The 56078-nt window shown below is 66.8% G+C and carries 52 protein-coding genes (1 of these 52 running past the window's edge); 27 read left to right on the top strand and 25 right to left on the bottom strand.

The window, feature by feature from the left end; translation table 11 throughout:
• Positions 1-366 carry the 5' portion of a carboxymuconolactone decarboxylase family protein gene (locus RSO01_RS22070; RefSeq protein WP_147151621.1) on the bottom strand. Its footprint begins 27 nt before the window's first position, so the window shows 366 of its 393 coding nt (coding positions 1-366); it begins with the start codon at positions 364-366; its stop codon lies off the left edge, out of view.
• Between the two features lie 253 nt (positions 367-619).
• Here RSO01_RS22070 and RSO01_RS22065 point away from each other — a divergent pair, with 253 nt between their 5' ends.
• From RSO01_RS22065 to dapA, 3 genes are read left to right on the top strand one after another with little or no spacing between them, the layout of a single operon-like run.
• Entirely contained in the window at positions 620-1084 is a 465-nt protein-coding gene (locus RSO01_RS22065) for a hypothetical protein (RefSeq protein ID WP_147151620.1), read from the top strand.
• On the top strand, positions 1085-1246 hold the full coding sequence (locus tag RSO01_RS47445) for a hypothetical protein (protein ID WP_170303261.1): 162 nt from the start codon (positions 1085-1087) through the stop codon (positions 1244-1246). It begins immediately after the preceding gene.
• A gap of 11 nt (positions 1247-1257) precedes the next feature.
• Positions 1258-2205 carry a 4-hydroxy-tetrahydrodipicolinate synthase gene (dapA, locus tag RSO01_RS22060; RefSeq protein WP_147151619.1) on the top strand — a complete coding sequence of 316 codons (948 nt, stop codon included), beginning with the start codon at positions 1258-1260 and terminating at the stop codon, positions 2203-2205.
• Positions 2206-2599: 394 nt separating this feature from the next.
• Here the strand turns inward: dapA and RSO01_RS22055 are convergent, their stop codons facing one another.
• The 7 genes from RSO01_RS22055 to RSO01_RS22025 form a co-directional block, all read right to left on the bottom strand.
• Positions 2600-3283: a response regulator gene (locus RSO01_RS22055; protein ID WP_147151618.1), complete on the bottom strand. Its 684-nt coding sequence runs from the start codon at positions 3281-3283 to the stop codon at positions 2600-2602.
• Positions 3280-5940, bottom strand: coding sequence for a DUF4118 domain-containing protein (locus RSO01_RS22050; protein ID WP_147151617.1), 2661 nt, complete (start codon positions 5938-5940; stop codon positions 3280-3282). The genes RSO01_RS22055 and RSO01_RS22050 overlap by 4 nt, the downstream gene beginning before the upstream one ends.
• A gap of 18 nt (positions 5941-5958) precedes the next feature.
• Entirely contained in the window at positions 5959-6561 is a 603-nt protein-coding gene (locus tag RSO01_RS22045; protein ID WP_147151616.1) for a K(+)-transporting ATPase subunit C, read from the bottom strand.
• A gap of 14 nt (positions 6562-6575) precedes the next feature.
• The gene (gene kdpB, locus RSO01_RS22040) at positions 6576-8639 is read right to left on the bottom strand and encodes a potassium-transporting ATPase subunit KdpB (protein ID WP_147151650.1); all 2064 of its coding nucleotides are present in this window, start codon (positions 8637-8639) and stop codon (positions 6576-6578) included.
• Positions 8640-8662: 23 nt separating this feature from the next.
• Positions 8663-10390 carry a potassium-transporting ATPase subunit KdpA gene (gene kdpA, locus RSO01_RS22035; protein ID WP_147151615.1) on the bottom strand — a complete coding sequence of 576 codons (1728 nt, stop codon included), beginning with the start codon at positions 10388-10390 and terminating at the stop codon, positions 8663-8665.
• A gap of 23 nt (positions 10391-10413) precedes the next feature.
• The gene (kdpF, locus tag RSO01_RS22030; protein ID WP_147151614.1) at positions 10414-10503 is read right to left on the bottom strand and encodes a K(+)-transporting ATPase subunit F; all 90 of its coding nucleotides are present in this window, start codon (positions 10501-10503) and stop codon (positions 10414-10416) included.
• 131 nt (positions 10504-10634) lie between these two features.
• Complete coding sequence (locus RSO01_RS22025; protein ID WP_147151613.1) at positions 10635-10814, bottom strand: hypothetical protein; 180 nt, start codon at positions 10812-10814, stop codon at positions 10635-10637.
• Positions 10815-11212: 398 nt separating this feature from the next.
• Here RSO01_RS22025 and RSO01_RS22020 point away from each other — a divergent pair, with 398 nt between their 5' ends.
• From RSO01_RS22020 to RSO01_RS22005, 4 genes are all read left to right on the top strand, one after another.
• Positions 11213-12103 (top strand): TorF family putative porin, encoded by an 891-nt coding sequence (locus tag RSO01_RS22020; protein WP_170303260.1) that lies wholly within the window; start codon positions 11213-11215, stop codon positions 12101-12103.
• A 131-nt stretch (positions 12104-12234) separates the two neighbouring features.
• Entirely contained in the window at positions 12235-14130 is a 1896-nt protein-coding gene (locus RSO01_RS22015) for a potassium transporter Kup (RefSeq protein WP_147151611.1), read from the top strand.
• A 7-nt stretch (positions 14131-14137) separates the two neighbouring features.
• Positions 14138-14635, top strand: coding sequence for a GNAT family N-acetyltransferase (locus tag RSO01_RS22010; RefSeq protein ID WP_147151610.1), 498 nt, complete (start codon positions 14138-14140; stop codon positions 14633-14635).
• A 165-nt stretch (positions 14636-14800) separates the two neighbouring features.
• The gene (locus RSO01_RS22005; RefSeq protein WP_147151609.1) at positions 14801-16693 is read left to right on the top strand and encodes a potassium transporter Kup; all 1893 of its coding nucleotides are present in this window, start codon (positions 14801-14803) and stop codon (positions 16691-16693) included.
• 160 nt (positions 16694-16853) lie between these two features.
• Here RSO01_RS22005 and RSO01_RS22000 read toward each other — a convergent pair whose 3' ends face one another.
• Positions 16854-17102 (bottom strand): hypothetical protein, encoded by a 249-nt coding sequence (locus RSO01_RS22000; protein WP_147151608.1) that lies wholly within the window; start codon positions 17100-17102, stop codon positions 16854-16856.
• Positions 17099-17596, bottom strand: a complete 498-nt coding sequence (locus tag RSO01_RS21995; RefSeq protein ID WP_147151607.1) for a hypothetical protein — start codon at positions 17594-17596, stop codon at positions 17099-17101. The genes RSO01_RS22000 and RSO01_RS21995 overlap by 4 nt, the downstream gene beginning before the upstream one ends.
• Before the next feature lie 93 nt (positions 17597-17689).
• Here RSO01_RS21995 and RSO01_RS21990 point away from each other — a divergent pair, with 93 nt between their 5' ends.
• The 7 genes from RSO01_RS21990 (at position 17690) to RSO01_RS21960 (ending at position 25058) form a co-directional block, all read left to right on the top strand.
• Positions 17690-17890 carry a hemin uptake protein HemP gene (locus RSO01_RS21990; RefSeq protein ID WP_147151606.1) on the top strand — a complete coding sequence of 67 codons (201 nt, stop codon included), beginning with the start codon at positions 17690-17692 and terminating at the stop codon, positions 17888-17890.
• 112 nt (positions 17891-18002) lie between these two features.
• Entirely contained in the window at positions 18003-20324 is a 2322-nt protein-coding gene (locus RSO01_RS21985) for a TonB-dependent hemoglobin/transferrin/lactoferrin family receptor (RefSeq protein ID WP_147151605.1), read from the top strand.
• 59 nt (positions 20325-20383) lie between these two features.
• Positions 20384-21106, top strand: a complete 723-nt coding sequence (locus tag RSO01_RS21980) for an energy transducer TonB (RefSeq protein ID WP_170303259.1) — start codon at positions 20384-20386, stop codon at positions 21104-21106.
• 15 nt (positions 21107-21121) lie between these two features.
• Positions 21122-22171, top strand: coding sequence for a hemin-degrading factor (locus RSO01_RS21975; protein WP_147151603.1), 1050 nt, complete (start codon positions 21122-21124; stop codon positions 22169-22171).
• Complete coding sequence (locus RSO01_RS21970; RefSeq protein WP_170303258.1) at positions 22168-23040, top strand: heme/hemin ABC transporter substrate-binding protein; 873 nt, start codon at positions 22168-22170, stop codon at positions 23038-23040. The genes RSO01_RS21975 and RSO01_RS21970 overlap by 4 nt, the downstream gene beginning before the upstream one ends.
• Positions 23041-23247: 207 nt before the next feature.
• A complete protein-coding gene (locus tag RSO01_RS21965) occupies positions 23248-24279 on the top strand; it encodes a FecCD family ABC transporter permease (protein ID WP_147151601.1) in 1032 nt (343 codons plus the stop codon).
• A complete protein-coding gene (locus RSO01_RS21960; protein WP_170303257.1) occupies positions 24276-25058 on the top strand; it encodes a heme ABC transporter ATP-binding protein in 783 nt (260 codons plus the stop codon). Before RSO01_RS21965 ends, RSO01_RS21960 begins: the two co-directional genes overlap by 4 nt.
• 583 nt (positions 25059-25641) lie before the next feature.
• On the opposite strand, the gene RSO01_RS21955 is transcribed toward RSO01_RS21960, so the two are convergent.
• The gene (locus tag RSO01_RS21955) at positions 25642-26118 is read right to left on the bottom strand and encodes a DoxX family protein (RefSeq protein WP_174825945.1); all 477 of its coding nucleotides are present in this window, start codon (positions 26116-26118) and stop codon (positions 25642-25644) included.
• 73 nt (positions 26119-26191) lie between these two features.
• Positions 26192-26425, bottom strand: coding sequence for a BufA2 family periplasmic bufferin-type metallophore (gene bufA2, locus RSO01_RS21950; RefSeq protein ID WP_147151600.1), 234 nt, complete (start codon positions 26423-26425; stop codon positions 26192-26194).
• A 140-nt stretch (positions 26426-26565) separates the two neighbouring features.
• Here bufA2 and RSO01_RS21945 point away from each other — a divergent pair, with 140 nt between their 5' ends.
• Both RSO01_RS21945 and RSO01_RS21940 read left to right on the top strand, forming a co-directional pair.
• Positions 26566-27108 carry a sigma-70 family RNA polymerase sigma factor gene (locus RSO01_RS21945; RefSeq protein ID WP_246158665.1) on the top strand — a complete coding sequence of 181 codons (543 nt, stop codon included), beginning with the start codon at positions 26566-26568 and terminating at the stop codon, positions 27106-27108.
• The gene (locus tag RSO01_RS21940; protein WP_147151599.1) at positions 27105-27740 is read left to right on the top strand and encodes an NrsF family protein; all 636 of its coding nucleotides are present in this window, start codon (positions 27105-27107) and stop codon (positions 27738-27740) included. The genes RSO01_RS21945 and RSO01_RS21940 overlap by 4 nt, the downstream gene beginning before the upstream one ends.
• Here the strand turns inward: RSO01_RS21940 and RSO01_RS21935 are convergent.
• Positions 27702-28154 carry a hypothetical protein gene (locus tag RSO01_RS21935; RefSeq protein ID WP_147151598.1) on the bottom strand — a complete coding sequence of 151 codons (453 nt, stop codon included), beginning with the start codon at positions 28152-28154 and terminating at the stop codon, positions 27702-27704. The two genes, RSO01_RS21940 and RSO01_RS21935, sit on opposite strands and share 39 nt — an antisense overlap.
• Before the next feature lie 348 nt (positions 28155-28502).
• On the opposite strand from RSO01_RS21935, the gene RSO01_RS21930 reads away from it, so the two are divergent.
• From RSO01_RS21930 to RSO01_RS21905, 6 genes are read left to right on the top strand one after another with little or no spacing between them, the layout of a single operon-like run.
• On the top strand, positions 28503-29768 hold the full coding sequence (locus RSO01_RS21930) for a hypothetical protein (protein ID WP_147151597.1): 1266 nt from the start codon (positions 28503-28505) through the stop codon (positions 29766-29768).
• A gap of 9 nt (positions 29769-29777) precedes the next feature.
• On the top strand, positions 29778-31277 hold the full coding sequence (locus tag RSO01_RS21925) for an SrfA family protein (RefSeq protein ID WP_147151596.1): 1500 nt from the start codon (positions 29778-29780) through the stop codon (positions 31275-31277).
• A gap of 32 nt (positions 31278-31309) precedes the next feature.
• On the top strand, positions 31310-34276 hold the full coding sequence (locus RSO01_RS21920; protein ID WP_147151595.1) for a virulence factor SrfB: 2967 nt from the start codon (positions 31310-31312) through the stop codon (positions 34274-34276).
• 6 nt (positions 34277-34282) lie between these two features.
• The gene (locus RSO01_RS21915) at positions 34283-36949 is read left to right on the top strand and encodes a virulence factor SrfC family protein (RefSeq protein WP_147151594.1); all 2667 of its coding nucleotides are present in this window, start codon (positions 34283-34285) and stop codon (positions 36947-36949) included.
• A gap of 9 nt (positions 36950-36958) precedes the next feature.
• Complete coding sequence (locus RSO01_RS21910; RefSeq protein ID WP_147151593.1) at positions 36959-38071, top strand: tetratricopeptide repeat protein; 1113 nt, start codon at positions 36959-36961, stop codon at positions 38069-38071.
• Between the two features lie 52 nt (positions 38072-38123).
• Positions 38124-38996 carry a hypothetical protein gene (locus RSO01_RS21905; protein WP_246158663.1) on the top strand — a complete coding sequence of 291 codons (873 nt, stop codon included), beginning with the start codon at positions 38124-38126 and terminating at the stop codon, positions 38994-38996.
• A 14-nt stretch (positions 38997-39010) separates the two neighbouring features.
• Here the strand turns inward: RSO01_RS21905 and RSO01_RS21900 are convergent, their stop codons facing one another.
• The 6 genes from RSO01_RS21900 to RSO01_RS21875 form a co-directional block, all read right to left on the bottom strand.
• Complete coding sequence (locus tag RSO01_RS21900; RefSeq protein WP_170303256.1) at positions 39011-39955, bottom strand: helix-turn-helix domain-containing protein; 945 nt, start codon at positions 39953-39955, stop codon at positions 39011-39013.
• A gap of 216 nt (positions 39956-40171) precedes the next feature.
• The gene (gene cyoD / locus RSO01_RS21895) at positions 40172-40471 is read right to left on the bottom strand and encodes a cytochrome o ubiquinol oxidase subunit IV (RefSeq protein ID WP_147151591.1); all 300 of its coding nucleotides are present in this window, start codon (positions 40469-40471) and stop codon (positions 40172-40174) included.
• A complete protein-coding gene (gene cyoC / locus RSO01_RS21890; RefSeq protein ID WP_147151590.1) occupies positions 40471-41079 on the bottom strand; it encodes a cytochrome o ubiquinol oxidase subunit III in 609 nt (202 codons plus the stop codon). The genes cyoD and cyoC overlap by 1 nt, the downstream gene beginning before the upstream one ends.
• Positions 41076-43052 (bottom strand): cytochrome o ubiquinol oxidase subunit I, encoded by a 1977-nt coding sequence (gene cyoB / locus RSO01_RS21885; RefSeq protein WP_147151589.1) that lies wholly within the window; start codon positions 43050-43052, stop codon positions 41076-41078. The genes cyoC and cyoB overlap by 4 nt, the downstream gene beginning before the upstream one ends.
• Position 43053: 1 nt before the next feature.
• Positions 43054-43941 carry a ubiquinol oxidase subunit II gene (cyoA, locus tag RSO01_RS21880; protein ID WP_147151588.1) on the bottom strand — a complete coding sequence of 296 codons (888 nt, stop codon included), beginning with the start codon at positions 43939-43941 and terminating at the stop codon, positions 43054-43056.
• An 81-nt stretch (positions 43942-44022) separates the two neighbouring features.
• Entirely contained in the window at positions 44023-45168 is a 1146-nt protein-coding gene (locus RSO01_RS21875; RefSeq protein ID WP_170303255.1) for a S1 family peptidase, read from the bottom strand.
• Positions 45169-45349: 181 nt separating this feature from the next.
• On the opposite strand from RSO01_RS21875, the gene RSO01_RS21870 reads away from it, so the two are divergent.
• The gene (locus tag RSO01_RS21870) at positions 45350-46519 is read left to right on the top strand and encodes an acetyl-CoA acetyltransferase (RefSeq protein WP_147151586.1); all 1170 of its coding nucleotides are present in this window, start codon (positions 45350-45352) and stop codon (positions 46517-46519) included.
• On the opposite strand, the gene RSO01_RS21865 is transcribed toward RSO01_RS21870, so the two are convergent.
• Positions 46516-47133 (bottom strand): HNH endonuclease, encoded by a 618-nt coding sequence (locus RSO01_RS21865; protein ID WP_147151585.1) that lies wholly within the window; start codon positions 47131-47133, stop codon positions 46516-46518. The genes RSO01_RS21870 and RSO01_RS21865 overlap by 4 nt on opposite strands.
• Before the next feature lie 62 nt (positions 47134-47195).
• On the opposite strand from RSO01_RS21865, the gene RSO01_RS21860 reads away from it, so the two are divergent.
• Positions 47196-48155, top strand: coding sequence for a hypothetical protein (locus tag RSO01_RS21860; protein WP_147151584.1), 960 nt, complete (start codon positions 47196-47198; stop codon positions 48153-48155).
• Positions 48156-48158: 3 nt separating this feature from the next.
• Here the strand turns inward: RSO01_RS21860 and RSO01_RS47440 are convergent, their stop codons facing one another.
• The 3 genes from RSO01_RS47440 to RSO01_RS21850 form a co-directional block, all read right to left on the bottom strand.
• On the bottom strand, positions 48159-48329 hold the full coding sequence (locus RSO01_RS47440) for a hypothetical protein (RefSeq protein WP_170303254.1): 171 nt from the start codon (positions 48327-48329) through the stop codon (positions 48159-48161).
• 9 nt (positions 48330-48338) lie between these two features.
• Positions 48339-49136, bottom strand: a complete 798-nt coding sequence (locus tag RSO01_RS21855) for an SDR family oxidoreductase (protein WP_147151583.1) — start codon at positions 49134-49136, stop codon at positions 48339-48341.
• A gap of 211 nt (positions 49137-49347) precedes the next feature.
• Positions 49348-49767 carry a VOC family protein gene (locus RSO01_RS21850; protein ID WP_147151582.1) on the bottom strand — a complete coding sequence of 140 codons (420 nt, stop codon included), beginning with the start codon at positions 49765-49767 and terminating at the stop codon, positions 49348-49350.
• A 71-nt stretch (positions 49768-49838) separates the two neighbouring features.
• On the opposite strand from RSO01_RS21850, the gene RSO01_RS21845 reads away from it, so the two are divergent.
• Positions 49839-50462 (top strand): TetR family C-terminal domain-containing protein, encoded by a 624-nt coding sequence (locus RSO01_RS21845; protein WP_147151581.1) that lies wholly within the window; start codon positions 49839-49841, stop codon positions 50460-50462.
• On the opposite strand, the gene xdhB is transcribed toward RSO01_RS21845, so the two are convergent.
• Both xdhB and xdhA read right to left on the bottom strand, forming a co-directional pair.
• Positions 50407-52713, bottom strand: coding sequence for a xanthine dehydrogenase molybdopterin binding subunit (gene xdhB / locus RSO01_RS21840; protein WP_147151580.1), 2307 nt, complete (start codon positions 52711-52713; stop codon positions 50407-50409). The genes RSO01_RS21845 and xdhB overlap by 56 nt on opposite strands.
• The gene (xdhA, locus tag RSO01_RS21835) at positions 52710-54092 is read right to left on the bottom strand and encodes a xanthine dehydrogenase small subunit (RefSeq protein ID WP_147151579.1); all 1383 of its coding nucleotides are present in this window, start codon (positions 54090-54092) and stop codon (positions 52710-52712) included. Before xdhA ends, xdhB begins: the two co-directional genes overlap by 4 nt.
• A 95-nt stretch (positions 54093-54187) precedes the next feature.
• Here xdhA and RSO01_RS21830 point away from each other — a divergent pair, with 95 nt between their 5' ends.
• Complete coding sequence (locus RSO01_RS21830; protein WP_170303253.1) at positions 54188-55087, top strand: polysaccharide deacetylase family protein; 900 nt, start codon at positions 54188-54190, stop codon at positions 55085-55087.
• A 1-nt stretch (position 55088) separates the two neighbouring features.
• Complete coding sequence (locus tag RSO01_RS21825; protein ID WP_147151577.1) at positions 55089-56009, top strand: polysaccharide deacetylase family protein; 921 nt, start codon at positions 55089-55091, stop codon at positions 56007-56009.
• The last annotated feature ends 69 nt before the right edge of the window (positions 56010-56078 follow it).

Genomic DNA, 56078 nt, shown 5'->3' with positions numbered 1-56078 from the left:
CACTTCCTTCGCCGTCAGCAGCGCCTCGCGCACCGACGGCAATCCGATATAGCCGCCGAGATGCAGCAGCGCCTCGGACAATTCGTCCTCCGTCCAGCCCTGGTTGCGCGCCATGCGCAGATGGATGGCGAGTTCCGGCCAGCGCGCCTGGGCGGTGTCGGAGATCACGCAGATCAGCGCTCTGGTTTTGAGGTCGAGGCCGGGCCTGGACCACAGCATACCGAACACCGCCTCGCGGGCGTAGTCGCCGAACTTCTGCATCATCGGATCGGCATAGACCGACTTGTTCATCGCGTCGGCGTACTTCTCGCCCATCAGCTTGCGGCGGATTTCGGTACCCTTCTTGTAGTTCTCACTCTCGGCCATCGTTCCCTCCTGGTGAAGGGCGGAGCCTAGCCGTTTTTCTTATGCCGCGGCTATGTGCCTGGCCCTTGCTCCCTCTCGAAACCCTACGGCTCGCGGACCTATCTCCCAGGTGTTCAGCGGAGCCTTGCTGCTTTGCGCACCTTCTTCCTGGCCACGGTTTTCGCCTGCTGTGCAGGCCTGCCGGGCCACATCGATCCACCTGGCGAAGACGCGCGCCGCAACGAACCCGATCGAGGAGTGAAAAGGAGTCATCATGTACCAGACCACTGACCGCCAAGCGGAAGGCGAACCTCCGTCTAGCCTGGTGTCCGACGACGCCGATCGCGTGATGGCGATCGCACACTTGCCGCCAAACGCTCACGTCGCCGTCATTGGACACCATACCCTGCCCTTCGTCGTGGCGTTGCTGCGGCGCGGATGCGAGGGCGTGCGCAGCCTGCGTCCCGGCAGCCCCGCCCCCGACTGCGAGCCGGTCGATCTCGCCTGGATCGTCGACCTGCAGGACGAGCGCGAGCTCGACGAGGCCTTGCGGGCGGCGCGCTGGCGCACCGGCAAGCGCGGCCGCGTGGTGCTGGAGGGGGCAGCCTGCGCCTGGCGCAGCGCGCTCGCCGCGGTGCGCCATCGCGCGCTGGCAGCCGGCCTCGACATCGTCTCGTTCGATCATGCGGCGCGCCGGCTGGTGCTGGCGCCCGCGCCGAAACTCGCGACGGCGGCCTAGATGCGCGCCCGGCGTGTGAGAGCTGCCGCCCGGGGCACGCTCGCCATCCTCTGCCTCGCCGTCGTCTCGGTGGCCGTGCTGGGCACGCGCTACTTCGTCTTCGAATACCGCCATGGCGACCGCGAGGTCGTCGTGAACCTTCTGGACAAGATCTCACCTTGAGGAGACCCATCATGAACCCGCTCACCCTTCGTTGCCGCGGCGCAAGCGCCGCGCTCCCCACGCCCTACCGCATGGGCCGCGTCGACCTCGTGGCCCTGGACGCCTTCTGCAAGCGGTTGATCGATCGCGGCATCGCCGCGCTGGTGCCGTGCGGCACCACCGGCGAGGCGCCGTTGCTGACGGCCGAGGAGCATCACCAGGTCGTGGCGATCACCGTCGCGGCTGCCGCCGGACGCGTGCCGGTGATCGCCGGCGCCGGCAGCAACAACACTGCCGCGGCAGTCGAGCTCGCGCGCTCGGCCGAACGCGCCGGCGCCTCGGCGTTGCTCTGCGTCACGCCCTGCTATCTGAAACCCAGCCAGGCCGGCATGATGATGCACTTCCGCACCATCCACGACGCGACCGGCCTGCCGATCATGCTCTACGACGTGCCGGCGCGCACCGGCTGCGCCCTCGACGACGTCACGGTGCGTCGCCTGGCCGAGTTGCCGCGCATCGTCGGCCTGAAGGACGCCACCGGCGACATTCCGCGGGTCGCGCGTCTGCGCCGCCGTTTGGGGCCGGATTTCCTGCTGCTGTCGGGCGACGATGCCAGCCAGTCGGCCTTCCGCCTGGCTGGCGGCGACGGCTGCATCTCGGTGACGGCCAACGTGGCCCCCGCCTTGTTGGCGGCGCTGCATGCGGCTTGCGACGAGAAGCTGGAGGCCGAGGTCCGCTGGTTCGACCAGATCCTGGCGCCCTTGCATGAGGCGCTGTTCCTCGAGGCCAATCCCATTCCGCTGAAGCGGGCGCTGAGCGTGCTCGGCCTGATGGGCGACGGCCTGCGACTGCCGTTGACGCCGCTCAGCCCCACCTTCGACCGCAAGCTGCGCCGCGTGCTCGAGACCGTCAGCGTGCTGGAGGAGAAGGAGGCGGCGCGCCTCGCGGCCGCCCGCCGCGCCACGGCGCACGCCGCCTAGCCTGGTGGCGCGGTGACTTGGGCCAGTCGGCAGTGCATGCAATGACGTCATTGTCGGTGGAGGTTTCCGGGGGTTTCCGACGTTTCCGCCAGAGTTCATAGCGGTGCCTCGGAAGCCAACCCACTACCAATAGGGCTGTCGCATTGGGTGAGATCGATGACGGAAAGCCAGCAGCGCGTCGACCGCTGGTCAGCGTGAATTTCGCCGAATTTCGGCAGACCCGCAGAATGAACCATGCATAGAGCAGAGCCGCCGGGAGGCGAGCGCGAGGTCTATATAACTTAAGTGCTTTAGAAAATCAACTACGGTTCTAGTTTTTGCGCGCCATAAGGGGCTAAAGGGCGCAAAAACTTTTCGAGGTTGAGCATCGGTGCCAGCAGTGCTGGCAATCTGGTCAGACCAGGCGATAGCCGACCCCGGGCTCGGTCAGCACATGCCGCGGCGTCGAGGGGTCGGCTTCGACCTTCTGGCGCAACTGCCGGACATAGACGCGCAGATACTGCGGATCGACCGATTCGTCGCGCCACACCTCGCGCAGCAGGTGCTTGTGCGTCAGCACCTTGCCGGCATGGATCGCGAGCTGTTCCAGGATGTCGTACTCCTTGGGCGAGAGCTTGATGTCCTCGGCGCCGCGCTTCACCAGTCGGCGCACCAGGTCGATCGAGAGATCACCGCTGGTGAAGGCGCGCTCAGCCCCCTGCTCCTGCAGCCGGTGCCGCAGCGCCGCGCGCAGGCGGGCCATCAGCTCGTCGGCGCCGAACGGCTTGGTGACGTAGTCGTCGGCGCCGGCGTCGAGGGCAGCCACCTTGGCCGCCTCCTCGCCGCGGCTCGACAGCACGACGATCGGCACCGGCGAGATTTCGCGGACGCGGCCGATCAGCACCAGGCCGTCGATGTCGGGCAGGCCGAGATCGAGTAGCACCAGGTCGGGCCGATGATGGCGCAGCAGCGACAGCGCCTCTGCGCCCGTCGCCGCCTCGTGTGTGCGATAGTCGTGCGCACCCAGCGTCGTGCGCAGCAGTCGGCGGATCGGCGGATCGTCCTCGACGATCAGGATCGTAACCTCGTTGGTCGTCATACCGGCCAGCTCACCACGAATTCCGCCCCGCTGCGATCGCCGCGATTGCGGCCGGCCAGTGTACCACCCTGGACCTCGACGAACCCCTTGGCGATGGCGAGGCCGAGACCCGTGCCAGCGCGCCGCCGGTCGCCATCATCGGCGCGATAGAACTTGTCGAAGATCCGGTCCAGCGCCTCGGCGGCGATGCCCGGCCCCTCGTCGCGCACGACGATCTCGACGCGCCCGCCGGCGCGCCTCGCGTCGATCTCGATGCGCCCACCCTCCGGCGAATACTTGGCGGCATTGTCCAGAAGGTTGAACAGGACCTGCTCGGCCAGCACGAAATCGAGCGACAAGGGCGGCAAGCCCGGCTCGATCGAGGTCGTGACCTGCCGATCCTGCAGCAGGGGCGCCGCCCGGCGCAGAACCGTGGAAATGAGGTCGCCGGCATCGACCGACTCCTTTTTGGGCACGATGGCGCCGGCATCGAGCCGCGTCATGTCCAGAAGGTTGCCGACGAAACGATCGAGCCGCTCGGCTTCGCTCAGCGCAGTCCCGAGAAGCTCGTCGCGGGTCGGCTGGTCGTAGCGGTCGCGATAGCTCTTGAGGCTGGACAGCGCGCCGATGATCGAGGCGAGCGGCGTACGCAGGTCATGGCTCACCGAGGTGAGCATGGACGAGCGCAAGCGTTCGCGTTCCTCGCCCAGCCGCGCCTGGTCGATGTCGGTCGCCAAGGTCATGCGCTCGATGGCGATGGCGGCCTGGTTGCCCACGGCGTCGAGCAGTCGGCGGTCGGCGGCACTGAGCTCGCGCCCCTCCTTGAGCGCCAGCACGCCGATCACGCCAACCAGTCCGCGGACGGTGCGGATGGGCACGAAAAGCCAGCGGCCGCCGGGCAAGGTGTCGGTGCCCCTGCCCGTCGGATGATCGGCGTCCCACGACCAGCGCGCCGCCGCCAGGTCGGCGTCGGTGAACTCGCTGTCGGGCGGAAAGGCGGCGCGGCTCTCGAGCCGGCCTTCGTCGGGCATGAGGACCACGATCTCCGCGTTCAGAAGCCGGGCCAGGTGTGTGACGATGGTCCACAGCAGGTCGTAGAGATCCATGACGCCTGCGATCTTGCGGCTGAAGGCGTAGAGTTCGGCGGTGGTGCGCGCCTCGCGACGGGCCGATTCGGTCTGCGAGCGCGTGCGGGCGGCGAGCGCGCTCGCCACGACGGCCACGACCATGAAGAAGAACAGCGCCACGATATTGGCCGGGTCGCGGATCGTGAATTCGTAGAGCGGCGGCAGGAAGAAGAAGTTGTAGGCGAGCACGCTCAATGCCGAGACCCAGAGCGACGGCACCAGGCCATGCCGCGCTGCCGCGACCAAGACCGGCACGACGAAGACCAGCGAGATGTTGGGAAGGACGATCAGCCGGTCGATCGCGACGCCGACCGCCGTCGCTACCGCCGTGGTGAGGGTGCCCTCAAGGTAAGGTCCCGGCGACAACGGCACGTTGCGCAGCCAGTCGGGCGACGCGCTCGAGCTCTTCCCTTGCTCCGCCGACACGACTTCGACCGCGAGGCCCGAGCTGCTGCGCACCAGATCGTCGACGACCGAGCCGTGGCGCAATTCGAACCAGCGCGAGCGCTGGGACTTGCCCAGGACCACTCGCGTGGCGTTGCGCGAGCGGGCGAAGGCCAGGATCTCCTCGACCACCGAGCGTCCGGGCAGGGTCACGATCTCCGCACCCAGCCGCTCGGCGAGCCGCATCGCTTCAGCGAGATGCCCGCGCTCGACCTCGGACAGGGTCGCGTGCCGGTCGGTCTCGACATAGAGGGCGATCAGCTCGGCATCGAGCCCGTCCGCGGTGCGCTTGGCGGCACGCACGGCGTTGGCGGCGGCGGGACTGGGATCGAGGCAGACGATCACGCGCTCGCCCGCGGCCCACGGGCCGGCGATGGCGTGCTCGCGCATGTAGCTCAGCATCTGCTCGTCGACGCGTTCGGCGGTGCGGCGCAACGCCAGCTCGCGCAGCGCCGTCAGGTTGCCCGGCGAGAAGTAGTGGCGCAGCGCACGTTGCGCCTGCTCGCGGACATAGACCTTGCCCTCGTTCAGGCGACCGATCAGGTCGGCGGGCGTCAGGTCGACCAGTTCGATCTCGTCGGCGGCATTGAGAAGACGATCGGGCACGGTCTCGCGCACGCGGATGCGGGTGATGCGCGCCACCACGTCGTTCAGGCTCTCGATGTGCTGCACGTTCAAGGTCGAATAGACGTCGATGCCGGCGGTGAGCAGTTCCTCGACATCCATGTAGCGCTTGGGATGGCGGCTGCCCTCGGCATTGGTATGGGCGAGCTCGTCGACTAGCACGAGCTGCGGGCGCCGCTTCAGGACGGCGTCGATGTCCATCTCGTCGAGCGTGCGGCCCCGGTACTCGACCTTGCGGCGCGGCACGATCTCCAGCCCGACCATCTGCGCCTCGGTCTCGGCGCGGCCGTGCGTCTCGACGAGACCGGCGACGACGTCGACGCCCTCGGCCTTGCGCCGTCGCGCGGCGGACAGCATCTCGTAGGTCTTGCCCACACCGGGCGCGGCGCCGAGGAAGATCTTCAGCTTGCCGCGCCCTTCCCTCTCGGCCGCCTTCAGCAGCGCATCGGGTGAAGGGCGCGTGTGGTCGGGAGCTTCAACCATCGAAGCTCCAAGATGTCACTACGACTTCCGAGCGTCGAGGGCCATGTTGAGCTGCAGGACGTTGACGCGCGGCTCGCCCAGCACGCCGAGGAAGCGGCCCTCGATATTCTGGGTCACCAGCTCGCGCACCTGGGCTTCCGGCAGGCCACGCGCCTTGGCTACGCGCGGCACCTGGAAGTAGGCGGCCGCCGGCGTGATGTGAGGATCGAGCCCCGAAGCCGAGGTTGTCACCAGGTCGACCGGCACCGGGGCATTGGGGTTCTCGGCCTTGAGCTTTTCGACGTCGCCCTGGATGCGCTCGATCAGCGCCTTGGAAGTCGGGCCGGCGTTGCTGCCCGAAGAGTTGGCGGCATTGTAGGGCGCTGGCACGGTCTTGGTCGCGTCATTGGGATCGGTGTCGCTGGTCGCCGACGGCCGGCCATGGAAATAGCGGGCATCGACGAAGTTCTGGCCGATCAGTTCGGACCCCAGCACCTTGCCGTCCTTGACGATCAGGCTGCCGTTGGCCTGGCGCGGGAACAGCACCTGGGCGATGCCGGTCATGGCCAGCGGATAGATGAGGCCGGTCACGATCGTGAGCAGCACGATCATGACGATGGCGGGGCGGATTTCCTTCAGCATGGCTAAAAGTCCTTTTAGGCAAGACCAATGGCGGTGATCAGCATGTCGATGAGCTTGATGCCGACGAAGGGCACGACGATGCCGCCGACGCCGTAGACCAGGAGATTGCGCACCAGCACCGCAGAGGCGCCGATCGGCCGGTACTGCACACCGCGCAGCGCCAACGGAATGAGAGCGACGATGATCAGCGCATTGAAGATGATGGCCGACAGGATGGCCGACTGCGGCGTCTTCAGCTGCATCACGTTCAGCGCCTCGAGCTGCGGATAGAAGGCCAAAAACATCGCCGGGATGATGGCGAAGTACTTCGCCACGTCGTTGGCGATCGAGAAGGTCGTGAGCGCGCCTCGGGTCATCAAGAGCTGCTTGCCGATCTCGACGATCTCGATGAGCTTGGCCGGATCGCTGTCGAGGTCGACCATGTTGCCGGCCTCGCGCGCGGCCATGGTGCCGGTGTTCATGGCGACGCCGACATCGGCCTGGGCCAGCGCCGGCGCATCGTTGGTGCCGTCGCCGCACATCGCCACCAGCTTGCCCTCGGCCTGCTCCTCGCGGATCAGCTTCAGCTTGGCCTCGGGCGTGGCCTGGGCCAGGAAATCGTCGACACCGGATTCGGCGGCGATGGCCGCCGCCGTCACCGGGTTGTCGCCGGTGATCATGACGGTGCGGATGCCCATCCGCCGCAAGGTCGCAAAGCGCTCCTTGATGCCGCCCTTGACGATGTCCTTGAGATAGATGACGCCGAGAAGCTTGCCGTCCTTGGCGACCGCCAGCGGCGTGCCGCCTGACTTGGCGATCTTGTCGGCCAGCGTCTCGATCTCGCGGGCGACGCTGGGGGCGATCGCGCCGGCCTTGACGTCGGCGATGATGGCGTCGACCGCGCCCTTGCGGATCGAAGTGCCGTCGACGTCGATGCCGCTGATGCGGGTGTAGGCCGAGAACGGGATGAACTTGGCGTGCAATGGCGCCATCTCGCGGCCGCGGATGTTGTACTTCTCCTTGGCCAACACCACGATCGAGCGGCCCTCGGGCGTCTCGTCCGACAGCGAGGCGAGCTGTGCGGCATCGGCCAGGTCGCGCTCGTTGACGCCGCTCACCGGCAGGAACTCCGCCGCCTGGCGGTTGCCCAGCGTGATGGTGCCGGTCTTGTCGAGCAGCAGCGTGTCGACGTCGCCCGCCGCCTCGACGGCGCGGCCCGACATGGCGAGAACGTTGAAGCGCACCAGGCGGTCCATGCCGGCGATGCCGATCGCCGACAGGAGCGCGCCGATGGTGGTGGGAATGAGGGTGACGAACAGCGCCACCAGCACCAGCACGCCCATGGTGCCGCCGGCATAGGTGACGAAGCTCGGGATCGAGGCCACCGAGAAGACGAAGATGATCGTCATGCCAGCGAGCAGGATGTTGAGCGCGATCTCGTTCGGCGTCTTCTGGCGCTCCGCGCCCTCGACCAGGGCGATCATGCGATCGAGGAAGGTCGAGCCGGGCTGCGCCGTGATGCGCACCTTGATCCAGTCGGAGATCACCTGCGTGCCGCCGGTGACGGCCGAGCGGTCGCCGCCCGCCTCGCGGATGACCGGCGCGGATTCGCCGGTGATGGCCGCCTCGTTGACCGAGGCCACGCCCTCGATCACCTCGCCGTCGGACGGGATGAGATCCCCCGCCTCGACCAGCACGACGTCGCCCTTCTTGAGCCCGGTCGCCGGCAGAGTCTCGAATGCCCTCGACTGAGCGTCGCCGAGCCGCTTGGCCACCGTCTCGGTCTTGGCCTTGCGCAAGGTCGCCGCCTGCGCCTTGCCGCGGCCCTCTGCGACGGCCTCGGCGAAGTTGGCGAACAGCACGGTGAACCAGAGCCAGAGGTTGATCTGGAAGGAGAAGCCCAGCCCGCCGCCGCCGGCCAGCAGGTCGCGGATGAACAGGACCGTGGTCAGGGTCGCGACCACCTCGACGGTGAACATCACGGGGTTCTTCACCATCACCCGCGGGTCGAGCTTCCTGAAGGCATCGACCAGCGCCGGCCCGAGGATCTTCGGATCGGTCAGCGTGGATGCCGACGTGCGGCGACCGGAGAGAGCCATATCGGTCATGACTGTCCTCGACTCTAGTAAAGGGTGCCCGCGAGCATCGCGAAGTGCTCGACGATCGGGCCGAGTGCGAGCGCGGGAAAGAAGGTGAGGCCGCCCACGATAAGGATGACGCCGACCACCAGGCCGACGAACAACGGACCGTTGGTCGGGAAGGTGCCGGCCGAGGCCGGCACGATCTTCTTGGAGGCGAGCGAGCCTGCGATCGCGACCATGGGCACGATCATCAGGAAGCGGCCGATGAACATCGCGAGACCGATGGTCGTGTTGTAGAACAGCGTGTTGGCACTGATGCCGGCGAAGGCCGAGCCGTTGTTGCCGGTGGCCGAGGTATAGGCATAGAGGATCTCGCTGAAGCCGTGCGGACCCGCATTGGCCGGGCCGGCGAGACCGGCGCTGACCACGGTCGCGATGGCGCTGAAGCCCAGGATCGAGAACGGCAGGATCAGGATGGCGAGCAGCGCCATCTTCACTTCCTTGGCCTCGATCTTCTTGCCGAGATATTCGGGCGTGCGGCCGACCATGAGGCCGGCGATGAACACCGAGATGATGGCGAACATCAGCATGCCGTAGAGGCCCGCGCCGACGCCGCCGACGATGATCTCGCCGAGCTGGATGTTGAACAGCGGGATCAGGCCCCCGAGCGGCGTGAAGCTGTCGTGCATGGCGTTGACCGCGCCGCACGAGGCGGCGGTGGTGATGACGGCGAACAGCGCGGAGTTGGCGATGCCGAAGCGGACGTCCTTGCCCTCCATGTTGCCGCCGGCCTGCATCGCCGACGGAGCGGTATCGACGCCGAGCTTGGCGATGGCAGGGTTGCCCGCCGCCTCGGCCCAGTAGGCGACGAGTACGCCGCCCAGGAACAGCACGGCCATCACGGCGAACACCGCCCAGCCCTGGCGATGGTCGCCGACCATGCGGCCGAACACGTTGGTGAGGGCGGCGCCGATCGCGAAGATCAGCACGATCTGCACGAAATTGGTGATGGCGTTGGGGTTCTCGAACGGATGGGCCGAGTTGGTGTTGAAGAAGCCGCCACCGTTGGTGCCGAACATCTTTATGACTTCCTGGGACGCCACCGGACCCTGGGCGATCACCTGCTTGGCGCCCTCGAGGGTCGTCGCCTCGGTATAGGCGCCGAGATTCTGCGGCATGCCCTGCCAGACGAAGAACAGGCCGACGACAATCGAGACCGGCAGCAGGACGTAGAGCGTGCAGCGCACCAGATCGACCCAGAAATTGCCGATGCCGCGCGCCGAGCGGCGGGCGAAGCCGCGCACCAGGGCGATGGCGAGCGCAATGCCGGTCGCCGCCGAGACGAAGTTATGCACGGTGAGCCCCGCCATCTGCACGAGGTAGCTCATCGTCGTCTCGGGCACGTAGGACTGCCAGTTGGTGTTGGTGGTGAAGCTCATCGCCGTGTTGAAGGCGAGGCTCTCCTCGACCGCCGACTGGCCGGCCGGGTTGAACGGCAGCAGCGCCTGGAAGCGCATCAGGGCGTAGAGGGTGATGAAGCCTGCCAGGCTGAACAGCAGCATGCTGACGGCATAGGTGACCCAGTTCTGCTCGGCGCGCTCATCGACGCCGCTCAGGCGGTAGAAGCCGCGCTCGACCGGCCCGAGCACCGGTGACAGGAAGGTGCGCTCGCCCGCGAAGACGCGCGTCATGTAGCCGCCGAGCGGCTTCACGAGCAGGGTGACCACCACGCAGAAGATGGCGATCTGGATCCAGCCGTCGAAAGTCATGGTCGTTCCTCAGAAGCGCCCGCCTAGAAACGTTCTGGGCGCAGCAGGGCGTAGACGAGATAGGCGAGCAGGCCGACCGTGACGGCGCTGCCCAGGATGTATTCGATCAGCATGGGCCGCTCCTCACAGCTTCTCGCAGGCATAGGCGTAGGCGATGGCCAGCACGAACGTGCCGGCTCCAACCGCGATCAGGATGACATCGAGCATGGCTGCTTCCTCTCGGGGAAATGCAACGCAGGATCGTCTAGGCGATCCCGAGCATTCGCAAGGTCACGGTGACGGCAAACGCCACTGCGAGGTGAATCATCAGCAGCAGGCCGATCTCGGTCAGCACCTCGCCGGGCGTCGGACAATCGCCGGTGGCGGAGGGCGCCGGATGGTCGGTGTCGACCGAGCGCGACAGAGCACGAATTGGCAACCTCATGATGCACCCAAACTGGACCTGGGGGGCATAAGAAATCGACGGCGGACGCACCGACCGGACATAGGAATGGCATAGGAATCATCGGGCATCCGGCGTCGCCGCGTTGCGCGGCCCTACCAGCGATTACAGAGACGCTCGTAGGCGATGTACACGCACAAGAGCGTAAATCCGAAGAACAGGGCGAGATCGAGCATGGTTTCTCTCCTCGCCAGATATGAGGCCCCGACGACGTAGGAATTCGAGACGTCTCCACGCCGTCCGGCATAGCGCGAGCATATGAATCGAGCTGAGACCGCGCGAGGCTTCCTATGAGAATCCTACGTCGTGCTCCGCCGCTCCTCATGGACTTCCTAAGATCGGCGGTAGTTCTCTCGCGGCACCATCGAGGAGCACGACAAATGAACCGGGGAAGTTTGACCGCGCTGGCGGCAGGTGTCGGATTCGTTCTTGCGGGTAGCGCCGCTGCCCAGGAGCCCAACCAGGGCCAGGCCCAGACACAGACACAGACACAGACCCAGACTCCGACGCCTGGCCAGGGGCCGGCGCAGGCTACTGAAACACCCGCGAAGGAATTCTGGAAGGCGCCGTTCGGCGGCTCGTGGACCGCGACCTTCGCCTTCGCCACCGACTATTCGTATCGCGGCATCTCGCAGACCCAGCGCCAGATTGCGATCCAGCCCGCCTTCACCTACGAGACCCCGACGGTCAGCGAGAAGGTGCCGCTCAGCGCCTATGTCGGCGCCTGGGGCAGCAACGTCTATTTCGGCAACACCAACCCCACCGTCGCGGAGATCGACCTGATCACCGGCCTCAGGGCGAAGGCGCTCGACAACAAGCTCACCTTCGACCTGGGCTACATCCGCTACAACTATCTCGGCGGACCCTCCAACCTGTTCCAGGACTTCAACGAGTTCGGCCTGGTCGTCGGCTACGATTTCGGCCTCGCCCAGCTCCAGGGCGCCGTGCGCTACAGCCCCAACTTCTTCGGCAACTCCGGCATCGCCTGGTACAAGTGGGGCCAGCTCATCGTGCCACTCAGCTTCATCAAGCTGAACGAGAACGTCTCGTTCAAGCTGTTCGGCACTCTGGGCAACCAGTACGTCGAGCGCTTCACCAACTACGGCATCGGCTACAACAATTACTGGGATTGGCAGGTCGGCCTGGGTGTCTCGCTGTGGGGGGTGGATCTCAGCATTGCCTATGTAGACACCAACCTCGACCAATCGACCTGCGCCGCCACCATGAACTGCGACGCCCGCGCCATCTTCACCATCTCGAAGACCTTCTAGCCGGCTGGGCGATATAGGAATCGCATAGGAATTTCACGCGCTCGGCATTGCCCCAGCGTAAAGTTTCGCGTTGACCCCCCTGCCCTGCCGCGCAATATCCCGCCGGTTTGGACGGGGAGCGTTTCAGGGTGATGTCCGGCACAGCAGCGACGGCACAGCCGGCCGGGCAGAGGCGCACGGCGGCTCTCACCCTGGCTGCATTGGGCGTGGTGTTCGGCGACATCGGCACCAGCCCGCTCTACACCGTGAAGGAATGTTTCAGTGAGTTTACAGGCCTGCAGCCGACGCAGGAGAACGTGCTCGGCATCCTGTCGCTGATCACCTGGGCGCTGATCGTCATCGTCACCCTGAAATATGTCGTGGTCGTCATGCGCGCCGACAATCGCGGCGAAGGCGGCGTGCTCGCCCTGATGGCGCTGGTGTCGCGCCAACCGGCGATCAATCCGCGCCGGCGACGCCTCTACCTGATCCTGGGCATGCTGGGCGCCGCTCTGTTCTATGGCGACTGCCTGCTGACGCCCGCCATCTCGGTGCTGAGCGCCGTCGAGGGCCTGAAAGTCGCGACGCCGGCGCTGGAACCGGTTGTGCTGCCCATTTCCATCGGCATCCTGGTCGCCCTGTTCGCGGTCCAGCGCTTCGGCACGGCCGGCGTCGGCACCTGGTTCGGGCCGATCACGCTGGTCTGGTTCATCGTGATCTTCGTCCTGGGCGTGCGGCAGATCGTCGATGCGCCGCAGGTGCTGTGGGCCTTCCTGCCCCACCACGCGCTCGCCTTCGCCTTCCAGCACGGCATCGTCACATTGTTTGCCCTAGGCGCGGTGACGCTGGCGGTGACCGGCGCCGAAGCGCTCTATGCCGACATGGGCCATTTCGGCCGCCCCCCCATCCGCCGCGCCTGGCTGTGGCTGGTGCTGCCGGCGCTGCTCGGCAACTACTATGGCCAGGGCGCGCTGCTGCTGAACGACGCGAGCGCCATCGACAACCCGTTCTTCCGGCTGGCGCCGGAATGGGCGCTGTTTCCCCTGGTCGTGCTGGCCACGGTGGCTACCGTCATCGCCTCGCAAGCGACCATCTCGGGTGCCTTCTCGATGGCGCAGCAGTCGGCCTTGCTCGGCTTGAGCGCGCGCATCCGCGTCGACCACACGTCGGAGAGCGAGTACGGCCAGATCTACGTCCCCGCGGTGAACTGGCTACTGCTGGCGGGCGTGGTCGGGCTGGTGGTGTTCTTCAAGTCGTCGACCAACCTCGCCGCCGCCTACGGCATCGCCGTCACCGGCACCATGCTGGTCACCACCATCCTGGTGTTCGCGCTGGCGGTGCGCAGCTGGAAATGGCCGTGGTCGCTCGCTATTCCGGTGTTCACCGTCTTCCTGGTGGTCGACGCCACGCTGCTCACGGCCAACATGCTGAAGTTCCACGAAGGCGGCTGGATGCCGATCGTCATCGCGCTCGCGATCTTCACCACCATGTGGACCTGGATGAAGGGCCGGGCCGCCGGCCTCGCCGTCGAGAAGGAAGCCACGCTGCCCATCGCCGACCTGATCGGCAGCATCAGCCCCGGCCGCGTCCATCGCCCGCAGGGCACGGCTGTCTATCTCACGCCCGTCTTGGACAGCGCGCCGGGCTGCCTGCTGCACAACCTCAAGCACAACGAGGTGCTGCACGAGCATGTCGTGCTGCTGACCATCGAGGTGGGTGACGTGCCCTACATCGCCCAGGACCAGCGCTCCGACGTCGGCCATCTCGGCAAAGGCGTGCACCGCGTCGTGCTACATTACGGCTTCATGGAGCAGCCCGACATCCCGCGCGACATGGCTCCGCTCACCGACAAGGGTATTCCCTTCGATCCGATGCGCACCTCCTACTTCGTCGGCCGCAACAGCTATGTCGGCGCCGCCCGGCCGGTCCTGCCGCGCTGGCAGCAGAAGCTGTTCCTGGTGCTGGTCCGCTTTGGCGTCAGCGCCGCCGACTTCTTCGGCCTGCCGGCCAACCGCACCGTCGAGCTGGGCAGCCGCATCGAGATTTGACGGCAAAATGGATAGGTTCGCGACGCCTCGACTGAACGCCACGAGGCTCGCGCGCGAGGATCTGCCTGATCTGGTGCAGCTCCATCTCGATAGCGAGGTGTCGCGCTTTCTCGGCGGCGTCAGAACACCGACGGCAACGGCTGATTACCTGGAGACCAGCCTGCGTCACTGGGCAGATCATGGTCTCGGTCTGTGGACGCTGAGGACGCACGACGGAACGTTCAGGGGTCGCGCAGGCCTGCGCTACGTGGAGTTGGAAGGCACCCGTGAGTTGGAAGTGGCATACACCTTCGCAAGAAGCGCCTGGGGGCAAGGCTTCGCCACCGAGGTCACCCAGGTGCTGGTGAAAATCTGGGAAACGCGGTGCTCCGAGCCGAGCCTTCTCGGAATTGTCATGAAGGGCAACACGTCTTCCGAACGTGTTCTTCTGAAGGCTGGGTTCTCTTACGAACGAGATGCCGTCTTTCACGGCGAAAATTGCGGCGTTTTCCGACGAGCCCGTTGAGATCTGGTCTTCCTGACCGCCAGCCCCTGCCTTCGCCGAAGCGAAGCCGCTTCGGCTTCGCGCAGGCAGGTCCGGCCGGCGGTCAGGAAGAAATGAAGTTCCCCGTTGAACCTGTAACGCCCGCCGACCAGAATCGCCCGCGCTGAACGGGGGAGTTCTTCAGGTATGAGTACGTTGGCCGCTTTGCGGCCCGCCGACCGGAAGCGGGCGGCCGGCTTGACGCTGGCGGCGCTCGGCGTCGTCTTCGGCGACATCGGCACCAGCCCGCTCTATACCGTCCAGACCTGCTTCAGCGATTTCACCGGCCTGCAGCCGACGCACGACAACGTACTCGGCATGCTGTCGCTGATCACCTGGGCGCTGCTGATCGTCGTCACCCTGAAATACGTCATCGTGGTCATGCGCGCCGACAATCACGGCGAGGGCGGCGTGCTGGCGCTGATGGCGCTGGTGTCGCGCGAGCCCGGCATCTCCGAGCGGCGGCGCAACGTCTACGCGATCCTGGGCATGCTGGGCGCCGCCCTGTTCTACGGCGACTGCCTGCTGACGCCCGCCATCTCGGTGCTGAGCGCCGTCGAAGGCCTGAACGTGGCGACGCCCGCCTTCCAGCCAGTGATCCTGCCGATCGCCATGGCCGTGCTGATCGGCCTGTTCGCCATGCAGCACTACGGCACCGGCGGCATCGGCCATCTGTTCGGGCCGATCATGCTGATCTGGTTCGCCATCCTGTTCCTGCTGGGCGCGCGCCAGATCGCGCAGCATCCCGAAGTGCTGATGGCACTGTCGCCCTATCATGCCTTCGCCTTCGCCATGAAGCACAAGGCCGGCGCCTTCGTGGCGCTGGGCGCGGTCACGCTGGCGCTCACCGGTGCGGAGGCGCTCTACGCCGACATCGGCCATTTCGGCCGCAGTCCCATCCGTGTCGCCTGGCTGATCGTGGTGTTCCCGGCCTTGCTCACCAATTACTACGGCCAGGGCGCACTGTTGCTGGCCGATCCCACCGCCGCGTCCAACCCGTTCTTCAAGCTGGCGCCGCACTGGGCGCTCTATCCCCTGGTCGTGGTCGCCACCATGGCGACGGTGATCGCCTCGCAGGCGACGATCTCGGCCGCCTTCTCAATGGCCCAGCAGGCGACCCTGCTGGGCGTCAGCCCGCGCGCCCGCATCCTGCACACCTCGCCCGACGAGTTCGGCCAGATCTACGTGCCGGCCGTGAACTGGCTGCAGCTTTTAGGCGTGCTGGGCATCGTGCTGGCCTTCCAAACCGGCCCCGACATCGCCTCGGCCTACGGCATCGCCGTGACCGGCACGATGCTGATCACCACCATGCTGGTGCTGACGCTCGCCGTGCGCGGTTGGAAGTGGCGGTGGACGCTGGTCGTACCGCTGTTCCTCCTGCTGCTGGTCGTCGACGGTGCGCTGTTCTCGGCCAACATGACGAAGTTCGTCGAAGGCGGCTGGGTGCCGCTTGCCATCGCCACCATTCTTTTCATCGCCATGTGGACCTGGTATCGCGGCCGTCACGCCGTGGAGCTACGCGAGCGCGAACGGACCGTGCCGATCGACACGCTGCTTGCCACCATCGAACCCGAGCGCTTGCACCGCACGCAGGGCACGGCGATCTATCTCACGACCTTCTCCGACGCCGCCTCCAGCAGCCTGATGCAGAACCTGCGGCACAACGGCGTGCTGCACGAGCATGTCGTCCTGCTGACCGTGCACCTCCTCGAGGAGCCGTTCGTCTCGCCGGAGGACCGCCTCAGGATGCGCGAGCTGGGCAGCGGCATTCACCGCGCGGTGCTGTGCTACGGCTTCATGGAGAAGCCCGACGTCGCCCACGACATCGCCGGCCTGGCAGGCCAGGGCATCCCGATCGATCCGCTGCACACGTCGTTCTTCATCGGCCACAACAACGTCGTGAGCGGCCAGCATCCCTTGCTGCCGAGCTGGCAGCGCCGATTGTTCCTGGTGCTGAGCCGCTTCGCCGCGAGCTCGACGGACTTTCTAGGGCTGCCGGCCAACCAGACCGTCGAGCTGGGGAGCAGGATCGAGGTTTGACCTCTCACGCCCCTCCCCCGTCATACGGGGGAGGGTACGGGAGGGGGAAAGCCTCACCAGAGCTCTCCCCCCATTACAGATCTGAAACTTCAGAGATCATCCGCGTTGCTTGCCCCCTCCCTACCCTCCCCCGTAAGACGGGGGAGGACGAGGAAGAGCATCACGCGTCAAATACGCTCAGCGTGATCGCCTCTCTTGCCGGCGGCTGGAGGCCGCGCGCCAGAAGGTCGCCCAGGCGGGCGAAGATGCGGCCGGCTTCGACGCAGCCGACGTCCTGCACGACCGCTTCGGCGGTGATGTTGAGCAAGGCATTGCCGGCGAGGTCGCGGCATTCGGCCGGCAGGTCCTCGACGGCATCCAAGATAAGCCGCATCGCGCGCTGCAGGTTGGCCACACGCTCGTCGCTCAATTGAGCCTCCCCGCGGCATCGCCGGCCGGCGGTGCCAGCCTCAGGCCTGCACTGGCGAGCGCGATGGAGAAGGCTTTCAGCCGCACCGCCGCCACCCGCGAGGCCGTCGGCGCCATCATGATGTCGAGTGAGGCGAGAAACGGCCCGTCGAAATCGCCCTGTGCGAGGCCGCACAGGGCCACCAGGGTGGCCTCGTCGCGGCTGACGCTCGCGCAATCCGGACGATGGATCTCCATCGCGCGGCGCGTGCCGAACAGAAAGGCGTCCATGGCGATGGCGAAGTCGGGCAGCACCTCGAGCACACCTGCCGTCTTGAATCCCTGGTGCAACACCGAGCCCTCCGCCGGCAGTGCGCGATCCTGTTGCCATTGACGCAGCGCCCACAGCACGAAGCGCTCGCTGATGGGCAGGCCGCAGGCACAACCCGGCCGACCGCAGCCGGTGCGCAGGTTGGTCTCGAGGGTATTAACCCTTTGTTCCGCCGTGCTTTCCATGGCTCACCGAATGTTGAACGCCGTTGACAGAGGCGGTGACTCTATGCGATTGAGAGTCGTTCGCAAGTCAAAAAGAGGGGAATAGGACAGGCCATGAGCCAACCACCGCGTGCGACGCGGCCGGGCGATGTCGTGGGGGAGACGACCGACATCGTGCAAACCATTCTGGCAACAGACGGACCGGTCGACAGCACGACGCTGATGAAAGGCCGGCGCGAACTGATCATCCGACACGGCGCCGACACCTATCGTCTCAGGATCACCGCTTCCAACAAGCTGATCCTCACGAAGTAGATCAACGAGTGCGTACCCCGGAAAGCCATCCCTTTCCGGTCAAACTGCCCAGCCAGCCGATCCTTCGGGGATCCTAGCCAGCCAGGCGTCCTTTTTTGGGGGCCCACTGGCTATGAAGACCAGGCGACTTTTCAATCTCTTGCTGGCGAGTACCGCGATCGGCGGGACGATCGCTCTACCGACTTTCGCCCAGACACCTACGGCACAGGCTCCGGCGGCGCAGACGCCGACCGCACCCAACGCCACCGGCAACACCACGCCGCCACCGCCCGCCTCGCAGTGGCCCGGCACCACCACGATACCCATCGTCACGCCCGGCCAGCCGGTGCCGACGCAGCTCGACGCCGTGACAACGGCCGCGACGCGCACGCGCCGTCCACTGGACGACGTGCCGGCCACCGTCTCGGTCATCACCACCGAGGACATCGACCGCGAGAACATGCAGGACGTGCGTGACCTGGTGCGCAACGAGCCCGGCGTCACCGTCGGCAACAACCCGTTCCGCGCCGGCTACCAGAACTTTCTCATTCGCGGCATCGGCGGCAACCGTGTGCTGCTGATGGTCGACGGCATGCGCATGCCCGACTTCCCCGATTCCAACCAGGGCGCCGGCACCTATACGCGCGAGCAGCCCGACCTCGAGGACATCAAGCGTGTCGAGATCATCCGCGGCCCCGCGTCGGCACTCTACGGCTCCGATGCGATCGGCGGCGTGGTCGCCTACACGACCAAGGATCCCGGCGATTACATGATCGGCGGCAAGAACGTCTATGCCAGCATCAAGGGCGCCTACTCCGGCGCCAACCAGCAGTTCGCCGAGACCGCGACCGGCGCGGTGAGGGACGGCAACGTCGAGTTTCTGGGCATCTACACCCGCCGCGACGGCCACGAATTCTATCCGGCGCAGTCGTCGCTCGGGCCCAACCCGACGAGCTTCTACAACAACGACTTCCTGGCCAAGCTGGTGCTGCGGCCGACCGACGTCGACACCATCCGCATCACCGGCGGCTACACTCAGGGCCAGCAGAGCACCCAGGTCCTGTCGGGCGTCGGCAACTTCTCGAGCCTGTTCGCGCGCATCTTCGACGAATGGGGCCAGGACTACACCCAGACTTACCGTATCAGCGGCCAGTGGGTGCACAACGCTCCGATCGGTTTCATCGACCGCATCGACTTCATGGCCTATTTCAACTCGGTCTACACGCAAGCTGACACGTACCAGCTGCGCGGTGCCTTCAATGGCGCCATCCCGACCAACGCCCGCACCTCGCAGTTCTACTACACGCAGAATGTCGCCGGCGCCGAGCTGCAGATGAACACCGACACCCTGCTGTGGGGTGCGCGCAACATCTTCACCTACGGTCTTTCCTTCGCCTACACGACGACGACGCGGCCGCGCGATCGTTGGCAGATCACGCTGGCGACCGGTGCGCGCACCAAGGTCGTGGCGGGCGAGACCTTCCCCAACAAGAACTTCCCTGACACCGACACCGTCCAGGCCGGCGCCTACATCCAGGACGAAATCACCCTGCTTGGCGGTCAGCTCAGCCTGCTGCCCGCCGTGCGGCTGGACTACTACCAGCTCACCCCCAATGCCGACCGCTACTTCTGGAACTCGACCGGCGCCACGTTGAACGTCGTTCCGTCGGCGAGCACCTACGTCTCGGCCTCGCCCAAGTTCGGCGCGATCTACCGCTTCTCGGACAACTATTCGTCCTACTTCCAGTACGCGACCGGTTTCCGCGCGCCGCCCTACGACAACGCCAACTTCGGCTTCACCAACACCGCCTCGTTCTACCAGATCCTGCCCAACGCCAACCTCAAGCCCGAGACGGCCAACAGCTTCGAGGTCGGCTTCCGCGGCAAGTATGCGACCGGCTCGAGCTGGCAGCTCACCGGCTTCTACAATCTCTACAACAACTTCCTGGAGACGGTGACGGTGGGCCAGGTCGGCCCGATCACCCAGTTCCAGTACGTCAACCTCACCAACGTGACGATCTGGGGCGTCGAGGCGCGCGGCGAGTACCGCTTCACGCCGCAATGGTCGGTGCTGGGCTGGACCGCCTTCGCCCAGGGCACCGACACGCGCACCGGCCTGCCGGTCGATTCGGTCAGCCCATGGGCGACGCAGGCGCGCGTGCGCTACGGCTCGGACGAGGGCTTCGTGGCGCAGCTGATCGGCACCATGACGGCGCAGCATACCCAGATCTCCAACCAGACCTATTTCCAGACGCCGGCCTATTTCAATCTCGACGCCACCGTCGGCTACGTCTTCAAGGACCATTTCAAGATCAACGCCGGCGCCTTCAACATCACCAACGCCAAGTACTGGAACTCGGCCGACGTGATCGGGCTCGCCTCGACCAACCAGCAGCTCGATCTCTACGCCCAGCCCGGCCGCTATTTCGGCGTCAACCTCACGGCACGATGGTAATCCCGGCCCATACAGCCGAGCGACTGCCGGCGCCATCGACACGCCCCCCGCGCGTGCCGATGGCGTTGTCGCTTGCGTTGCACGGGGCTGCCGTCCTTCTTCTTTTCGCCGCCGGCGCCGCGGGCAGCATGGGGTCCCAGGAACCCGCGCTGCTGGTCGAGCTGGCGCTCGTCGGCCCTCCCTCGGACAAGACCGATGCCAACGAGCCGGCCAGCGAGGTCGCAATCGAGGTGCCACCGGCCGAGGAACCGCCGCCCATCGACTTCTCGACGATGGTGACGCCGATCGAGCTCGTGCCCTCGCCCGAGCCGCCGCCCGTCGACTTTTCCGAGCTGAAGCCGGTCGAGCCGCCCAAGCCGCCGCCCCCTCCCAAGCCGCAACAACAACCGCAAAAGCAACAAGCGGCACAGCAGGCGACGCCGAAGGCCGCGCCGTCGCAAAATTTCGGTAACGCGGGTGCCGCACAACAGGCCGCTGCCGGATTCCTGCCCACGCCGGCAATCGTGTGGGAAGGCAAACCCAGCTATCGTCATCCACCGACGCCGCCAGCCTACCCGCCACGCGCCGTCGAGCTCAATCAACAAGGCGAGGTCCTGGTGCGTGTGCGCCTCGACCCCGAAGGAACGGCCGTCGAGATCGTCGTGCATCGGCCGAGCGGTTACCAGATGCTCGACCGCGCCGCGGTTGCGGCCGTGAAGAGCTGGCATTTCCTGCCGGCCGTACGCGACGGACGGCCGGTCTCGGCCTGGGTCGAGATCCCTGTGCGTTTTTATCTGCGTTAGACAAAGGAGACCCTCATGCTCTCGTCCGCCAATGCCGACCTTGCGGCCCGATGGAGCCGCCTGCGCGGCGAGCAGCCCACGCTGCGCATCCGCGACGCCGCCGCGACGCTGGGCGTCAGCGAGGCCGAGCTGGTGGCGCTCGGCGTCGGCACCACGGCGACGCCGCTCGCCGCCGATTGGCAGTCGATCCTGTCGCAGATGCCCGCGGTCGGCCGGGTGATGTGCCTGACGCGCAACGAGCATTGCGTGCACGAGCGCCATGGCCGCTTCGAGGACGTGCAGGTTACGGGACCGCACGGCCTGGTGCTGGGCCCCGACATCGACCTGCGCCTGTTCCTGGGAAGCTGGAAGCATGGCTTTGCCGTGCGCGAATCCGTGAAGAGCGGCGAGCGGCTCAGCCTGCAGTTCTTCGACAAGACGGGCGAGGCGGTGCACAAGATCTACGCCACCGACGAGACCGACCGGACGGCGTTCGACGCCCTGATCGCGCGCCATCGCGCCGAGGCATCGGGCGAGCTCGCCGTCGCTCCGCGCGCAGCGGAGACGGTCGATCGTCCCGATTCGGAGATCGACGTCGAGGGCCTGCGCCAGGCCTGGCGGGCGATGAAGGACACGCACGAGTTCTTCGGCATGCTGGGCAAGTTCAAGGTCGGCCGCGTCCAGGCGCTGCGCCTGGTCGGCGAGGAATTCGCCCGCGAATTGCCGTCGCGTGCGCTGCGCTCGGCCATGGAGATGGCGAGCGCCGACGGCACGCCGATCATGATCTTCGTCGGCAGCGGCGGCTGCATCCAGATCCATAGCGGGCCGATCAACCGCCTGGTCGAGGTGCATGGCTGGTTCAACGTGCTCGATCCCGCCTTCAACCTGCACCTGCGCGAGGCGGGCGTGGCGCGCGTCTTCTCGGTGCGCAAGCCGACCGACGACGGCGTCGTCACCTCGATCGAGGCGTTCTGCAACAGCAATCGCAACATCCTGCTCATGTTCGGCGAACGCAAGCAGGGCAAGCCCGAGCTGGAGCCCTGGCGCAGCATCGTGGCGCGCATCGAGAAGCAGGCGGCGTCGTGAGCTGGACTATCGGTCGGCGCGGCGCCGCCGCCCTCGGACTGGCGGCGCTCGTCGCATCGCCGCTACGCGCGCAGCAGAAGGCGCCGCGCATCGTCTCGGTCGGCAGCGCGCTCACCGAGGTCTTTTATGCGCTGGGCGCGGAGAACCTGCTGGTCGGCGTCGACACGACCAGCCTCTATCCGCCGCAGGCGAAGTCGCTGCCGCAGGTCGGCTACATGCGCGCGCTCTCGGCCGAGGGCGTGCTGTCGCTGAAGCCGACCTTGATCATGGCGACCACGGGCGCGGGACCCGCTTCGACGCTGGACCAGCTCAAGGCCACGGGCATCGAGGTCGTGATCCTGCCCGATCGCTACGACTACGACAGCGTGGTCAAGAAGATCGAGGCCGTCGGCAAGGCCACCGGCAAGGCCGCCGAAGCCGACGCGTTGATCGCGCGCGGCCAGGCGGACATGAAGGCCTTGTCCGACCGCCTGGCGTCGACGCCCAACAAGCCGCGCGTGCTGTTCCTGATGTCGATGAGCGGCGGCGCCCCGCAGGCCGCAGGCCGCGACACCGCGGCGGACGGCATCATCCGTCTCGCCGGCGGCGTCAACGCCATCGACGGCTATGCCGGCTACCGGCCGCTGACGCCCGAAGCAGTGATCGCCTCGCGCGCCGACTACATCCTGATGCCGCGCCAGTCGGTGGAATCCCTGGGCGGCGTCGACAAGGTGCTCGACCAGCCGGCCATCCGCCAGACGCCCGCCGGCCGCGCCGGCAAGGTCCTGCAGTTCGATATCCTGCTGTTGCTGGGCTTCGGCCCGCGCACGCCGCAGGCCGCGACCGAGCTCGCCGCGGCACTGCATCCGGAACTGGCGAAGGCGAATTGATTCTTCCGAAGACGCCTCTTGCTCCCCCTCCTTCATGCTCCTCTCACCGTTGGGAGCGAGGTTCTTCTGTCATCCTGAGCGCAGCGAAGGATCTCATGCCGGTAGCAAACGGCGATGAGGTCCTTCGCTGCGCTCAGGACGACATGATGAACCTCGCTCCCAAAGGGAGAGGAACATGAAGGGCGTAACACCCCTCGCCATCGCTCCATGACCCTCACCCTCAAACGCCCCATCCCCCTCTTCGCTCTCGCCGCCGTCGCCAGCATCGTCGGTGGCCTGTGCGTCGGCGCCTTTCCGGTCGGCTTCGCCGACCTCCTCTCGGCACTTGGCCTGTCGGCCAAACCGATCGACGACACGACGTCCATGGTGCTCTACGCCATCCGCGCGCCGCGCGTGCTGGCGGCGTTCTGCGTCGGCGCGGCGCTGGCCGCAGGTGGTGCGGCCCTGCAGAGCCTGTTCCGGAATCCCCTGGCCGATCCCGGCCTGCTCGGCGTGTCGAGCGGCGCGGCGCTCGCCGCCGTGTCGGTGATCGTGCTGGGCGAGAAGGTGATGCATATCGTCCCGCCCGAGCTGAGGCCCTGGCTGCTGCCGGTCGCCGCGTTCGGCGGCGGCCTCATATCGACCACGGTCGTCTACCGGCTGGCGGCGCGCGAGGGCATCACCTTGGTCGGCACCTTGCTGTTGGCCGGCATCGCCATCAATGCGCTGACCGCGGCCGGCATCGGCATGCTGGTCTTCGTGGCCGACGACCAGCAGCTGCGCACTCTGATCTTCTGGACCATGGGCGGCTTCGGCGGCGTCACATGGGCCTCGATCGTGCCCGCCCTCATCGTCCTTGCCATCGCCGTGCCGACCCTGCTGCCGGTCGCGCACCTGCTCGACGCCCTGGCGCTGGGCGAACGCGAGGCGGGCCACGTCGGCGTCGATGTCGAACGGCTGAAGCGCCGCCTGGTGGCGCAGGTGGCGCTGGCTGTCGGCGCGGGCGTGGCGATCTCCGGCACGGTGGGCTTCGTCGGCCTGATCGCCCCGCACATCGTGCGCCTGCTGCTGGGCCCTGCGCACCGCACGCTGCTGCCGGCCGCAGCCCTGTTCGGCGGCGCCTTCCTGGTGCTGGCCGACGCGCTTGCCCGCACCATCGTCTCGCCCGCCGAATTGCCGATCGGTGTCTTTACCGCCCTGGTCGGCGGCCCCTTCTTCCTCTGGCTGCTGGCCGGCCGCGCGTCGCGGGAGGGACTGTGAGCACGCTGCAAGCCCAGGCGATCGAGGTGCGGGCCGGCGCCAAGTCCCTGATCGCCGACGTCTCCCTCACCGTCGAGCCCGGCGAATTCCTGGCCGTGATCGGCCCCAACGGCGCCGGCAAGAGCACACTGCTGGGCGCCCTCGTCGGCGACAGGCATCTAGCCAAAGGCCACGTGCTGCTCGACGGCAAGCCCCTGCCGCGCTGGAACAAGCGCGAGCTGGCGAAGCGGCGCGCCGTGCTGCCACAGCATTCCAACGTCGCCTTCGACTTCACCGGCCTGCAGGTTGCCATGCTGGGCCTGCTCGCCTATCGCGACCGCCTGTCCGAGCCGCAGATGCGCGGCCTGGCCGAAAAGGCGCTGGGCGAGACCGAGGCGCTGGCCTTCGCCGACCGGCCCTACACCGTGCTGTCGGGCGGCGAGCGCCAGCGCGTGCAGCTCGCCCGCGTGCTGGTCCAATGCGATGCCGACACGGCCGGCACGCCCTTCCTGTTGCTCGATGAACCGATCGCGGGCCTCGACCTCTCGCACCAGCATGCCGCGCTCGCCAGCGCCCGCCGCCGCGCCGATCGCGGCCTCGGCGTGCTGGCGGTGCTGCACGATCTCAACATGGCGGCGCGCTACGCCGATCGCGTGGCGATCATGGAGCAGGGTCGCGTGACGGCCTTGGGAAACAGCGATGCCGTTCTCGAGCCCGCTCGGCTGTCGGCAGTCTTCGCGACGCCTATCGTGCGCGTTGAAGCAGACGGAGCATCGGCTTTTCTGAGTCTGGGTCGCTGAGCGCGGCGCTTTGCCTTGCGGGGCGCGGGATGCCGGAAAGCCGGGCCCGCCGGCGATCGGCTTCGTACTGCTCTTTCGACACCATGGGAGAAAAGACGCTTCGATCCTTTGGGTCGAACTCCGCTCGACGCGTAGAGCTCGAGTCGCCGCCACAGTTGAGCAGCACCTGCCATCTTCTGGATGGTCTTTCCGAGGCATTCATGACGGCTCCTCCTGCAAGCAAGGGGAGTGCGTCCGGTATCGCGCCGATTGAGTCGCATCGACACGCCGGGTGACCCCGGCAATCGTCATGCGTAAGCCGTACTCTTTGAGGATTGAAGACGCGTTCCGATGGAGGCCCGCAAACCCCACGCGTGCGAGCCTCTTTCCACACACCACGGACACGGTAACTCACGTTTGCAGCCGCTCTCGTGACCTTTGTGTGATGTAGCAACCCCAGCTGCAGTACGTCTGAACGTCGGATCACCTCATCCTGAGGAGGCGCTAGGCGCCGTCTCGAAGGATGGGCAACACACAGGCGGTGCTCGTGCCCACCCTTCGAGACGCGGTCCTGCGGACCACTCCTCAGGGTGAGGTCATCAGTCTAAGCACCATAGTCCGCCGGAGGCCGTCGCGAACGCGTCGCCTTCAAAATGAGATGGTCGAGCGACACCGGCCCCGGTCCCGCGACGGCGAGATAGCCGAACATCACGAAGTAGGAGATCTCCTCGAAGCCGAGCAGCGTCTGCAGCGAATCGACGTCGCCCCATTTGGCCGAGGCGATGGCCACCAGCATGATGATCATCATCGGGATGGAGACGATGCGCGTCAGCAGGCCGACCAGCAGCAGCAGGCCGCCGACGAACTCCATGCCCGAGGCGACCGGCGTCAGGATCTCCGGCGCGGGGATGCCCCATTCGCGGAAGTTCTCGATCATGCGCGGCAGGAAGTTGAGCTTCTGCCAACCCGTCCACAGGAACACCCAGCCGACAACGATGCGTATGGCAAGCGGCGGCAGCCAGGTGAGATAGGCCACGACGAGGCGCGGCCAATCGTAGAGGACCGTGATCAATGCGTTCATAGGCTGGCATCCTGCTTAACGTAGGCGCGGGCGTCCGCAGCATGCGAACGCCCGCTGCCGTATCTGGTCCGACTTACATCACCTTGCCGCCCTTGGCGGTGCAGTCCTTGGCATCGGCCGCCTCGGTGAAGCCCTGGCCCTTGCAGGCGTTCTGGCCCTTGCAGGCCGAGTTGGCCGTCTTGCAGGCGCTCTGGCCCTTGCAGGCGTTCGAGGCGCCGCACTTCACGCCGGCTGCGAAAGACGTCGACGCAAAGCTCGTGGCAGCGAAGACCGAGACGGCACTGGCGATCAGCATACGCTTGTTCATGGAGACCCTCCTGGTTGGGCGGGCCAACGAGCCCGCATGTGGTCATTCGCAGCGTCAGGCTTCTACGTTACAGACGGCGCGTGGATTTATTGGTGTAATGTTTCGCTCCCCGCACACGAATACGTGAAAGACCGAGCTCGTTGTCCAACCCGACCGATCTCTCCGCACTGATGCGCCGGGCAAGGCAGGGTGACGATGAGGCCTATCGACGGCTGCTCGGCCATGTCTCGCTGTGGCTGCGCGCCGTCGTGCGCCGCGGATTGATTGCGGCGGGACGCGGCCCGGCCGACAGCGAGGATGTCGTTCAGGAGGCACTGCTTGCCATGCATCTGAAGCGCGACACCTGGGACGAGACGCAGCCGATCGAGCCGTGGCTGCGCGCGATCGCGCGCTACAAGCTGGTCGATCATCTGCGCCGGCGCGGCTTCCATGATCACCTCGATATCGAGGACTACGCCGAGGAGATCGCCGTTGCCGTCGATCCCGACGCCGCGGTGGACTCCGGCGCGCTGCTGGCCGGCCTGCCCGAACGCCAGCGCCGTATCGTCGAGGAGATTTCCCTGGAAGGACGGCGCGCCGCTGAAGTTGCGGCAAAGCTCGGCATGAGCGAGGGCGCCGTCCGCGTCACCCTTCACCGCGCGTTGAAAGCGCTGGCCGTTGCCTATCGGCGAGACCGACCATGAAGACCGACAAGCTGATCGACGCCCTGGTCGCCGACCACGCGCCACGCGGCAAGCCGCTGCGCTGGGCGCTGGCGGCGGCACTGCTGGCGGGAGGCCTCGTGTCGTTCGCCTTTTTCCTCGCCACTCTCGGCGTGCGCGCCGATATCGAGCCGGCGCTCGGTACCTGGCGGTTCGACCTCAAGGTCGGCCTGGTGCTGCTGGCCCTGGGGCTGGCCTTCAGCCTGTGCATCGTGCTGTCGCGTCCCGTGGCGCCGGCGCAACCCGGCCGGCTGCTGCTGCCGCTCGCGGCGCTCGCCGTCCTCGCGGTTGCGATCGAGCTTTCGGTCCTGCCCAGCGTTTCCTGGTCGAACCGGCTGGTCGGCAGCAATGCCATGGTCTGCCTGGTCGCGATACCGGCGCTGGCGATCGTGCCGCTGGCCGCGGTGCTCGCGATCCTGCGTGCGGGTGCTCCCGCCTCGCCCGCGCTCGCCGGTGGCGCGGCGGGCTTGCTGGCCGCCGCTGCCGCGGCCGCGCTCTACGCCTTTCACTGCTTCGACGATTCGCCGCTGTTCGTCGTCACCTGGTACGCGCTCGCCGCCTTGCCCGTCATCGCGCTAGGCGCCGTCGTCGGTCACCGCCTGCTGCGCTGGTAGGCGCGGGCCTCCGGCGACAGGAGCCGGCAGGCCATCGAGCCAACGCCGGGCGGCGCCCACGCCCTTGAACAACCGAAGCGGCCTCTTCGCCGACGCCAGGATGCCGATGAGCCGTGCCACCAAGGTCGGCGCATCCTCCGGCTCGTCGTCCCGCGACATGCCGCCGGGCAGGACGATGGCCGCGGCGCCGACCGAACCGGCATGCAGGCTCCGGACCCTCGCGCCGATGGCCAGCAGGTCGATCGCGCCCAAGGCGAGCCTGCCCGTCCTCGCGTCAACGAGCTTGCGGTAACCCAAGGCCTTGGCGCCGATCACGGCATCGAGCATGCCGTCGATCTCGGCGCGCGTGAGAGGGCCCTCGACCGTCAGGACGATCAGGCGCTGGCGCGAATCGATGAACCAGTGCAGCCCCACGCCGCCACTGTACGCGAAATCGCTTGGCTACGAATAGCACTTCAGTTATTATAGTTATGACAAAGGACCGTGATTTGGACGGCAATGGCGATTGTCGCGGATGTCCCCATTCAGCGGACACGCAACGGTCGCCGGCAGCGACAAAACAGGAAGATGGTACAATGACTTAGGCTTTGATTCGGAGGCGAAAATCGAGCTCGATCCCAGTCCTCGATTGTCGCCTCCGTCGACCATCGACCCGCAACCTTTTGGGGGCCCAGTGATCCACCGCGAATCAATGTCGAATCCGTCATAAACCCGCCGGATTCCGTGGGCGTTATGGGGCCTCAAAACAACAATCGGAAGGCCATGGGCGACCGCCCTACACTGATCCTGACGACACGATTGGGCGTACGGCCGCTCGGCGTACGCGGCGATGCCCTTCACAACGTGGCGGGGCAGTTGCTGGCCGTTATCCGCCGACGCCTGGGCGAGGGACCTGCCAACCTTCTGGCCGAGCCGCAGCTGCGTGAGGGTGGCGACGGCATCGACTGGTACGCCGCCCGCTCGGGCGAGGTCCGCCGGTTCGCCGATCTCAGCGAGACCGAGCGCGCCGCCACCCTGGAAACGGTGGAGACACGTCTCGCCGCCATCCGCTCGCTGGGCGCGGTGCTAAAGGAGTCGACGGGCAGCGAAGAGGCGCGCCTGATCGGCCGCTCGCTCGAACTTTCCACGGCGCGTCCGTCCGACGACTTCATCTTCCTGGTCGATGGCGAACCGGTGATCGCCGCCTGGGGCTACGAGGCCGACGCTGTCGCAGGCCTTTCCTCCTTCGCGCCACCGCCGGTGCCGGCGCCAGTGAGGCCCTCGCCTGCGGTGATGGCGAGCGCGCCCGCCGCCCTGCTGCCCGCCCGCCTTGCCTGGGCGCCGTGGCTGAGCGCCCTGCTGTTCGGCCTGCTGCTCCTGCTGCTGCTCCTGATCACTTCGTGGCTGTTGCGCGCCTGTGCGCCGGTCGATCCCTCGCTCAACATCGCGACCTTGGAGACGCCCGCGCCGCCCGCGCCGGAGGCTCCGCCGGATCCCACGCCGCTCCTCAAGGCCTCGCTCGATTCGGAGCAGGCCGACCAGGGCAAGCTCAAGGCCGAGCTCGCCGCGCTCGAGGCAGAGCTCAAGGACAAGGTGGCGATGTGTAAGCCGATCGAGCCGCCCAAGCCGCCGCCTCCACCGCCGCCGCCGGTGGCAAAGGCGCCACCGCCCCCGCCGCCACCACCGCCGCAACAGCAGGCCGCGGCACCACAGGCCCCGCCCGCGCCGCCGGTCAACCGGCCGCCGCCAGGCCAGCTTCCCTGCAACTGGTCAGGCGATTCGGGCGGCGAGGGCGTCACCCGCAACCGACACTATCTGGGTGACAGGCCCGGTTTCGTGGCGATCAACTACAACCTGTATGTGAAGCCCGACGACATCAAAGTGATGTATCGTGGCCAGAACATCGCCGGCACCGGCGGGCCGCGCAGCGGACGCGGCGGCTTCGGGTTCAACTGGAACCCGGTTCCCGGGGATTATTCGGTCGACGTCATCGTAACAGGGGAGATGTGGGGTACACGCTGGACGTACGCCATGGTCTGCCCCCGCTGAGGATCCAGGATGGCCGCAGGTCCCCTTCTCGTCAGTGAACCGCTGCAGCGCTATCGCGCGCTGGGCCTTGCGGGCGACCCGGTGTGGCGCGCCGCTGGACAGCTGCGCACGGCCATCGCCCAGCGCCTGTCGCGCCGTCACGCCGACCTGCTCGCGATTCCCGAAGTCGATCCGACCGGCCAGCGCATCGATTGGTACGCGCCGTTCGAAGGCCAGTCCCGCAAGCTCGCCGAGCTCGACGACGGCGAGCGCCAGGCGATCCTGAGCGAGGTCCATCGCCTGCACGGCGAGATCACCGGTCTCGCCGATTCGATGGACGAGCCACAGCGCTCGACCGCCGAGCGCAACTTCGCCCGCCTGCTGCGCCACGCGCTGACAGCGCCCGGCGAGGACACGCTCTACGTCGTCGACGGCAAGCCGGTGATGACCTTCTGGGGCTTCTCGGCCGACGCCAACCTGCCCGGCGTCTTCCTGGCGAGCCCGCCTGTTTCGCCGCGCGCGGCCGTTCGTCCGCAGCCGATGCCGGAAGCCATAATGGCTTCGGCGCCTGCCGTCGTCGCCGCCGGCACGCGTTCGGTGTGGTGGCAGTGGCTGCTGCTGGCCGCACTGCTGCTGCTGTTGCTGGCGCTGATGGCCTGGCTGGTGCGGCCTTATCTGCCGCACCTGGAGCCGTGGCTCGAGGCCGAGGCGCGCGACCGGGCGCTGAGCCTCGCCGTGCGCCAGCCGGTCGAATTGCAGAAGGCGCGCTCCGACACCTTGCAGCAGGAGAACGAGAACCTGCGACTCGAACTCGCCCGTCTCACCAACGAGGCGGCACGCCGCGGCGGCGATTGCGCGGCCGCAATCGTCGTGCCGGGCGGTGTCGTTGTCGCCGATTCAAATGCGCCGATCGAGCGCAGCGCCGCCCCAGACGCGCCGCCGGCCGGAGCCGACGTCAACGTGGCCGACAAGAACGCGGGCAAGGACCAGCCGCAGGGCAAGGGTCCCGACGACAAGAACGTCGACAAGGGCAACAGGAAGGGCCCTGACGACAAGGGTCCTCAGGATAAGGGGCCTCAGGACAAGGGCGGCAACGACAAGAACATGGCCGGCAAGGACGAGTCCCAGAAGGATGGGCCCAAGAAGGACGAGCCCAAGCCCATGACCGTGCCGCCAGAAGCCAAGCAGAAGGGCGACCTCGCCTTCCTCAAGGGCGACTGGCGCTCGCGCACCGGGCTGGCCACGGCCACCGGCGAACGTGACCTCAGGCCCAACTACAATCTGGATGACAAGGGCAAGGGCAAGGTCAGCTTCGTGCAGAAGAACGGCACGACCTGCGAGGCGCCGGCCGAGGCGCGCTGGGACGGTTCCAAGCTCGTGATCGAGGAAAAGGCCAATCCCAAGTGTGCCGACGGCAAGACCTATGCCCGTAATACGGTAAACTGCGAAGTCGGCCAAGACGGCGTGGCCAAGTGCACCGGGAGTCAACCGGGTGACAATCGCAGCTACAACGTCCAGTTCGGCCGTTGACTCCTTGGATTTGTGGCACATTTTGACCTGACATGAGCGACCTTGCCCGCCTGCCGAGCTATCCCAGCCCGACGACGCTGATCGCCCGTTCGGGTATTCAGTTCCTCGATTTCGGCTTCGACCCCGTGCGCCTCAAGGTGCGGGAATGGGGCTTCCATGACGCCGCCACCAACAAGGTCGTCGACGACCTGGTCCAGCTCGACTTCGACGAGGTGCGCGGCCAGTACGAGGTGGTCGAGAACGGCCGCCGCCGCGCCGCCGAGCCCAACCTCGTGGTCACCGCCAAGGACGCGCTGGCGCCCTTCCTCGACAAGTGGGTGCCGGTGCCGTTCCTGCAGGTGCGGCCCAACAACCAGTTCCGCGAAGGCCCGGCCGACTGGGCGCGCGTGCGCGTGGTCGATCTCGAGGCACGCTATGGCGCGGGTTATCGCGACGAGCAGGGCCATCGCTATCGCTGTGTGCTCGCCTTCGATACCGGTCTGATCGCCGAGGCCGAGGGCCGCGCCTATCTCGCGCCCTCGCCCAAGGACGTGACATCGGGCGCGCTGTTCGCGCTCGCACCGCAACAGCGCGCCAACCATTGGCTGCTGCGCCAGAGCTGGATGACGCAGTGGCTCGAGGAGCTGTTCCGCGAGCTGCATCCGCGCGCCACGCTCGAGGAGATCGAGGGCGACATCAAGCAGAAGCCGCAGGAAGCGGTGGCGCGCTATCTCGCCTTCCTCGGGCTGCTGGCCGACGCCGTTCATTTCCCGCCGATCAAGCTGGTCGGCGATGCCGAGCGACCGGGCCGCGGCGCCATCGAGGTCGACCTGGTGCTCGATGTCGGCAACTCGCGAACCTGCGGCCTCCTGATCGAGGCGGCGGGCGAGTTGGGCGTCAACCTGAACGACTCCTATGAGCTCGCGCTGCGCGACCTCTCCCATCCCGAGGTCGTCCATACCAAGCCGTTCGAATCGCGCGTCGAGTTTGCCCAGGCCTGGTTCGGCAAGAACCACCTGTCGCGGCTGGGCGGCCGCGCCGATGCCTTCGTCTGGCCGACCATGACTCGTGTCGGCCCCGAGGCGACGCGGCTGGCCGCGCGCCGTCGCGGCACCGAGGGCAACACCGGCATGTCGAGCCCCAAGCGCTACCTGTGGGACGAGGAACCGCAGGCCCGTGAATGGCGCTTCAACATCGCCTACGCCCAGGACCAGACGGCGATGCCCGCCGCCGCCGGTCCGATGGCCCAGCTGGTCAACCAGAAGGGCGAGCCGCTGCACCTGGTCGAGCCCGAGGCCGACAGCGCCGATCATCTGCCGGTGTTCGAGCCGCTTTATTCGCGCTCCTCGATCATGACCTTCGTGCTGAGCGAGGTGCTGCTGCAGGCACTGACGCTCATGAACTCGCCGCAGCAGCGCGGTCGTCGCGCCCATGCCGAGACGCCGCGCCGGCTGCGCCGCATCGTGCTCACTTTGCCGACCGGCATGCCGCTGGCCGAGCGCCTGATCTTCCGCAAGCGCGCCGAGGCGGCGCGCGATCTCGTGTGGATGATGCTGGGCTGGAAGCTCGACGATCCCGCAGCGCCGGCGCCGCGCGTGCTGACCGATTGGGACGAGGCCTCCTGCACGCAACTCGTCTATCTTTACACCGAGGTGGCGCGCAATTTCGGCGGCGATGCCCGCCGCTTCTTCCAGGTCACCGCCAAGCCGCGCGGCAAGCAGTTCGACGGCAAGCTCTCGATCGCCAGCATCGATGTCGGTGGCGGCACCACCGATCTGATCATCAACTCCTACGGCCTCGAGGGCGCGGGCACGTCGGTCACGCTCTTCCCCGAGCAGAAATTCCGCGAGGGCTTCAACGTCGCGGGCGACGACATCCTGCTGCGCGTCGTGCAGGGCCATGTCCTGCCGCCGGTCGAGGCGGCGATGCGCGCCGCCGGCATCGCCAACCCCACCGACCTGATGGCCGAGCTCCTGGGCGGCGATCGCGGCGGCGAGGACGTGATCCAGCGCAACCTGCGCCAGCAGTTCGCGCTCCAGGTCGCCCATCCGATCGCGCTGGAATTCATGCGCGCCGCCGAGGACTACGACCCGACCTCGGGCGTGGTGGCGGCCGAGCCGCGTGGCTACGATTCCTTCTTCCCCAACGGCTCCAAGCCTTCCGAGGAAGTCGTCACCTTCGTGAACGAAGCCGCCCGCAAGCGCGGCGCCAAGGGCTTCGACCTCAAGGCCACGGTGTTCCCGGTCGACCTGCCGGGCATCGACAAGACGGTGCGCGCCGAGATGGGCCGCGTGCTGGCGCCGTTGGCCGAGATCGTCCACGCCTACGATTGCGACGTGCTGCTGCTGTCGGGCCGGCCTTCGCGCCTGCCCGGCATCCGGTCCCTGGTGATGGAGCTCCTGCCGCTGCCGCCCGAACGCGTGATCTCGCTGCACGAATATAGAGTCGGCGCCTGGTACCCGTTCCGCGATGCCCGCCTGCGCGTGGAGGATCCCAAGACCACGGTGGCGGTCGGCGCCATGATTGCCGCCTTGGCGCAGTCCCAGCTTCCCGACTTCTCCTTCCGCTCCGATCTCCTGCGCTCCAAGAGCATTGCCAAGTTCATCGGCAAGCTCGATGGCGGTGGCCGCCTGCAGCGCGAGGACCTGGTCTATCGCGACGTCGATCTCGACAATCGCGAGTACGAGCTGCCGGAGATCGCCTTCGAGTTCCGCGGGCCCATGTGGCTCGGTGCGCGCCAGATCGACCTGGTGCGCTGGCCGGCGGCGCGTCTTTACGCTCTGGAGTTCGCCAAGCCGGAATATGCCGAGCGTCATGCGCGCGAGACGCCGTTCAAGATCGCGCTGGCCCGGGTGAAGCCCAAGGACAAGGATTCGGGTGACGTCGAGCGCTTCCGCCTGCGCCAGGTGACCAACCGCGACGGCCGTGCCGTGGCGCTCGATCGCCTGACGCTTCGTCTGCAAACCCTGCCGCGTCGAGAGGGCTACTGGCTCGACACGGGCATGCTCAAGACCGGGTAACGCGTAATGGATACCGTCGATCTCAAACTGGCCCAGGATTGCGAAGCGTTGGCGGTTTCCGCCAGCGAGGGCGTGACGTGGCTGAAGGGCGCCGCGGACGAGTCTCCCACGGTGGCCCAGCAGGCGCCGTCGCTGATCAGCGAGCTGCAGAAGGTCCGCAACCAGAGCCGCAAGCTGGCACGCGCCGCGCGGCGGCGCATGTGCGTGGGTGTGTTCGGTCCGAGCCAGGCCGGCAAGAGCTATCTCGTCTCCATCCTGGCGAGCCGCGACGGCCGGCCGATGCAGGCTCGCTTCGGCGAGAAGAGCTACGACTTCCTGCGCGAGATCAATCCGCCGGGTAACCGCGAATCGACCGGCCTGGTGACGCGCTTCGGTCTCGGCCTCAGCGCCGGCGACGCGGCGTTCCCCGTCCGCGTGCGGCTGCTGACGCAGACCGACATCGTGAAGATCCTGGGCAACTCCTTCCTGCTCGACTTCGACCATCAGAAGGCGGCGTTCGAGCGGCCCGATGGCGCGGCGATCCGCAAGCGCCTGGCCGAGCTGCGCGCCAAGGCCGCTGCGCAGCCGTACGGCGACCTCGATTCCGACGACGTCCTGGACCTGATCGAGTACTTCGACACTTTCTTCGCCGGCGTTACCGCCGAGCTGCGCACCGACTACTGGCGCGAGGCGATCGATCTTGCGCCGCGCCTGTCGGGTCACGACCGCGCCCGGCTGTGGTCGGTGCTGTGGTACGACTTCCAGCCGTTCACCGATCTCTACCTCACGCTCTACGACGGCTTGCAGAAGCTCTCCTTCGCAGGCGAGGCGTCGCTCGGCATGGACGCGCTAATCCCGCGCGAGAAGAGCATCGTCGACGTGCTGACTCTCGACAAGCTTGGCGCAGATGACGCCGACACCCTGCTGGTGCGTCCCAAACATACCGACGGTCGCGCCCTGCCCGACGCCGAGCTTCCGCGCTCGCTGATCTGCGCGCTGACCGCCGAGCTCTCGGTCGCCATCGCCGAGAAGCCCTGGGACTTCTTCGACCACACCGACCTTCTGGACTTCCCGGGCGCGCGCTCGCGCTTGAAGCTCGCGAACCTCACCGACGTCGCCAAGGCCAAGGGCGTCGCCGAGGGCGCCAACCCGCTGCGTGAGCTGTTGCTGCGCGGCAAGGTCGCCTATCTGTTCCAGCGCTACTCTGCCGAGCGCGAGCTGTCGGCCATCCTGCTCTGCATCCCCGACGGCAACCAGGAGGTCCGCGACCTCTCCGATATGATGTCGGCCTGGATCGACCAGACGATCGGCGCCACGCCGGCCGACCGCGCCAAGCAGAAGAACGCGCTGTTCCTGGTGCTGACCAAGATGGACCGCGAGTTCGAGCAGAAGGCGGGCGAGACCGAGGAATCGAGGAAGCTGCGCTGGTCGGCCCGCCTCAACAACTCGCTGATCAACAACTTCCGCGGCGAGTGGCCGGCCAATTGGGACAGCAAGCCGTTCGACAACACCTTCTGGCTCAGGAATCCGACCGTCATCGACGAGCGGCTGATGGACTATGACGGCGGCCGCGAGCAGGGCATCGCCGAGACCTTCGCCGAGCGGGCGCGCGAGCTGCGCGGTCATTTCGTCGCCAATACCGAGGTGCGCCGGCACTTCGCCGATCCGGCACGCGCCTGGGACGAGGCCTTCAAGGCCAATGACGGCGGCGTGTCGTATCTCGTGAAAAGCCTGATCCCGGTGTGCGATCCGGCGATCAAGCGCGCCCAGGTGCGCGGCCAGCTCGAAGTGCAGATCCATCGCCTGGTCGACCGGCTGGCCGGCTTCCACAGCGCCGCCGACGGCGATTCGCGGGCCAAGAAGCGGGACCTGGTGCACACCGTGCTGCGCGGCCTGGCGAGCTGCATCCAGCAGCAGCTCTTCGGCGAGCTGATGGCGGCGCTGCAGATCGCCGACTCCGCCCTGCGCGAGATCTATTTCCGCATCTCCACCGCGCGTCCCTCCGACGAAGCCAACGGCCGCAACGGCAAGCCGACGTCCCAGGTCGCGCAGTCGACTGGCGCCGCCGTCGATCTCGGCGCCATCTTTGCCGACGTGTTCGGCGAGGAGGCCGGCCGCTCGGCGCCGCCGTCGGGCGTGCTGGAGGACCGCGCCGAGCGCTTCGCCCGCGAAGCCGCCGACTACTGGCTCGAGAACATGCGGCGCGTCGGCGCCGACGAGAAGGCGCTGTCGCATTTCGGTGTCGACCGCCAGCATCTCGGCTGGCTCATCGACGAGCTGATCGTCGGCGCCCATCGCCTGAAACTCATCGACCAGCTCAGCCACGAGGTGCGCGAGCTGGAGAATGCGGCCAACGCCAAATGGGAGGAGATCGCCGAGCGCCAGGTACGCACTGCCTCGTCGGCATTGAACGGCTATGTCAGCGCGCTGGGCTTCGACCATCTGCCGCTCGACCAGCGGCCCGGCCTGCCGCCGCATGCGCCGACCAGGCGGGTGTTCGAGGGGCCGACGGTGGTGAACGGCATGCCGCAGCTCCTGGAGAACCCGCAGCCGATCTACGCCGACTACTGCAAGGACTGGATGCGCGCCTTCCTGCAGCTCGCCATGGACAATGTCGGCTACGAAGGCGGCCGCGAGATCTCGCCGGAGCAGAACGACCGGCTGGGCGCCATCCTGCGCGCCGTGCCGGCCTAGTCCTTCACCATGCCCGTCCGCGCCTCCGTTGAAGCCCTGGCCGAGCCCGGTCACGCCATCCTGCGCGTGAGCGAACTCGACGCCGCGCCCGACGGTCTCGCGCTGTCGATCCAGCGCCAGCAGGGACCCGACTCGCATCTCGCCGACGACGGCTGGCGGCGCACCGAGGCCTGGCTGCTGCCCGAGCATGTCGAGCGCCGCCGCGACGTGTTGGAGTTCCATCTCGGCCCCGAAATCTGCGATCGTCTGGCCGGCATCGCCACGGTGCGCGTGCGCGTGAAGGAGCCCGACATCGGCGTCGTCGGCACGACCGTCGTCGCCTGGCCCGCCATGTTGACCTCAGGCGCGCTCGATCCCTCGCGTCGCCTGGACGACGAGACGGTGCGCCTGCGCCGCGCCCAGCCGAAAGCCGCGCCCGAACCCCCGCCGCCCGAGCCGGAGCCGGAGCCCGCCCCCGAACCGCCGGCCCCGCCCTTCACGCCGCCGCCGCGACCCGAGCTGCGCGCCTCGCGCGCGCTCGATCCGAAACCGGAGCCGTCGGGCCGCGCTGGCTGGCTGATCGCGGCCCTGGTCCTCGTCGCCCTCGCGGGCGGCGGCTATCACGTCTACACGACCTACTTCCAGAAACCCGCGCCCGTGGTCGCCGCGGCACCCGCCACGCCAACGCCGGCACCTGCGCCCGTACCTGCCGCGAGCGCGCCGGGCAAGTCGGTGCGCGACATCGTCGGCGAGTATCTCGCGACCAAGCCCACGCCCGAGGCCATGCTCGCCAAGGCGCGCGACTACGCCAAGGCCGGCGAGATGGGCGCGGCCTTCCTGGTGTTCCGCCGCGCCGCCGAGACCGGCAACGTGCCGGCCCAGCTCGAGCTCGCCCAGTTCTACGATCCGCTGACGGCGCCGCCCAAGGCAGGCTTCACGCCCGATGCCGCGCGCGCGGCCGAGTGGTACGAGCGCGCCGCCCTCGCCGGCTCGCCCGAGGCGCAGCGCAAGCTCGGCCTGCTGCTCGCCAAGGGCGGCGCCAACCTGCCGGTCGACGCCGCCAAGGCGAAGGGCTGGCTGCAGCAGGCGGCCGCGCAGAACGACGCCGACGCCAAGAAGGTCCTCGACGCCCTGCCGAAATAGCGGGCACGCAAATTGCTGTAAGCTCCTGCGTATCGGGACTCGGGAGGCTCGCGTGAAACCCAGGCTGATCCGGCTGGCCGCCATCGCCCTTTCTGGCATGGCCATGCTCAACGTGCACAGCGCCGCCGCGCAAGGTGCGATCGACAACAGCGCGCTGAGTTTGCCCGCATTCCGCGAGCACAAGCGCACCTTTGGCCTCGTCTATACGCTGCCGGCCGAGGTGAATGATCTTCTCGCGCGGACGATCGGCGGGCTGCTGCGAGAAAAGCTGCTGAACACCAAGCTCTACGACGAAGCCCTGCGCTTCAACATCCCGCACGTCACCGTCCTGCACATTCACAACGCCGACCCGACGACGCCGGACAGGATGCTGAAGGCGTTGCCCAAGCTGCCGGCCGCTCTGAACGTAACGCTGAAGACCTTCTACACGACGGAAGCCGCCAAGGGCGCGGGCCATCCCTGGTGGCTTGATCTCGGGATCGTGAAGGAGGGCCAGAGCTTCGAGGCCATGATGGCGTTCAACACGGTTGCCACCGCAGCCCTCACGTCATTGCGCGACGGCCCACTGCCGCGCGTCACCGGGCCGGTCTATGCGGTCATGAGCGACGCCGCCAAGGAGCTCGTTCAGACCGTCGGCGTGAGCGGCTTGAACGTCGTGAAGGACGGCAAGGAACTGCGCGCGCACAATCCGCACAACACGCTGGTATACTCCATGGCTAGGTTCACGCCGGAGATCCAGGCGGCCTTCAACCAGACCGCGGTGGAATTCAACGAGATCCTGCCGAACGGGATTGCGACGTCGTTCAAGACGGTGTCCATCGTCGAACTGGGCTTCGCCGGCAACGTGCTGCGCGAGATCTATCGCATCAGCCTCGAAGATGGGTCCGTGCTCAACGTCGCGACGGGAGCGACGGCTTCGAAGTGAGCCCCGTCTAGCGTCTACTTGAGGTCGCGCACCCAGTCCTCATAGCCGCCGTTGGCAGCGCCGTTCGTTGCCGGCCGGCTGGCCTCTATACGGGCGGTCTGCGCGCGCGCCCGCACGTCGCTAGGGCTCAAGCCGAATGTCGCGCGGAAGACGCGGCTGAAATGGGCCTCGCTCGAGAAGCCGAGTGCATAGGCGATCTCGTAGATGCGGCGATGGTCGTGCGCCGGATTGCCGAGCTCGGCGCAGGCGCGGGCCAGCCGCTGCTCCTGGATGTAGTGGGCGACGCCGCCCAGAGGCTCGAACAGCCGATAGAGCTGGCTGCGCGAGATGCGGAACCGCGCGCAGAGCGCCTCGGCGTGCAGCGCGGGTGAGTCGAGGTTGGCCGCGATATGGCGCTGGATGCGCTGGCGCATCGTCCTCTCGATGGCGTCGCGGGCGCGCTCGGCCGTCTCGGCGGTCGACTTGAAGCAGGCGGCGATCATGTCGGTCGTTGCCTGCGCGACCAGTGGCGCCTCGGCAAGCGTGATGGCGTCGGCGCGCGCCACCAGGGACTGCATGTAATCGCCGAGCAGGCCACCCATGCCGCTGTTGGACCGCAGGACCAGTCCGTGCAGGTCGCCCGGCTCCGGTATCGCCTCGTCGAGCACCTCGCGCGGCACGACGATGGCGACGGTGCCGGAGGCCGCCGCCCGCGTGACGTTCGGCTGGCTGAGGTCGAGGATCTGCACATCGCCGGCGCGCAGCACGCGCCCGCGGTCGCCGGCCTCGCCGACTAGGCCGCCGGCCGCATAGAGCTGCACGAGATAGTGGTCGAGCCCGTCTGCGATGGTCTTGCGCCGGTCGCGCACGAAGCGCTGGCCGTCGAAATCAACCGCCGAGACCAGCAGATGCCCGAGATGCCATCCACGCACGGTCGCCGCGAAGCCGCTCTCCGGCCGATGATCGGCACGCGGCGCCACGTCGAAAATGACCGAGATGCTCTCGTGCCATGCCTCGAACTGGTCGCTCGGCCTCAGATGCCCTGTCGTGAATAGACTGAAAGGAAGCTTCCCAGCCTCACCCATACCCCAACCAAGAAAACCTTGGATCCCAGGCGCAGTGATACGTGAGCGATGAGGAATAGCCAGCGATATCGTGTCGAACTCGAACCTAACCGCACCGAAGATGCAGGGAGATCAGAGCGCCATGCGCTGATGCAGGTCGATCATGATCCAGAGGCTGCCGCCCACCATCAGGAAGATCAGGACGGCGGTGAAGGAGATCGCCAGCAGGTTCTCCTTGGGCGTCGTCGTGAAGTTGATGTGCAGGAAGAAGTGCAGATGCACCAGGATCTGTAGCACCGCGGCGCCGGCGATGATCCACATGATGCGCGAGGGCGGCAGGGCGTGGGTGTAGACCAGCCAGAACGGGATCGCCGTCAAGATGACGGCCAGCACGAAGCCGATCAGGTAGGACGCAAGACCGTGCCGTTCCATCACAGGAGCCCCGGAAGGTAGACGACGGAGAAGATGCCGACCCAGGCGATATCCAGGAAATGCCAGAACAGGCCGAGCCGAAACAGGCGCGAGGTCACGGGCAGGCTAAGGCCCTTGATCGCGACCTGCGCGCACAGGATCAGGATCCAGATCAGGCCGACGCTGACGTGGGTGCCGTGCGTGCCGACCAGGGTGAAGAAGGCCGACAGGAAGCCGCTGCGGTCGGGCCCGGCGCCGATGCGGATCATGCCCAGGAATTCGCGGATCTCGAGGAACACGAAGCCCGCGCCGAGCAGAAAGGTGATGGCGAGCCAGCCCATCACCGCCGAGCGGTTGCCCGCCCGCGACGACAGGGAGGCGAAGCCGAAGGTCGTGCTGCTGATCAGCAGCAGCGCCGTCTCGAGCGCGGCGTTGTTCAGGCTGAAGAGCTGCCTGCCCGCCGGGCCGCCCGCCGTATTGCCGACCATGATGCCGTAGGTCATGAACAGCAGGGCGAAGATGATGGCGTCGCCCATCAGGTAGAGCCAGAAGCCCAGCTCGCGCTGCGCGTGGATCTCCGCCGCTTCGGAATGCGGATGGCCGGGAACGGCGGTCACGTTGGCGTTCATGAGCGCGCCGCCTCGAGCTCGCGGTAGCGCGCCCTCTCCAGGCGCTCGACCTCCGCGGCGGTCAGCACGAAGTCGGTCTCATCGTCCGACGAGCGCCAGATCATGGTGGCCCACATGGCAAGCCCGCACAGGATCGCCAGCCACCAGATCCACCACACCATGGCGAAGCCGAACACGAAGGAGAGCCCGCCCATGATGACGCCGGCCGGCGAATTCTTGGGGATCTCGATGTCGTGGTAGCGGGCCGGCGGCGTGTAGGCCACGCCACGCTCCTTCATGTCGAGCAGCGCCTCGCGGTCGCGGATCTCGGGCAGGACGGCGAAGTTGTAGGGCGGCGGCGGCGAGGAGGTCGCCCATTCGAGCGTGCGGCCATCATAGGGATCGCCGGTCACGTCCAGGTTCTTCTTGCGGTCGCGGATCGAGACGATGACCTGCATGATGAGGCAGGCGATGCCGATCATGATCAGCACGGCGCCCATCGAGGCCGCGACCAGCCAGGGCTGCCAGGAGGGATCGTTGTACTGCTCCATGCGCCGCGGCATGCCCATCATGCCCAGCACATAGAGCGGCATGAAGGCGAGGTAGAAGCCGACGATCCAGAACCAGAAGGCCGCGGTGCCCCACGGCTCGTTCATCTTGAAGCCGAAGGCCTTGGGGAACCAGTACATGTAGCCGGCGAGGTAGCCGAACAGCACGCCGGGGATGATCATGTTGTGGAAGTGCGCGACCAGAAAGGTCGTGTTGTGCATCAGGAAGTCGACGGGCGGCACCGCCAGCAGCACGCCCGTCATGCCGCCGATCACGAAGGTGGCGATGAAACCCACCGTCCACAGCATCGAGGGATGGAAGGTGATGCGGCCGCGATACATGGTCAGCAGCCAGTTGAACACCTTCACGCCCGTGGGCACCGCGATCACCATGGTCGTGACGCCGAAGAAGGCGTTGACGTTGGCGCTGGAGCCCATGGTGAAGAAATGGTGCAGCCAGACGGTGAAGCTCAGGATGGCGATCGCCGCCGTGGCATAGACTAGCGATTCGTAGCCGAACAGCCGCTTCCTGGAGAAGGTCGCCACGACCTCGGAGAACACGCCGAACGCCGGCAGGATCAGGATGTAGACCTCCGGATGGCCCCAGATCCAGAACACGTTGGCGTAGTTCATCATGTTGCCGCCCAGCTCATTGGTGAAGAAGTGCATGCCGAGCAGGCGGTCGAGCGCCAGCAGGATGCACGCCACGGTGATCGCGGGGAAGGCAAAGGCCATGAGGACGGAGGTGCAAAGCGCGGTCCACACGAACGGCGTCATGCGCATCAGGGTCATGCCCGGCGCGCGCCGCTTGAGGATGGTGACGATGAAATTGATGCCCGAGAGGGTCGAGCCGACGCCGCTGATCAAGAGCGCCCAGATCCAGTAGTCGACGCCGACGCCCGGGCTGTACTGGATGCCCGAATAAGGCGGATAGCCCGTCCAGCCGGCGGTCGAGAACTTGCCGATCACCAGCGAGACCATGACCAGGCTCGCACCCGAGGCGGCAAGCCAGAGGCTGAGCGAGTTCAGGAACGGAAAGGCGACGTCGCGCGTGCCGATCTGCAAGGGCACGGCGATGTTCAGGAGCCCCGTCATGAACGGCATGGCCATGAAGATGATCATGATCGTGCCGTGCGAGCTGAAAATCTGGTCGAAATGCTCGGGCGGCAGGTAGCCGCCGTTGTTCAGCGCCATCGCCTGCTGGGCGCGCATCATGATGGCGTCGACGAAGCCGCGCAGCAGCATGATCAGCGCCAGGATGATGTACATGGCGCCGATGCGCTTGTGGTCGACGCTGGTCAGCCACTCCTGCCACAGATAGACCCAGCCCTTGAGCCAGGTGATGACGATGGCAACCAGCAGCGCGCCGCCCACCACCATCGCCGCGCCGGTGGCGGCAATGGCGCTGTAGAACGGCAGGGCCTCGATGGTCAGTCTTCCGAACATGCTATCTCCGCGCCGGCGCGGTCGGCGTCTGGCCGCCATGCGCCTGGTGGCCGCCCGTGTACCTGTCGATGATGGCGTCGAAGAGCTTGGGCTCGACCGCCGAGTACAAGGTGATGGGGTTGAGCCGGCTCTTCTCGGCGAGCTTGGCGTAGGTCGGCGGATCGAGCCTGGCCGGCGCCTGCTTGGCCTTCGCCACCCAGGCGTCGAAGTCGGCCTGGCTCATCGCCACCACCTCGAAGAACTGGTCGGAGAAGCCGCCGCCCGAGTACTGGGTGTTGCGGCCGACGAACTTGCCGGGCTTGTCGGCCAGGATCTGCAGGCGGGTCTGCATGCCGGCCATGGCGTAGATCTGGCCGGCCAGCGCCGGCACGTAGAAGGAGTTCATCACCGTATCGGAGGTGATGCGCAGGCTGATCGGCCGGCCGGCCGGGATGGCGAGCTGGTTGACCGACGCCACGCCCTGCTCGGGATAGATGAACAGCCACTTCCAGTCCTGGGCCACGACCTGGACGTCGAGCGGCGGCGTCGAGGAGGCGATCTCGCGATAGGGATCGAGCTTGTGCGTGCTGCGCCACAGCAGCACGGCGACGGCGATGACGATCAGCGCCGGAACCAGCCAGACGACGGCGTCGACCTTGCCTGAATAGTCCCAGGTCGGCTCATAGCGGGCGTTGCGGCCCGCGCGATAACGCCAGGCGAACCAAAGCGCCATCAGGATGACCGGCACGACCACGATCATCATGACCGTGAAGGCGTCGATCATCAGGCCGCGCTCGGCGTCTGCGATCGGCCCCTTGGGGTTGAGCACAACCAGGCGGTCGCAGCCGGCGACCAGCAGGGCCAGTACCGCAAGCGCCGCGTAACGTACTGTAACGACTGCCTGCTTCACGCCCCCGCCCGCACCGATGATTAAGCAGTGGGGTTAGATTGAAGCTACATCTTGTGTTGGGCAAATGAATCTTTTGCCCGCTCACGCACAGCTGTCGGCCCGCCAATCGAACGGTGTCTTGGCGCCGCGCAGGAACGCCGCCAGCCACGAGCTGCCCAGGGCATAGTTCGCCTTGGTCGTCTGCCGGCTGGTGACGATGTAGGTGTTGATGCCGACGACGCGGCCGCAGGAATCGATCAGCGGCCCGCCCGAATTGCCGGCCGAGATGTCGGCCGAGTGCAATACCATCGGCGTGTTGCGTTCCTTGTTCTGCACCGCGCTCACCGTGCCCTTGGTCAGCACGACCTCGGGCGCGGCCTTGAGGTCGCCCGCCACCAGGCGTCGCAGGTTGCGGTCCTGGGCGATGGCGATCGACGGATAGCCGGCCGCGATCACGTCGCCCAGCGCCGTCGGCTCAGCGGCCAACGGCAGCGGCCGCACGCTGCCCGCCGGAACGTCGTCGACCTTGATCACGGCATAGTCGGCCTCGGTCCCCTGCCCGGTCTGCGATGTCGCGACGACGGTGCCGATGTAACCGGTCTTGAGATGCTTGCTCAGGATCAGCGCTTCGCTGCCGGGCGCGGCGCGACCGACGACATGGTGGTTGGTCACCACGTAGTTGGGGGCAACAAAAAAGCCGGAGCCACTATCGCCTCCGGCTGACACCACCAGGACGGTGGCTTGCTCGAGTGCCTGCGCCAGGCCCGCCGGAGTCATCTTGCCGGCTTTGCCGCCGGTCTGCGGCAGATCCATCGAGGCCGCGGCCGGTGTGACCTTTGCGGGGCCAGGCCCGGAGCCAGTCGGCGCCTCGGTCTTGCGCTCGGGCAGCGCGCCGGCGGGTGCCGGCGAGCTCGGCCCCTTGCCCAGCGGATCCTTGATGGTGCAGACGTCGGCCTTGAGCCGCTCCTTCAGGAACGCGATCTGGTCCTCGATCTGCTTGTTGGCGGCCTTCTGCTTCTCGATCTGCTCTTCCAGCGCCTTGACCTGCGCCTGGTCGGGACCCGGCGGTGCGGGCGGCGCTGGCGGTGCGGGCAACTGCACCGCGACATTCACGATCGGGCGATAGAACAGGTACCAGCCGAGCGCCAGACCGGCGGCCAGCAGCAAAAAGCCGCCGACCAGGCCGCCCAGAATCAGCGGCCAGCGGGATTTCGGACGTTCTTCAGGCGACGGCGCGTTCTCGGCCATGGATGGAAGTGGGCTCCCGGGAAAGGGCGCAGTCAATACCGTGGCGGCGGCGGAATTTGGGCACTGTGGAGCCTCTTGCATGGCCCGGCAAACGATATAAGTGTATATGCACATACCAGCTGCCGGCCTCGACCCGCCGCAGCGCGGCGTCTAGGGTCGGTCAGTATCGAAGGAGAGTTCCATGACGGCCTGCATCGTCGGTTGGTCCCACGGCAAGTTCGGCAAGCTCGATGGCGAGACCAGCGAATCGCTGATCGTGAAGGCGGCCACTGAGGCCATTGCCCATGCCGGCATCGAGCCCAAGGACGTCGACGTCATCTATGTCGGAAACATGAATGGCGGCTTCGTGCGCCAGGAATTCCATTCCTCGCTGGCGCTGCAGGCCCATCCCGACCTGCGCTTCAAGCCGTCGACCCGCGTGGAGAACGCCTGCGCCACCGGCTCGGCCGCCATCCACATGGGCCTGAACACGCTGGCCGCCGGCAAGGCGCGTTTCGTGCTGGTGGTCGGCGTCGAGAAGATGACCGAGCTCAACTCCGCCCAGGCGGGCGAGGTGCTGATCAAGGCCTCGTACGTCGCCGAGGAGGCCAACATCGAGGCGGGCTTCGCCGGCATCTTCGGCAAGATCACCTCGGCCTACTTCCAGCGCTACGGCGACAAGTCCGACGCGCTCGCCAAGATCGCGGTCAAGGCTCACAAGAACGGCGTCAAGAACCCCTTCGCGCACTTCCAGAAGGAGTTCGCCTACGAGTTCTGCCGCAATCCCTCGGACAAGAACCCGTTCGTGGCGGGACCGCTGAAGCGCACCGACTGCTCGCCGGTGACCGATGGCGCGGCAGCGGTGATCCTGACCGACGTCACGACGGCGCTCGGCATGAAGCAGGTGATCGCCTTCCGCGCCGCCGAGCAGGTCAACGACTTCCTGCCGATGAGCAAGCGCGACATCATCAAGTTCGAGGGCCCGGCGCTCGCCTGGAAGAGGGCGCTGACTTCGGCGCGGCTCGACCTGCTCGATCTGTCGTTCGTCGAAAGCCACGACTGCTTCACCTCGGCCGAGCTGATCGAATACGAGGCGATGGGCCTCACGGCTCCGGGCGAAGGCGAGCGCGCCATCCACGAAGGCTGGGTCGAGCGCGACGGCAAGCTGCCGGTCAATGTCTCGGGCGGCCTCAAGGCCAAGGGCCATCCGGTCGGCGCCACCGGCGTCAGCATGCACGTGATGTCGGCCATGCAGCTCTCCGGCACGGCGCCCGGCGCACTGCAGCTGCCCAAGGCCAGGATCGGCGGCGTGTTCAACATGGGTGGCGCAGCGGTGGCCAACTACGTCAGCATCCTCGAGCCGCTGCGCTAGCGGGCCGTTTCGCCATCGTCTTTCTTGACACTCTCGGGGGTGCCGAATGAAACGGCACCTTCGCGTGTACTCAGGGCTCCACGTATGGCGGCCTGTAACTCTGCAGCCTGAAGCTGCGCTTCCTGCATCTTCTGCTCAATCGTGGCAAGGCGTTGCCAGTACGATTCCCAGTTTTCTGCCCCCGCCAGATCGCGCAGATCGAGGGGCTCGACTTTGCCCCACGCTTCGAAAGACTCCAGGCGGGCAATCCGTTCATCCAGGTCGGCGACGCCCTTTGCCTTGGGTGAACCTCGCGCCGCGCTTACCATCCATCGGCGCCAGTCAGAACCGCTCTTGGATTGATTGCACGGGCCACAAGAAGGCACGAGGTTGCGAACCTCGTTGATATAGCCGGTCGGTCTTTTCTTGCGCACAAGCGGTCTGAGATGGTCCCAGTCAGTGGCAGCGGCCCCACAGTAAATGCATGTGATCGCGTCAGGGGTCATACCTAGTTGGGCAAGGGCTTCGCTCCTCTTCTCAGGCGTTGGTTCGACACTCGGTATGATCGCCTGGACGAAACCGTTCGTCACCGAAGAGCTGCGACTCGTTATCTTGAGCGGCCTTTTGAATTTCATCTCCAGCTCCCCTGACACCGTAGCTATAGTCGGCCTTCGCTGAAGTACAGGGGGCATCAGCAGTGCGCGAAATCGGGCGCGGCGAGAGCAACGCCATTCTGGGCGCCATGCGCCAGATTGCGCTCGCTGGCGGTCACGCCATCACCTGGGCCGACACCACGAGCGTGCTCGCGGCCGGGCGCTACCTGTTGCGCCGTCATGACCTTTTGGACATCGGGACGCTGCCCGCGGTGGCGCCGTCCGATCTCGTCTCCACCCTGCACGGCAATCCGGATCTGGCGCACGAGGCGGTGAAGTACCTTGCCATCATGGCGCTGGTCGATGGCGAGCTCGATCGCCACAAGCTCGCGCGCGTGCTGGAATATTCCCGTGCCCTCGACGTCGAGGCCGACTACCTCACCGATCTCGTCGAGGCGGCGTCGGGCCATCTCGCCTGGGCGACCGCTGACATGTGGCGCAAGAATTTCGACAGCGTGCTCAGCCGCTCATCGGAGGGTCTCGATCCGAACACATGGATCAGGCCCTATGTCGGCGGCAGCGCCGCCCCCGCGCTCGTGGCCCGCTATGAAGCGTTGGGCCAGTTGCCGCAGAACACATTCGGCAAGGCCTTGTGGGACTTCGACAAGAAGAACGGCTACCCGTTCCCCGGCGACCCGGAAGCGCTGAACGCGGGCTTCGGCACGCCGCATGATTCCACCCACGTGATCTCGGGCTACGACACCAGTGCGCGCGGCGAGCTTCTGGTCTCGACCTTCACCGCCGCCATGCATCCGATCAACCCGATGAGCGGGCACATCCTGCCGGTGATCTTCTTCTTCCATTTCGGCGAGCACATGAACGACGTCGGCCATGCTGGCACGGGCGGGCTCGACCCCGACGAGTTCTGGCACGCCTGGGCCCGCGGCGCTGAGATGACGGTCGATATCTTCGACCCCAAGTGGACCGTGTGGGACTGGGTCGAGCGTGACCTCGAGGCGCTGCGGCGCGACTGGAACGTCACGCCAGCCGGCCGGCAGCCCTGACGATCAACTCTTGCCGTCAGGCTTGCCGCGGTCGCGCCCGAACATCGATTGGCTAGTGGCCGCCCGCTTCTGTTGCGTCTCGGGATCCGCCGTCGCGTCCTTGCGATAGAGGTGCCAGGCAAAGCCGCCGACACCGACCATCGCGACGAGCACCAACGCTTCGTAAAGCGACATCGCTGGCCGTCAGACCACCGGGCTCGCGCCGCCGTCGACGTTGATCGCGACGCCGTTGATGAACGAGCCGGCATCCGAGCACAGGAAGCAGGCCATGCGCGCGAATTCCTCGGCCTTGCCCATGCGGCCAAGCGGGATGCGGCCCTTGGCCATGCCGGCCAGGAACTCCTCGTAGGTCTTGCCCTCGCCGGCCGCGGTCTTGTGACGGCGCACCCACTGGTCGCTTTCGATCAGGCCGACCAGCATGGCATTGACCAGCACGCCGTGCGGCGCGTTTTCGTGGCTGAGCGCCTTGGTGAGCGCCATGCCGGCGGCGCGGCTGACGCTGGTCGGCGCCGAGTTGCCGTTGGGCGCCTTGGCGCCGATGTTCAGCACGTTGACGATGCGGCCCCACTTGCGTTGGCGCATGCCGGGCAGCACGGCGCGGATCGTGCGGATGGCGGCGAACAGTTTCAGGTCGAGGTCGCCCTGCCAGTCCTCGTCGGTCACCGTCTCGAACGGCTTGGCGTGGCTGATGCCGGCGTTGTTGACCAGGATGTCGACCTTGCCGAACTCGGCTTCGATCTTCTTGAAGGTGTCGGCGATCGGCTGCGCCTTGGAGACGTCGCAGGAGTAGGCCTCGATCTTGGCGTTGGTCTTGCCGGCGGCCTTGGTGACCTCGGCCTTGGCCGCAGCCAGGGCGTCGGCTTTGCGCGCCAGCAGCGCCACCGAGGCGCCCGACGCCGCAAATTCCTTGGCCATCGCCAGGCCCAGACCGGTGCTCGCACCGGTGATCGCCGCCACGCGGCCGTCCATACGTACGTCCATCTCGTCCTCCCCGATTCACGGAAGGCCGACACCTTATCGTCCGGAACGCGGGAGTCGAGGGTCTCATCTCCTCCCCCGTCATCGGGGGAGGCTAGGGAGGGGGAAGGCAACACAAACGCCCTCGACAATTTCAGATCTGAAATTTCGAATAGCGCGCCGTTGGCTCGCCCCCTCCCTACCCTCCCCCGATGACGGGGGAGGAGATGAGAAGTTAGGGCTCAGGCACCATGAACTGCGCGGCGTATTCCGGTGTCGGCGGGATCGGCTTGATGACGTCGATCGCCACGCCATTGGGATCCTCGGTGATGAAATGCCGCTGGCCGAACGGCTCGTCCCGCAGGGTGACATGGATCTTCAGGCCGGCGGCGACCGCCTTGGCATATTCGGCATCGACGTCCTCGACCTCGAGATTGACCAGCAGCCCCGCCGCCTTGCGCTGGAACGGCGCCGGCAGGGAATCGTGGCGGTAGTCGAGGATGGCGAGGTTGGCCGTCGTCGCGACCTTGGACGTGAGATGGACGTACCAGTCGGACTGGAAGGCCGGCGTGAACTGGAAATGGCGCTGCCAGAAGGCGGCGGTGCCGGCCACGTCGTCGGTGCAGAGGACTGTGTAGAACTGGTTCAGCTGCATTGCCCGTCCCTCCTCATCGATTTACATACTGTCTGTATGTACCGATGCTGATTTAGATACAGGCTGTATGTATGTCAAGACCCCGGACCCAGGCCGAGCGCTTGGCCGCCACACGCGCCGCCTTGCTCAAGGCGGCGCGAACCATCTTCGCTGAACAGGGCTATGCGGCCGCGGCCACCGAGGAAATCGTGCGGCGCGCCAAGGTCACGCGCGGTGCGCTCTATCATCACTTCGAGGACAAGCGCGCGCTGTTCGACGCCGTCGCAAGCGACGTGGCGCGTGAGATCGCCGAGAAGATCGATGCCGAGACGCCGATGGACGATCCGCTCAAGGCCCTGGTCGTGGGCACCGGCGCCTTCCTCGACGCCTGCCTCGATCCTGCGGTGCGGCGCATCTACCTGATCGATGCACCCGCCGTGCTGGGCTGGCACCGCTGGCGCGAGATCGACGCGCCGCACGGCGTGCGCTCGCTGCGCGAGGGCGTGACGGCGATGCTGGTCGCGCATCCAGTCGACGGGCTCGCGATCGAGCCCACGACCTTCCTGCTGGCCGGCGCGTTCAACGAAGCCGCCCTCTGGGTCGCCGAAGCCAAGGACGAGAAGACGGCACGCCGCGAGATGGACCGATCGCTTGCGCTTCTTATTGAGCGGCTGTTCGTACCGTCTCGATCGCCGCGAGCACGCGCTCGGGCGTAGCCGGCGCATCGAGCCGCACCGCCTGCTTATGGTCGCCGGCCGCAGCGATAGCATCCTTGAGCGCCGTCCACACTGCGGTCGCCAGCAGCAGCGGTGGCTCACCCACCGCCTTAGAGCGGAAGATCGTGGCTTCGCGCGAGGGCGCGTTCTCCAGCATCTTCACATTGAACACGACGGGCACGTCGCGGCTGCCGGGGATCTTGTAGGTCGAGGGCCCGATTGTGCGGAGCCGGCCCTGCTTGTCCCACCACAATTCCTCGCAGGTCAGCCAGCCCTGGCCCTGCACGAAGGCGCCCTCGATCTGGCCGAGGTCGATAGCGGGATTGAGCGAGGCGCCGCAATCCTGCACCAGGTCGGCACGCAGCACGCGGCTTTCGCCGGTCAAGGTGTCGACCGCGACCTCGGCCATGGCGGCGCCGAAGGAGAAATAGAAGAACGGGTGGCCGCGCATCGCCACGCCGTCCCAATGGATCTTGGGCGTCTTGTAGTAGCCGGTCGACGACAGCGGAACGCGGCCCATGTAGCAGAGCTTCGCCATCTCGCCGAAGCTCATCACCTGATTGCTGCCCGGCTTGGCGATGCGCACGTTGCCGTCGGCGAACTCGATGTCGTCGGTGGCGACGCCGAAATGCTCGGCGGCGAAAGCGACCATGCGCTGCCTGATGGCGTTGGCCGCATCCCACGCCGCCCAGCCGTTGAGGTCCGAGCCGGTCGAGGCCGCGGTCGGCGAGGTGTTGGGCACTTCGGCGGTCGAGGTGGCCGACGGCCGGATGCGGTCGATGTCGACCTTGAAGACCTCGGCCACGACCTGCGCCACTTTGATGAACAGGCCCTGCCCCATCTCAGTGCCACCGTGGTTCAGGCGGATCGAGCCGTCGGTATAGACATGCACCAGCGCACCGGCCTGGTTGAGATGCGGCAGGTTGAAGGAGATGCCGAACTTCAGCGGGAACAGGCCGAGCCCGCGCTTCAGCACCGGATTGGCCTTGTTGAAGGCATCGACCTCGGAGCGCCGACGCTGCCAGTCGCCCAGCTGCTTCACCTCGGCCCAGCAGCGCGGCAGATGGTTCTCCTCGATCTTCTGGCCGTACGGCGTCTCGTCGCCGGCCGGGCCGTAGAAATTGAGCGCGCGGACCTCGTTGGCGTCGCGGCCGAGCCGGTGGGCGATGCGATCGATCGCATCCTCCATCACCAGCACGCCCTGCGGCCCGCCGAAGCCGCGGAACGCCGTGTTCGACTGCTTGTTGGTACGGCAGGAATAGCCGACGGCGCGGACGTGCGGGATCCAGTAGGCGTTGTCGATATGGGTGAGCGCACGCGCCACCACGCCCGGCGTCATGTCGAGGCTGAAACCCGCGTCGGCAGCCAGCACCGCATCGAGCGCCAGCACGCGTCCCTGGTCGTCGAAGCCCACCGTGTAGCGATAGTCGAAGCCGTGGCGCTTGCCGGTGGCGATGATGTCGATCTCGCGCGGCAGGCGGAGCTTTACAGGTTTGCCGGTCTTGGCCGCAGCCAGAGCAGCGGCGGCAGCCACCCACGAGGCGTTGCTCTCCTTGCCTCCGAAGCCGCCGCCCAGGCGGCGCACCATCGTCGTCACGCGATTGTACTCGCAGCCCAGCACCTGGGCGCAGATGTGCTGGACCTCGGTCGGATGCTGGGTCGAGGAGTGCACCAGAAGGTCGCCGTCCTCGCCCGGCAGGGCAAAGGCGATCTGGCCTTCGAGATAGAAATGCTCCTGGCCGCCGACGCTGAACTCGGCCGTCAGCGTGTGCGGCGCCGTCTTCAGCGCCGCATCGGGATCGCCGCGCAGGATGGTCGACGGCGCCTGGACATAGGCCTGTTTGGCGAGCGCCGTCTGGACGTCGAGGATCGCCTCGGTGGGCTCGATGTCGGGCTTCACGCGCTCGGCCGCGGCGCGCGCTGCGTCCAGCGAGTGCGCCACCACCATGGCCAGCGGCTGGCCGGCATGCTCGACCTTGTCCTCGGCGAACAACGGCTCCTGCTTGCCGGGGCTCGCGATGTTGTTGAGGCCGGGAATGTCGCTTGCGGCGAACACGGCGACGACGTCGGGCGACGAGGCCGCCGCCGACAGGTCGAGCTTCTTCAGGCGCCCGCTGGCGATCGGGCTCAGCACCAGCGCGGCATGCAGTGTGCCGGGCGGCTCGGCGATGTCGTCGATGTAGAGCGCTTGGCCGGTGACGTGCTTCAGCGCACTGTCGTGCCGGTGCGCCGTATGGATCTGGCCTTTCATAGCGCCTCGACCTCCACGGCCTGGCCCGGCGAGGTGACGCGCAGCTCCAGGCGACGCAGCAGGTTCTTCGCGGCCTGCAAGCGATAGGCCGCGCTGCCGCGCCAATCGTCGATCGGCTTGAACTCGGTTTCGACGGCGGCGATGGCGGCGGCAAAGCCGTCCTTCTTGAGCGCCGTCTCGACGGCTATCGCGCGCTTGGGCGTCGCAGCCATGCCGCCGAAGGCGATGCGCGCATCGTCGATGCGGCCGGACTTGATCCTCAGTCGATAGCCGGCCGCCACGGTCGAGATATCCTGGTCGCGACGCTTGGAGAGCTTGTCGCAGAAGAACGCTTCGCCCTGCCACAGCTTCGGAATCGTGATGCTTTCGATCACTTCGTCGGCGACCAGCGCCGTCTTGCGATAGTCGAGGAAGAAATCCTCCAGCAGGATTTCGCGCGCACCGCGCGTCGAGGTGAGCTTGAGCCTGGACTCGAGCGCGATCAGCACCGGCGGCATGTCGCCGATCGGCGAGGCCGTGCCGATATTGCCGCCCAGGGTGCCCATGGTGCGGATCTGCCGCGAGCCCAGCCGCGCGAGATAAGTCTTCAGCCCCGGATAGTTGGACGTCAGGGCCGGCATGGCTTGCGCATAGGTTGCCGCAGCGCCGATCGTGACCTGCTTGTCGGTCTCGCTGACGGCGGTCAGCTCGGGAACATGCGCGACATGGATGACGGCGGCCGGCGGCTTGCGTGACCGGCTGGCCAGCAAGCCGAGATCGGTGGCGCCGGCCAGCAGCAGCGCCTCGGAATGCCTGGCGCGCAAGGCCACAAGCTCGGCGAGCGAGCGCGGTGCATGAAAGCAGTCGTCGAAGCTCGCCGATCCGGTCCGCGTCGGCAGCTGCGGCGCGGGTTCGACGGCAAGGCCTGCGACCCTGGTCATGGCGGCGACGATCGGCCGATAGCCGGTACAGCGGCAGAGATTGCCGGCCAATGCATCGTGGATGGTGTCGAGGTCGGCCCTCTCGCCGCCCGCGGCGAAGGCGTAGGCCGACATCACGAAGCCCGGGGTGCAGAAGCCGCATTGCGTGGCGTCCGACTCGGCCATCGCCGCCTGCACGGCGTGGGGCGCGCCGCCCGGTCCCTGCAGGCCCTCGACAGTGCGCACGGCCTGTCCGTCGATCTGTCCCAGCAGGGCGATGCAGGAATTCATCGCCTCGCGATGGCCGTCGGCCCGCTCCAGCACGACGGTGCAGGCGCCGCAATCGCCCTCGGCGCAGCCCTCCTTGGTGCCTCGGAGACCGCGATGCTCGCGCAGCCAATCGAGCAGCGTGGTCATCGGCGAGAGGCCATCGAGCTCCACCGGCTGGTCGTTGAGGACAAAACGTATGTGGTCCGCCATGCGAATGACTCTGATCGGGGTGTTCTTCATACGCAAGCGGTTGCTCTGCTGGCCGGCGCATGATGCACTTCGCCTGCCACAACAAGAGCCTGAAAATGGATCCGTACCGGTTCAGCTACTCCCCCGTCGTCGAGCGACCGAAGCTTTCCTGGCCCAATGGCGCGCGCGTCGCCGTCTGGGTCTGCCCAAACATCGAGCACTACGAATATCTCCCCGCCGAGGTCCGGGTGCGCAATCCCTGGCCGCGCATGCCGCATCCCGACGTGCTGGGCTATGGCGGCCGCGACTACGGCAACCGCGTCGGCCTGTGGCGCATGTTCGAGGTCCTGGACAAGCACAGCGTCCGCTGCACCGTGTCGCTCTCCATGTCGGTGATCGAGATGTATCCCGAGATCCTTGAAGCCATGGAGGCGCGGCGCTGGGAATACATGAGCCACGGCTACTTCAACACGCGCTACCACTGGGGCTACAGCGAGCAGGAGGAGCGCGAGGTCATCGAGCATAGCAAGGCGACCCACCTCAGGATGACCGGCCGCAAGCTGCGGGGCTGGTTCTCCCCCGCCATCTCCAACACGCTCGCCACGCCCGATCTCGTGCGCGAGGCGGGCCTGGACTACATCTGCGACTTCTATCACGACGACCAGCCGACGCCGCTCGCGACCAAGCACGGCACGCTGATGCACGTGCCCTACACCATGGATCTCAACGACGCCTTGATCCATCGCCAGCCGGTCGAGGCTGAGGAATTCGCCCAAATGATCGTCGACCACTTCGACACGGTCTATCGCGAGGGCAGCGAGAACGGCCGCGTGATGTGCATTGCGCTCCATCCCTACATGATGGGCGCACCGCACCGGCTGAAACATCTCGACCGGGCACTGGGCTATATCCGCAAGCACAAGGATGCCTGGGTCTGCACCGCCGAGGAGATCCTGGACTGGTACGTCGCCAACGGGCTGAAACCGTACCAGCAGCATCTCGGGAAGGAGGCGTGAGATGAGCACGACCGTTCCCAAGAACCCGCCGCCGCTCGAGCCCGGGATGGACAATCCCTGGTACGACTACGTCCCCTTCCCCATGCGCCCCAAGCTCACCTGGCCGCGCAATGCGCGCGTCGGCTGGTTCGTGCTGCTGCATCTCGAATACTGGGAGCTGCTGCCCGACGAGAAGAGCTATCGCGACCCTCGGCATATCGGCGAGTTCGGCAGCTTCGTGCCCGACTACCGCACCTGGACGCAGCGCGAATATGGCAACCGGGCCGGCATCTTCCGGGTGCTCGACGTGCTCGACCGCTACCAGGTGCGCGCCGGCGTGGCGGTCAATGCGTTGGCGGCGGAGCGCTATCCCTACCTCATCGAGCAGTTCAAGAAGCGAAAGTACGAGTTCATCGCCCATGGCCATTCGGCCAACCGCATGATCACCTCCAAGATGAGCGAAGCCGAGGAGAAGGCCGAGATTGCCGAAGCGATCGGCGCCATTGAGAAGGCCGCGGGCGTGCGGCCCACGGGCTGGCTGGGCCAGGACTACGGCGAGAGCCAGCGCACGCCTCAGCTTTTGGCCGATGCCGGGCTGGACTATGTGCTCGACTGGCCGAACGACGACCAGCCGTATCCCATGAAGGTCGGCAAGCCGTTCGTCTCTCTGCCCAACCAGCCGGAATGGGACGACGTGCAGCAGCTCTTGCTGCGGCGCATTCCCACGCCGCGCTATCCCGACATGGTCGGCGAGGCTTTCGAATTGCTGCACCAGGAAGGCGGCCAGGTGTTCAACCTCTCGGTCCATCCCTGGCTGATGGGCGTGCCGCACCGGATCAAGCACCTTGACGAGGCCCTGCGGCGGATCGAGCGGTTCGGCAATGTCTGGCAGGCGACGCCCGGCGAGATCGCGAAGCACTACATGGATACGATGATGGGGTGACAGGAGCGCGGGCCTCCGGCCCGCTTCATGATCATGTTCTTCCGGACCGCCGGCCTCCGGCCGGCATCA

Origin of the sequence: Reyranella soli (assembly GCF_007992495.1) — a bacterium.
Taxonomy (GTDB): Bacteria; Pseudomonadota; Alphaproteobacteria; order Reyranellales; family Reyranellaceae; genus Reyranella; species Reyranella soli.
This window is presented reverse-complemented; position numbering and strand designations above follow the sequence as displayed.

What these genes read in the sequence shown, in the direction of transcription:
- RSO01_RS22065 (WP_147151620.1), top strand. Translation starts at nt 620, where the DNA reads ATGTACCAGACCACTGACCGCCAAGCGGAAGGCGAACCTCCGTCTAGC.
- RSO01_RS47445 (WP_170303261.1), top strand. Translation starts at nt 1,085, where the DNA reads ATGCGCGCCCGGCGTGTGAGAGCTGCCGCCCGGGGCACGCTCGCCATC.
- dapA (WP_147151619.1), top strand. Translation starts at nt 1,258, where the DNA reads ATGAACCCGCTCACCCTTCGTTGCCGCGGCGCAAGCGCCGCGCTCCCC.
- RSO01_RS22055 (WP_147151618.1), bottom strand. Translation starts at nt 3,283, where the DNA reads ATGACGACCAACGAGGTTACGATCCTGATCGTCGAGGACGATCCGCCG.
- RSO01_RS22050 (WP_147151617.1), bottom strand. Translation starts at nt 5,940, where the DNA reads ATGGTTGAAGCTCCCGACCACACGCGCCCTTCACCCGATGCGCTGCTG.
- RSO01_RS22045 (WP_147151616.1), bottom strand. Translation starts at nt 6,561, where the DNA reads ATGCTGAAGGAAATCCGCCCCGCCATCGTCATGATCGTGCTGCTCACG.
- kdpB (WP_147151650.1), bottom strand. Translation starts at nt 8,639, where the DNA reads ATGGCTCTCTCCGGTCGCCGCACGTCGGCATCCACGCTGACCGATCCG.
- kdpA (WP_147151615.1), bottom strand. Translation starts at nt 10,390, where the DNA reads ATGACTTTCGACGGCTGGATCCAGATCGCCATCTTCTGCGTGGTGGTC.
- kdpF (WP_147151614.1), bottom strand. Translation starts at nt 10,503, where the DNA reads ATGCTGATCGAATACATCCTGGGCAGCGCCGTCACGGTCGGCCTGCTC.
- RSO01_RS22025 (WP_147151613.1), bottom strand. Translation starts at nt 10,814, where the DNA reads ATGAGGTTGCCAATTCGTGCTCTGTCGCGCTCGGTCGACACCGACCAT.
- RSO01_RS22020 (WP_170303260.1), top strand. Translation starts at nt 11,213, where the DNA reads ATGAACCGGGGAAGTTTGACCGCGCTGGCGGCAGGTGTCGGATTCGTT.
- RSO01_RS22015 (WP_147151611.1), top strand. Translation starts at nt 12,235, where the DNA reads ATGTCCGGCACAGCAGCGACGGCACAGCCGGCCGGGCAGAGGCGCACG.
- RSO01_RS22010 (WP_147151610.1), top strand. Translation starts at nt 14,138, where the DNA reads ATGGATAGGTTCGCGACGCCTCGACTGAACGCCACGAGGCTCGCGCGC.
- RSO01_RS22005 (WP_147151609.1), top strand. Translation starts at nt 14,801, where the DNA reads ATGAGTACGTTGGCCGCTTTGCGGCCCGCCGACCGGAAGCGGGCGGCC.
- RSO01_RS21995 (WP_147151607.1), bottom strand. Translation starts at nt 17,596, where the DNA reads ATGGAAAGCACGGCGGAACAAAGGGTTAATACCCTCGAGACCAACCTG.
- RSO01_RS21990 (WP_147151606.1), top strand. Translation starts at nt 17,690, where the DNA reads ATGAGCCAACCACCGCGTGCGACGCGGCCGGGCGATGTCGTGGGGGAG.
- RSO01_RS21985 (WP_147151605.1), top strand. Translation starts at nt 18,003, where the DNA reads ATGAAGACCAGGCGACTTTTCAATCTCTTGCTGGCGAGTACCGCGATC.
- RSO01_RS21980 (WP_170303259.1), top strand. Translation starts at nt 20,384, where the DNA reads ATGGCGTTGTCGCTTGCGTTGCACGGGGCTGCCGTCCTTCTTCTTTTC.
- RSO01_RS21975 (WP_147151603.1), top strand. Translation starts at nt 21,122, where the DNA reads ATGCTCTCGTCCGCCAATGCCGACCTTGCGGCCCGATGGAGCCGCCTG.
- RSO01_RS21965 (WP_147151601.1), top strand. Translation starts at nt 23,248, where the DNA reads ATGACCCTCACCCTCAAACGCCCCATCCCCCTCTTCGCTCTCGCCGCC.
- RSO01_RS21955 (WP_174825945.1), bottom strand. Translation starts at nt 26,118, where the DNA reads ATGAACGCATTGATCACGGTCCTCTACGATTGGCCGCGCCTCGTCGTG.
- bufA2 (WP_147151600.1), bottom strand. Translation starts at nt 26,425, where the DNA reads ATGAACAAGCGTATGCTGATCGCCAGTGCCGTCTCGGTCTTCGCTGCC.
- RSO01_RS21940 (WP_147151599.1), top strand. Translation starts at nt 27,105, where the DNA reads ATGAAGACCGACAAGCTGATCGACGCCCTGGTCGCCGACCACGCGCCA.
- RSO01_RS21930 (WP_147151597.1), top strand. Translation starts at nt 28,503, where the DNA reads ATGGGCGACCGCCCTACACTGATCCTGACGACACGATTGGGCGTACGG.
- RSO01_RS21925 (WP_147151596.1), top strand. Translation starts at nt 29,778, where the DNA reads ATGGCCGCAGGTCCCCTTCTCGTCAGTGAACCGCTGCAGCGCTATCGC.
- RSO01_RS21920 (WP_147151595.1), top strand. Translation starts at nt 31,310, where the DNA reads ATGAGCGACCTTGCCCGCCTGCCGAGCTATCCCAGCCCGACGACGCTG.
- RSO01_RS21915 (WP_147151594.1), top strand. Translation starts at nt 34,283, where the DNA reads ATGGATACCGTCGATCTCAAACTGGCCCAGGATTGCGAAGCGTTGGCG.
- RSO01_RS21910 (WP_147151593.1), top strand. Translation starts at nt 36,959, where the DNA reads ATGCCCGTCCGCGCCTCCGTTGAAGCCCTGGCCGAGCCCGGTCACGCC.
- cyoD (WP_147151591.1), bottom strand. Translation starts at nt 40,471, where the DNA reads ATGGAACGGCACGGTCTTGCGTCCTACCTGATCGGCTTCGTGCTGGCC.
- cyoC (WP_147151590.1), bottom strand. Translation starts at nt 41,079, where the DNA reads ATGAACGCCAACGTGACCGCCGTTCCCGGCCATCCGCATTCCGAAGCG.
- cyoB (WP_147151589.1), bottom strand. Translation starts at nt 43,052, where the DNA reads ATGTTCGGAAGACTGACCATCGAGGCCCTGCCGTTCTACAGCGCCATT.
- RSO01_RS21875 (WP_170303255.1), bottom strand. Translation starts at nt 45,168, where the DNA reads ATGGCCGAGAACGCGCCGTCGCCTGAAGAACGTCCGAAATCCCGCTGG.
- RSO01_RS21870 (WP_147151586.1), top strand. Translation starts at nt 45,350, where the DNA reads ATGACGGCCTGCATCGTCGGTTGGTCCCACGGCAAGTTCGGCAAGCTC.
- RSO01_RS21865 (WP_147151585.1), bottom strand. Translation starts at nt 47,133, where the DNA reads ATGAAATTCAAAAGGCCGCTCAAGATAACGAGTCGCAGCTCTTCGGTG.
- RSO01_RS47440 (WP_170303254.1), bottom strand. Translation starts at nt 48,329, where the DNA reads ATGTCGCTTTACGAAGCGTTGGTGCTCGTCGCGATGGTCGGTGTCGGC.
- RSO01_RS21855 (WP_147151583.1), bottom strand. Translation starts at nt 49,136, where the DNA reads ATGGACGTACGTATGGACGGCCGCGTGGCGGCGATCACCGGTGCGAGC.
- RSO01_RS21850 (WP_147151582.1), bottom strand. Translation starts at nt 49,767, where the DNA reads ATGCAGCTGAACCAGTTCTACACAGTCCTCTGCACCGACGACGTGGCC.
- RSO01_RS21845 (WP_147151581.1), top strand. Translation starts at nt 49,839, where the DNA reads ATGTCAAGACCCCGGACCCAGGCCGAGCGCTTGGCCGCCACACGCGCC.
- xdhB (WP_147151580.1), bottom strand. Translation starts at nt 52,713, where the DNA reads ATGAAAGGCCAGATCCATACGGCGCACCGGCACGACAGTGCGCTGAAG.
- xdhA (WP_147151579.1), bottom strand. Translation starts at nt 54,092, where the DNA reads ATGGCGGACCACATACGTTTTGTCCTCAACGACCAGCCGGTGGAGCTC.
- RSO01_RS21830 (WP_170303253.1), top strand. Translation starts at nt 54,188, where the DNA reads ATGGATCCGTACCGGTTCAGCTACTCCCCCGTCGTCGAGCGACCGAAG.
- RSO01_RS21825 (WP_147151577.1), top strand. Translation starts at nt 55,089, where the DNA reads ATGAGCACGACCGTTCCCAAGAACCCGCCGCCGCTCGAGCCCGGGATG.